Raw genomic sequence first — 57671 nt, 5'->3', positions numbered from 1 at the left:
CCGTTAATTTGGCCAAGAAGCGTTTGTTTGATTTCATCCGTGATGAAACCTTGGTTTGCCAGTTCAGCGTAAACGTCTTCACCGTTTTCATTCGCTTTTAGATCGCCTAAAATGGCAACGACAGCAGAAGATTCAACAATTTGTTTTTGATTATATGCTACAGGCAGAAGAGCCGCTTTTGATTCATTGCTGTGGAAAACTGTAAAATGCCAGTGCTGCAGATTCCATGCAGAAGGCGCTTTAGTGGCGAGCTCCAAAAGATCAGTCAGTTCCTCTTTAGAGATCGGGGCATTCGTATCATATTCCTTAACAGATGCCCGTGCTTGCAAAATGTCCAGAGTATCAGTCATAATGTTTCCTCCTTCGGGTAAACGTGGTATGATAATAGAAAAGTTAGAAGCTTACTAAATGTAACTTGAAAGATAATTTTAATGGATCAGTGAATACTTGTCAAACAATAGATGAAGGGATGAAGACTAGTGGGAAATACAATGTGCCCTAAAATGGAGTCAGCTTTCTCATTGCTGGGAAAACGATGGAACGGTCTGATCATCCATGTACTAATGGATGGGCCGAAACGATTTAAAGAGATAACGGAAACCATACCGATGATCAGCCAAAAAATGCTGGCAGAGCGCCTTAAAGAGCTAGAGCAAAACGAAATTGTTGAACGCCGGGTTCTTCCCGAGACACCGGTAAAAGTGATCTATACGCTGACTGAAAAAGGAACCGCGCTGCAAGCCGTATTTCAAGAAATGCAAGCGTGGGCCGATCAATTTTGTGAGCCTGGTGTTACAGTGTGCGAAGAAGAGAAATAATGGAAAGAAACAGAGCATCCGCAGAAAGGGTTTGTTTCAGTGAGAAAGTCATGTAAGTGGGTCATACCGTTTACATGACTTTTTATTTTAGGAGCCATGTTATGAATCAGCTTTTATTTTACATATATAAAAAGAGATGTTAGGATGATGTCAACATACAAAAATAGGAAAGGGTCCTTCCGTGAAAAAGTTACTAACAGCTATCCTGTTGTTAATGGGAATCATCATTTATCTTGTTGTTCAAATCAGCAAACCGGAACTCTATCTGCCTGAATTTTATATATACGATCAAAACCCTGTCAGCTTTCATTGGAATTACATAGGCATCGAAACTGGTTATAAAAAGGGAGACCCTGATTCTATCCACCAAATCTGGATCAAACCGTTATATTTCGTTTTGCTGGCTGTTTTCATTCTGGTTATTTCTGCTTTTTTGAAAAAGAAATAAAAAAAGAGAGGTCTTGAATAAGGATCTCTCTTTTTTTATTTCATTGACTGGCCATTTGCTAAGTGTAAAGCAGATGAAGAAGTTTCACCATCTTATAACTTACCATTCAAAAATTGTGCCTCGCCGAGCCCGAAACTCCAATCAGCATCACCGTTTTCCGTAATGGAAACCATTAGGTCTTCCGGGGAAATACCGCATTCTGCTTCTAGTTTTTCAGCCAGCAAGGCATATAATTTCTCTTTTTGGCTCTTTGTTCTTGTTTTACTTGTAATGCTGATCACGATCAAATCCTTGCTTCTATGAAATCCTAATCCGGTATCGTGAATCACGAGCTCATTCGCGGGATGCTGGTGCACAATTTGATATCGGTCACTCTCCGGCACGCCAAACGCTTCTATCATTGCTTGATGAGCAGTGTCTAATAGCGATTGTAATGCTTTTTGATTACGGCCTTCTATCAGATCGAAACGTAATAATGGCATTTGAATTCCTCCTTTTGTGACACTGATTTTATCAGCATGTTATCACATTGTTTTGTTATCTGAAGCCAATTGATAGATAAAAACATAACATATAACCAATAATTGATCAATATATAACTGCATTGTTGTCTGACAGCCTATGAAATCATAAATATTACTGGCAGTAATTGATTAGGAGGTTAGTATGAAAATAATAGTTGATCAAAAGATGACAATTATATCACCACGAAGATCCTATTTCGTTTAAATGAAAGCGTTTTCTAATAAACATCCGGAGATATTGTCAAAAACAACATGAAAATGGAGGTTAGCCATGCCGATTTTTATCACTGTTGCCGGGGTTTTTATTTTGTCATTTCTGACGGCGTGAGCATGAAGGAAACGTTTCAAACATGGACGCTGCTCACAACGGTCCTCTCGGTAACAGGACTGGGCTGTGTTTTATTGGCCGGACTATTTTTGTAATAATGCTTTATCAGTAAAAATCAATATAACAATAGCCCAATCGTTTTTCTTCCTGGATGAATACCTTACATATAGGCAGACATAAAGGAGGAAATAATCATGTACCCTCAACACTCGTATTATCGCGGGAACCCAGGTCCGGCCGGATACCCGGAACGAAACCCTTTTTTGTTTGGCGCTCCTTTAGTCGGCGGTTTATTAGGCGGTTTTCTTGGGAGTGCTCTTTTTAATTATCCGCGTCCCTATGCGTATCCGCCTGTTCCTTACGGTTACGGAGGTGCGCCATACGGCCCCGGGGGACCGTATGGCGGAGGTTATCCCGGTTTCTATTAGCAAAAAACGGCCTGCACAGAAGCAGGCCGTTTTTTATCGCATAATTTCTACCTCGGACATATTGTAGTCCTGCTGTTTATGAAACATGACTTCCAGATGGCCGTCTTTATATACGGCTTTCGTTCCTTTCCGCTTGACAAGACAGGGAAGATTTACTTTTTTAGGATGAGTCAAACCCGGGAAATGTTCAATCAGTAATGTATGTGATGTATGTTTAATTTTGAGCTGTTCCAGCTGGCTTTCGCTTACTGAAACCTTTACAAACACATGGTCTGCTGTTTCGAATATATCTATATCAGGTTCGGTGCGCTTTGTTTTTTCTTTAGTCGGGAGAGGATCGCGAAATGGAAATTGAGCCGCGTAATCACTTCCGAACACACTTTCCATTACACTGTTTACATAATGCTCAACCTCTTTTGGATCGGCCTTTTTTAATGCTTCCTTGGAAAATTGATTTTGGAAAGGAAAGTACTTGTTCCACTCAAACATCTTCGTCACACCTTTCTTCACGGACAAAATAGTATATGCCTGCTCGATCTTTCACGTGATATAATATAAGATGCTCTAAAGAAAGGCAGGGACATAATATGCATCATTCAGAAACAAAAAAAGGCGTTCTTTACACAGCCGTTTCCTTTACGATGTGGGGGCTGTTTCCGCTTTATTGGAAGCTTCTTGAACAGCTGCCGGCACTTGATATTTTAGCTCACCGTATCATTTGGTCTTTTGTTTTTATGTGTATCGTGCTTTTTTTCTTGCGTCAATGGAAAACGGGGTGGCATGAGCTGCGGTCTTTAAAAAAGAACGGAGGCATACTATCTTTATTTCTCGCTTCAATTCTCATTTCGGTTAACTGGTTTGTATACATATGGGCTGTCAATCATGGATTTCTGCTAGAAGCAAGTCTTGGCTACTACATCAATCCGCTTGTGTCAGTTCTTCTCGGCATTTTGTTTTTAAAGGAAAAGCTGAATCGCCTTCAATTGGTTGCAGTTTCGATAGCGGCAGCCGGCGTTATTATTTCTGCGTTTCAATACGGCTCCATTCCGTACATCGCGCTGCTGCTTGCATTCAGCTTTGGCTTATACGGATTTACCAAAAAAAGAACTAGTCTTTCAAGCGCTATCGGTTTAATGCTGGAGACATTCATGATTATGCCGATTGCATTGGGGTATTTGCTGCTTAGCGGCCATATTCAGCCTGAGGGTGCAGAAAGCGGCGGGGCATGGGTGCTTCTCTTTTTTGCCGGTGTGTTTACCGCGCTGCCGCTCTTATTGTTTGCTGAAGGGGCGAAGCGGCTGCCGCTGTATCAAGTCGGTATATTACAATATATTGCACCGACCATCACCTTGCTGATCGGGCTGTTCATTTACCATGAGCCATTTTCAAGCTCGAAGGCATTTACCTTTGCCTGTATATGGGCTGCATTAGTCTTGTTTACGTTTTCACAAGTGAAATGGAAACGGGCATCAAAAAGCCATTGAGCCTTTGGCTTTTCAGTTTGAGTATATATTATGTATAATCATTTCATGTATGTAAGACATAAAGGAGCAGGACGATGGACAATGATATAGAAATAGGAAAAGCATACGCCTCGCTATGGAACAGCCGCTCTTTCTCAAACGAAGATGCAGAAGCGGTTACAGAGGCAATTGATCTTGAGCTTTTGGATAAGAGAACACATCCGAGACTCCGTAAACCTATGCTGGAAAAATATTATGCCGCTATACAGCGCATTGTGAATTCACAGCTGGAACCGGCTGTCAAATATCAACTGGTCAAATTACATACAGAACGCGTACAGTATTTAAAAGTAGAAAGAGGGGAGCAATTATGAAAGCAATCATAAAAGAAGATGTGCAAGCATCTTTAGAACGATATGCGGACCGCCCTGTATATATCCATTTAGAAACCACAACCGGTTCTTACTCGGCACATTTAAATGAAAAAAACATGACGGTTGTTGCTTATATACGCAATGCGAAGGTAACCTATCATCAAGCTAAAATCAAAGGGAGCGGGCCTTACCGGGTCGGCTTAAAAACAGAAGAGGGCTGGATTTATGCTGAAGGCCTGACTGAGTACACAGTGGATGAAGAAAACCGCTTATTAATGGCAGGACACTTGCCGGGCGGAAAACTGGCTATTTCACTTCAAATCAGTGAAAAACCGTTCACAGTTTAAAGAAAAGGGTGAAAAAATAATGAAAGAACACGTGCTTGTAATCCTGCCTCACCCTGATGACGAATCATACGGTGTGGCGGGTCTGATTGCTTTAAACAGAAAAAAAGATGTGCCCGTTACATATGCTTGCGCTACGTTAGGCGAAATGGGCAGAAATATGGGAGATCCATTTTTTGCTAATCGGGAAACCTTGCCATTATTAAGAAAACAAGAGCTTATCAACGCCTGCAAAGAAATGGATATTAATGACTTGCGAATGCTCGGACTTCGGGATAAAACGCTTGAGTTTGAAGACGATGAATATTTAGCTGATATCATGGAAGAAATCATAGATGATGTAAAACCAAGCTTAATTGTCACATTTTATCCGGGACATGGCGTGCACCCTGACCATGATGCATGCGGGGAAGCGGTCATCCGGGCATTGTACCGCAAAAAGAAAGAAGACCGTCCGCGCACACTATGCATGGCTATTACACGCAATAGGGAAGAGGTGCTTGGCGAAGCAGACGTCGTACTTGATATCAAAGAAGTGGCAGATATTAAAATGAACGCGTTAAGAGCTCATCGCACCCAGACGGAAGGTATGCTCCGAGAGCTTGAGGAAAAACTGAAAAACAATGAACCTGTTATGGCAACATGGTTTGAAGAAGAAGTGTATTGGACATATCAATGGAATGATTAAAAAAAAGGTATAAGGCCCTTGAGGGGACCTTATACCTTTTTTAATTTCAAGTCAGATGCAATCGCTGATGCAAGAGTAGATCTCAGTGAGATGTCCTCAAAAGACAAACCGAGCTGAACCGCGGTTTGCGCAATTTCCGGGCGGATCCCCGACAATGTGGATGAAACGCCGATCAAACGCAGCGCCTCAATCAGACTGAACAGCTGGTGGGCAACCATGGTATCAATTACCGCTACTCCGGACAAGTCAATGTAAAGCTGCGTCACCTTTTTTTTCGCACATTGATTCAATGTATTTTCCATGATCAATTTAGCGCGGACGGTATCAATATCACCGATTAACGGAAGCAGTCCCACACTGTGGAACAGCACGATTACCGGGGCGCTCAATTCAGTGATCATATCCTTTTGGGCTTGAAGCTGAAGGCTTGTGTTTTTGTACATTTCTTCTATAAAAATATGAATCACAAGATCAAACGCCTTAATAAGGGTGTGATACAAATCCTCGGCTTCTTCGCTTTTCACGGTATCCTGATTGATATGAACAAAGTCCTTCACATAGGAAATATACAAGTCTCTCACTCTGACAAACTCACGGATAATATAGTGGATAGGCGTTTTTAAATGCTCTTGATCCTGGGTGACTTCAAATGCCCAGGCTTTTAGAATGGGCAAGTAAACCTCTTCTTCATCTATAAAGATACGGCTGATCTTATAATTGAAAGCAAGATTCTGGCTCTTTAAATTTTTAATGACGGCCGGGTCTGTTGATGCATAGATTGAATTCGGATCAGTTTCCTCGATTGTTTCATACCATGTAGAACTTATTTCTTCTGCATGCTGAGACAGATACTCATATAATTTCTGATTTTGTGCCATGTCATATCACCTCTTTTAAAATTCCTGCTTCAATAAATAACGCTTCTGCAGTTTAACCAGCCTGAAAAACAGCCCGACTGCTCCTGCCGCTAGCCCTGCAATTAACCCGATCCAATAACCGAACGCGCCAAGTTCTGTAAACGTGCCGACCGCATAACCGACAGGAAGGCCGATAACCCAATAAGAAATAAAAGCGGCTGCAAGTGTATAATTGACATCTTTATATCCTCTGAGAGCGCCCTGAATAGGTGCTGCCACAGCATCGGAAAGCTGAAAAAACAGCGCGTAAATTAAAAAGTGCTGTGTTAGCCGGAGGACATCCTGATCAGAGGTGTACATACCTGCTATTTGCTCTCTGAATAAAAGGATACAGGCAGCTGTTAACAAAGAAAAGCCTACTGCCATCATGATGCCGATAAAGCTGTAAGAGCGAGCGTCTTTAAAACGAGCTGCTCCGGCCTCAAACCCGACAACTATCGTTAAAGCCATGGACACGCTGAGCGGCAGCATATATAAAAGTGACGCAAAGTTCATGGCGGCCTGATGGGACGCGATGGTTACTGTATTGAAATGGCTCATCAGCAAAGTGACAGCCGCGAAGATGCTCGTTTCAAAAAACACGGCAAACCCGATGGGCAGTCCGATTTTCAGCATATTTTTGCACGCTTCCCAAGAGAACTTATACATGGTAAGGAAAATGCCATATTCAGAAAACGGCGCTGCTTTATGAATGATGATAAAACTGATGATACAGATGCACCAATACGTAAGCGCTGATGCAATTCCGGCGCCGACTCCGCCAAGGGCAGGCATGCCGAATTTTCCGAAAATAAATACGTAGTTTAACACAAAATTAATCGGCAGTGAACATAGTGTAATCATCATGGTCACTCGTGTTTTTCCTAATGAGTCAATGAACGATCTCAAAACGGTGTAAACAAATAAAGGAAAAATCCCCAAAGATAAAAACCCTAAAAAGTGCTTAGCAATGTCATATACGTGTGCCTCAAGGTTCAATCGGGACAGAACAGGATCAACTATTCCATATCCAACCGCTAAAACGGCGATGCTTAGAAGCGCGGCCACATATACAGCCTGTAAGACAGTAAAGGGAATTTGTTTGGTTTTATCAGCACCTAATAGCTGTGCGACAATCGGGGTGACTGCCATTAATATACCTGCCAGACCAGTATAGACAGGCGTCCAAAGGCTTGAACCAATGGCCACACCGGCTAAATCGGCGGCGCTGACTTTCCCTGACATCACCGTATCTAAAAAGGTCATGAGAGAAAGCCCCGCCTGAGTAATTAAAATCGGAATTAAAATGTGCAAAAGCTGTTTTATCTTTTGTCCGGCGTTTTTGGTTTCTTTCATACATTAATCCCCGTTTCTTTATCATAACGAGAGAAATTATAACATTTTATGTATAAAAAGCAATGAACGCCTGGCCTATTCTTTTTTTGTCGGTTTCGTTTTTCTAAACATTTGGGCATAAATAAAAGAAAGCGAAATAACGCCTAAAAAGGTGCAGATATATTGAATGATTCTTTCCATTTCCATTCTTTACATACCTCCTTTACCAATAGAATGTACATCAATAAGATAAGCATGCGTGCAAAGTTGAAAATATGAAAAGGAGATGAAGGCCCATGCATTACGAACAGATGACAGAAAGTGTATTCACGGCAAAGATACAATCGCATTTAGAACAGATATTAGGGGATGCTTCTCTTATTTTGAAAACGTTACACGAAAAAGATCAATGCCTCCTTTGTGAATTGGATGACTTGGGACGTATTTTTGAGAATATGCACGGCATTGCCTCATCCTTTTATTTGCAATCATACATTGAACAATTTACACCGTCATTTGTGGAACTGGCCAAGGCGATTAAAAATTTATCGGAAAATAAGCATGGCGCGTTAATTGTCATTGAAAGGGCAGACCCGGTTGACAAATTTATTCAAAAAGGAACATCGCTTCATGCAGAAATCAGTGCTTCATTAATTGAAAGCATCTTTTTCCCGGGAAACCCTCTTCATGACGGCGCTTTATTAGTGAGGGACCATACACTCGTCTCAGCCGGAAACGTTCTCCCGCTGACGACACAAGAAGTGGATATTCATTTGGGAACCAGGCACCGGGCGGCTTTGGGGATGTCTGGATATACAGATGCGCTTGTGCTGGTTGTTTCTGAGGAAACAGGCAAGATGTCGTTTGCGAAGGACGGTGTGTTATATCCGCTCATCTCACCGAGAACATAAAAATAAACAAAAGGACCCGAACAGCTTTCGTCTCATGAGACAAAATGACTGGAATAGAACTCTTTTTTAAAAGCATTCATGCCATACTGAATGCTTTTTTTCTTGAAAATAGAAAGTCGGGAAATGTAACCTAGTATAAAAGTTATATTGGATTAATATTAATAAAGTTAAATACTTTACCTGATTTTGTATTTATAGTACTGTATAAAATATTACATAAATTTTAATGGAAGGGTGTGCCGCATGACTAATGTATTAATGATCGGTTTTCCGGGAGAGGGCCATATTAATCCGTCTATCGGTGTAATGAAGGAGCTGAAATCACGAGGAGAAAACATTACTTACTATGCAGTAAAGGAATATGAAGAAAAAATCACCGCGCTTGATATTGAATTTCGTGAATATAACGATTTTAGAGAAGAATATTTCGGAAAAAACGCAACTGGTAATGAGGAAAGAGATTTTGCCGAAATGATATGCGCCTTTTTGAAAGGGTGTAAGGACATCGCCACCCATATTTATAATGAAGTGAAAAACGAATCATACGATTATGTCATATATGATCACCATTTCCTGGCCGGTAAAATCATTGCCAATCTGCTGAAGCTGCCGAGATTTTCATTATGTACGACCTTTGCGATGAATGAGGATTTTTTAAAGGAAATGATGGACACCTTCAATAGCAGACCATTTGAAGACTCACCTTATTACGAATCCTATCAGCAGCTCGCAGAAACCTTAAATGCCGAGTTTCAAGCGGGAATTACCAAGCCTTTTGACGTTTTTTCGTCCGATGGAGATTTGACGATTGTCTTTACGTCAAGAGAATTTCAGCCAATGGCTGAGCAATTCGGAGAAAATTATGTGTTTGTTGGTCCTTCAATTGCAAAAAGAGCCAAAAGCAATGACTTTCCATTCGATGAGATTGACAATGAAAACGTGCTGTTTATTTCTATGGGAACCATTTTTAATAATCAAAAAGAGTTTTTCAACCAATGTCTCGAGGTGTGCAAAGACTTTGACGGAAAAGTTGTGCTGTCCATTGGGAAACATGTTAAACAAAGTGAGTTAAACGATATTCCTCACAATTTTATTGTGCGCCCGTATGTGCCGCAGCTTGAAATCCTGAAAAGAGCCAGTTTGTTTGTCACCCACGGCGGAATGAACAGCACAAGCGAAGGGTTATATTTTGAAACACCGCTCATTGTCATTCCGATGGGAGCTGATCAATTCGCTGTCGGAAAACAGGTGGAACAAGTAGGTGCGGGGAAAGTGCTGAAAAAAGAACAGCTGTCTGAAAACCTTCTGAAAGAAACCATTCAAGAAGTGATCAGCAATCCTGTTTATGCTAAGAATGCAAAAGCAATTGGCCAGTCACTGAAAGCAGCAGGCGGTGCTGAAAAAGCTGCCGGCAGCATTCTTGAATATGTTAAACACAATACTCAATCAGCTAACGCATAGTGTATACAGCCTGTTCATTTGAAATGGACAGGCTTTTAACTGTTTCGGAAAGCTGGGCAGAGTTGCAGTCAGAAGAAGGGATTTGACACTTTGATAGAGAATTGAAAGAAAAACAGACAGGAAAGGAGGAAAATCTGCTTCTTTCATCAGCATAAACCAATCATTTTACCCCCGCTTAAATAGTTCCTTAGACTTTCGATAAACCTATACAAATTATGTAAAGTATTAGGTGTTTATCTAGAGTTTTAAGGTCGAACGAAGCTGAATTTGCTGCCGGATCTATAAAAATTTGTTTATAACGCTAAAAAAGTGACGATAAAACGTATGTGTGCCATTTTTGGAAACAGAATACTAATTATTTCTGTTTGTCTCATAAAAAGTTTAGGAGGTTAAATGAATGAAAAAGAAGATCGTAGCCGGCTTGGCTGTTTCCGCAGTTGTTGGGTCATCGATGGCAGCAGCACCCGCGGACGCAAAAACGATAAAGGTGAAAAGCGGTGACTCTCTTTGGAAACTTTCGCGCCAGTATCATACGAGTATTTCAGCACTGAAATCCGAAAACAAATTGAAATCGTCAATGCTTTATGTCGGCCAAAGCCTTAAAGTTCCTGAAAGCAGCAAAAAAAGCAAAACATCCTCATCAAACTCAAGCAAAACGTCAACATACACCGTAGCATATGGTGATTCCTTATGGATGATTGCCAAAAATCATAAAATGAGTGTTTCAGAGCTTAAAAGCTTAAACAGCCTGAGCAGTGATTTGATTCGTCCCGGCCAAAAACTGAGAATTAAAGGGACAAGCAGTTCAAACGGTTCGAATGGACCGAAAAAAAGCAACGGTTCAAATTCTACAGGTCCATCAAAAAGTACATATACTGTAAAGCTTGGTGATTCTCTGTGGAAAATCGCAAACAGCTTAAATATGACGGTTGCCGAATTGAAAACCTTAAATGGCTTAACATCAGATACACTTTACCCTAAGCAAGTATTAAAAATAAAAAAAGGCAGCTCATCCAATAGCGGTAGCAGCGGTTCAAAAAAGCCGTCAAACTCAAATTCTTCAAAAACAACTACATACAAAGTGAAATCAGGTGATTCGTTATGGAAGATTGCGAATCAGCTGGGCGTCACTGTGCAAAGTATTCGTGATAGAAACAATTTGTCTAGCGATGTTCTGCGAATCGGACAGATTCTCACAATTTCAGGAACGACTAAATCTAATAATTCCAATAAGAATGTCCCGAAAGACAAATCAGGATCAAACGTTCAAATAGGAACAAAGATTGACAGAATGATAACGGAGGCAAAAAAATATGTCGGTGTTCCGTATCGCTGGGGAGGAAATACGCCTTCCGGTTTCGATTGCAGCGGCTATATTTATTACCTCATTAATAAAGTATCATCTATTTCAAGGCTGAGCACGGCAGGGTACTGGAATGTGATGCAAAAAGTCAGCCAGCCGTCAGTCGGTGACTTTGTTTTCTTTACGACGTATAAATCCGGGCCGTCTCACATGGGGATTTACTTGGGCGGCGGCAATTTTATTCATGCAAGCTCCGACGGTGTGGGCATTTCCAATCTCAGCAATTCGTATTGGAAACAGCGCTACTTGGGAGCACGAAGCTATTTTTAAACTTTGAGCATGGACATTAGACAGACGGGGCGTTTGGGCAGAACGTCCTGCTGCCCTAATGTAAAAGCCTTTTAAAAGGCTTTTTTTTAGTTTATATCGGAATATGATTGACCACACTGTTAGAAAAAACAAGGGGGAGACAGCATGAATCGTTTCTTGCTCCTTATCGTGGTGGCGGCACTGGGTCTTGCGGGATGCAGTCAGGAAACACCGCCTGACCATCCGCGGCGGGTACCGGATAAAAAGGTGATAGAAACGTCAGCGTTTAGTCATCAGATCCAGCTGGTCAATAGAGAAGGCAAAAAAGTCGGGTATATTGAAATAAAAGAATCAGAAGACGAAGGGCTCGATTTTCACATCTCAGCACACAGCCTGACACCCGGGGCTTCACTCGGTTTTCATATTTATGAAAAAGGATCATGTGTCAGGCCGGATTTTGAATCTGCGGGCGGACCCTTTAATCCGCTGAACAAAGAACACGGCTTCAATAATCCGATGGGACATCATGCCGGAGATCTTCCGAATCTTGAAGTCGGTGCTGACGGGAAAGTAGATGTTATTATGAATGCGCCTGAAACCTCTTTACAAAAAGGAAGCAAATTGAATATTCTCGACCAGGATGGCAGCGCGTTTGTTATTCACGAACAGGCTGACGACTATCTGACGAATCCGAGCGGAAATTCAGGAGCGCGAATTGTGTGCGGAGCGCTTTCTGGCAATAACGAGAAACAGTAATATAGCGGGAGCCCTTTGTATTGAGCATACAGGGGCTTTTTTAGTATACTCGTTAATGGAATACGAATAGGAAAGGAAACCTGTCTATGACATCTCAATTGCAGCACTTAACATTGCCGGAAGATATACAAAATAAGCTTTTATCATATAAAAGCCAGCCGATTTCTCCAGAATTTCAATCGCTTATCGGGACATCAGGCTATGAGGCGGAGGATGAAGCCATTTTATTCGATGCCATTATCGCATTGGCGATGGGGAAAAATATCCTGTTAAAAGGGCCTACAGGCTCAGGTAAAACTAGGCTGGCAGAAACATTGTCCAGTTATTTTCATAAACCAATGCACAGTGTCAACTGCTCAGTTGATTTGGATGCTGAAGCACTGGTTGGCTATAAAACCATTGAAAATCAATCTGGCCAGGCAACAATCGAGTTTGTCTCGGGGCCTGTGACAACAGCTATGAATGAAGGCCACTTTCTTTATATAGACGAAATCAATATGGCAAAGCCGGAAACCCTGCCCATCTTAAACGGTGTATTGGACTATAGAAAAATGATGACAAATCCGTTTACAGGAGAAGTCGTTCGTGCAAAAGAAGGCTTTGGAGTCATTGCTGCCATCAATGAAGGCTACGTTGGAACCGTACCGCTGAATGAAGCGCTTAAAAACCGTTTTGTCATTATTGATGTGCCATATATTAAAGGCGAGCTGCTGAAACAAGTACTCATGTCTCAGTCTGCTCTTCATGATGAGAAATTAATTGACCGGTTTATCACGCTGTCTTCTGATCTGATCGTTCAGGCCAATAACGGGCAGGTGTCTGAAGAAGCGGCATCTATCAGAGCTTTAATTGATACGTGTGATTTAGCCGCTTATATTCCGCCGCTACGGGCCATCGAACGGGGAATTGTAGAAAAGCTTGACGATGACCGTGAAAAGGCGGCGGTCCGAAATATCGCAGAAACTCTGTTTGAATGAGGGATGTGCGATGAAATTTATCAAATTTAATGACAGCACAATTGACTCGTTTTTATTTATGATGCTGACCGATTTGGCCAAAACGCTCACCAAAAGTGAGGCGGTGGAAGTGGAGTATGGCGTTCAGTCCTACTACAACCCATTTGAAAAAAAAATCTACATGAGCCACTTTTGGAAGGACAGAGCAGCTGAAGATATGGAAGCAGGTCTCAAAAGCGATGTCTACCTTCGATCGGTCGGAACAAAATACAGCTCGTTGCAAGAGTTTACGAACTTTTTGGATGATATCCATCGGCATCTTACATTCAAAAGCTTTGCCAAACAGCTGTTTATGCTGCTTGAGGACATCAGAATTGAAGAATGTATCAAACACGACCGTCCCGGCACAAAACATGTATTTGCAAAACGAAAAGACATGTACAGAAAACATTTCTCCACACAGCTCACTTTAAATTTAGAACGAAGCATTTTTACGGATGCGCTCTTTTGCGCCATGTATACCAAGCTGACGGCGGAATCGCCTCTGGAAACCATCCCGTCTATGCGTGATGATATTGATCTGATGCGACCGTTTATTGAACAGCAGCTCTTGCGTGTGTATGAAGCTGACTCTACACGCCACGTTCTGAAAATTGTCGAAGACATCATGGACGGGCTTGAAGAGGTACTTGATAAAGACATGCTGAATACCTACTTCTTTTTGCCTGAGTTAGATTACGCTAAAGCCGCAGAGCAGCCGTTATTTGAAGAAGAGAAAAAAGCGCCGAAGCTGAGTGATGACGTAACGCTTCCGAAAAAATCAGACGGCGATGAAGATATTCACGATGAAGAAATGCCGACTTGGCACCGTGAAACAGAAGCGCCGTCTAAAAGCTTCCTTCAATTTGATATTGAACACGGCGCAAAATCCGATTTAGGAAAAGATGCTTCTCGTGAAGGGGACGATGGAGACCAAGCTCTCGGCTCTGTTCAAGGTTCAGCCAGACAGACAAAACGAAAAGACTATTCCAAACTGGAAGCGCTAGAGTCCAAAAAAGACCAGCCGAACGGCGCGGGTCTTGCCGACGGAAAGGAAAATAAATTCGCGTTTGCGATTTATAAAGAACCGCAGCCTGCAACAAAAGATGAAGAGCTTTCTTATAAACAGCAGGCAAAATCGATCGAATCGTATCAGAAGCGTTTAAAACAAATGATTCAAAAAACGCTTGAACACAAAAAAACGCTGCCAAGGACTGACCTCCACGCGGGCCGTCTGAACAACAAGCTTCTCCGTTATTTTACGGAGCGGAATCCGCGTCTTTTTTACAAAAAACAAGAGCCTTCTTCAGAAATTGACGCTGTTTTTACATTACTGGTCGACTGTTCAGCCAGTATGTTCGACAAAATGGATGAAACGAAGCGGGGTATCGTATTGTTTCATGAAGCCTTGAAATCAGTAGCAGTTCCGCATCAAATTGTCGGTTTCTGGGAGGATACAAACGATGCGACCGAAACGAGTCAGCCGAACTATTTTAATACGGTAATTCCATTTCAGTCGTCCTTAAGACAGGCAGCGGGACCGGCGATTATGCAGCTTGAACCTGAGGAAGACAACCGTGACGGCTATGCGATCAGGCAAATGACGAAAAAAATGCTGCAGCGGAGCGAGGCGCAAAAATTCTTAATTGTGTTCTCTGACGGAGAGCCGGCCGCATTTGGTTATGAGCAAAATGGGATTGTCGATACAAGTGAAGCGGTTATAGAAGCTCGAAAAAGGGGAATAGAAGTCATAAATGTTTTTCTCTCCAACTCAGAAATTGAAGAATCGCAAATGAAAACGATACAGGATATGTACGGGAAGTTCAGTATATTTGTCCCGGATGTCGATCAGCTTCCGGATGTTCTGTATCCGCTTCTTAAAAAACTGCTCCATAAAAGCATAGGATAACCCTTTATTCTATGCTTTTTGGCGTTTCTTTTTGTAAATGATTAAATTTTTTGTTTTTTATAAAGGTTTTTTACTATTTTGTGAACAATCAAGGTAGAATCAAATTGCAAACAGTGGTAAAATATCGTTGGAAGCGTTTTTATTACATAATTTTGGACACAGCGTTCGAAAGTTATTTTAAGATAGTGAATGAATCACTTGATTATCTAGGTTGGGGGTAATATTCAAATGTTTCAAAATAATATGAAACAACGAATGAATTGGGAAGATTTTTACGGTCCGAACCTCGGCTATGCGCTGGAGCTTTACGATCAGTACACCCAGGATCCGAACAGCATTGATCCGGATCTGAAGGACATGTTCGACGAACTAGGAGCTCCTCCAAGCGATATAAAAGAGGCATCGGGAACAAAAGAAAAGGGACGTGTTACAGCCGATCTGATACAAAAGATCGCATCAGCAATCAGACTTGCAGAAGATATAAGAACCTATGGCCATTTGAACGCTTCCGTCAATCCGCTCAGAAAGGATGGGAAAAAGAGCGAGCTCTTTCCACTATCCGATTACGGGCTAACAGAAGAGGAAATAAAAGAAATACCTGCGTCGGTCATTTGTAAAGACGCTCCTAAAAACATTACGAACGGTCTAGAAGCCATTCAGTATTTACGAAATACGTATAAAAGAACCATCTCATTTGAATTTGATCATGTACACGACTTTAAAGAGCGAGAGTGGCTGACTCAAAAGATTGAATCCGGTGAATTGTTCCAAAAGAACTCAGCCGAAAAGCTGTCAGCTGTGCTGGAAAGACTGACGGAAGTAGAGGGATTCGAGCAATTTTTACACCGGACCTTCGTCGGGCAGAAGCGTTTTTCAATTGAGGGTCTGGACGCTCTTGTTCCAGTGCTTGATGACATTATCGCACAATCTGTCAAATCAGGTACAACGAGCGTTAACATCGGTATGGCGCACAGGGGCCGCCTGAATGTGCTGGCACATGTGCTGGGCAAACCGTATGAAATCATATTCTCAGAGTTCCAGCATGCGCCGAACAAAGATTTAGTCCCGTCTGAAGGATCTATCGGCATCAGCTACGGATGGACGGGGGATGTCAAGTATCACCTGGGAGCGAACCGCGAGCTTCAAGACGCTGAAACGAAGTCGGCGCGTATTACGCTGGCGAATAACCCGAGCCACTTGGAATTTATCAACCCGATCGTTGAAGGCAGTACAAGAGCGGCGCAGGAAACAAGAACACAAAGCGGATACCCGGTTCAGGATGAAACAAAATCACTTGCGATTTTAATTCATGGAGACGCTGCATTCCCTGGGGAAGGAATTGTCGCTGAAACATTGAATTTAAGCTCTTTAAAAGGGTATCAAGTAGGCGGTGCGATTCATATTATCGCCAATAACATGATCGGATTCACAACAGAAAGCGCTGAATCAAGATCAACAAACTATGCCAGTGACCTGGCGAAGGGCTATGAAATACCGATTGTTCACGTAAATGCGGACGATCCTGAAGCCTGTCTTTCAGCTGTTAAGTTTGCGGTAGAATACCGAAAAACATTCAACAAGGACTTTCTGATTGACTTAATCGGGTACAGACGTTACGGACACAACGAAATGGATGAGCCGTCAACTACTCAGCCGATGCTGTATGATGCTGTAAGAAAGCATCCGACTGTCAAACATATTTTCGCGGAAAAGCTCATTAAAGATGGGGTGCTGACCGAGGAAGTTGTTCAAAACATTGAAAAGTCGGTAACGAAACGCATAGAAGACGCTTATCAAAAAGTGCCGGCTAAAAAGGAACCTATCGCTTGTGAAATAGAACTTCCGGAACCTGTTTCAAACGGTTTTCCGGATGTAGACACATCTATTGATTTTGATGTGCTCCGCAAGCTGAATGGCGAATTGGTCAATTGGCCGGAGTCGTTTAATGTATTCGGTAAGCTAAAACGCATTTTAGAAAGACGGGCCAAGGCGTTTGATGATGACAGAAAAGTGGAATGGTCATTGGCTGAATCTCTCGCGTTTGCTTCCATTCTGAAAGACGGAACACCGATTCGATTAACAGGACAGGATTCTGAGCGCGGAACGTTTGCCCAAAGAAACCTTGTACTTCACGACAGTGAGACAGGCAAGGAATTTGTGCCGCTGCACCATTTATCAGATTGTGACACATCATTTGCCGTTCATAACAGCCCGCTGTCTGAAGGATCTGTACTCGGTTTTGAATACGGCTATAATGTGTATTCACCTGAAACACTTGTCCTTTGGGAAGCGCAGTATGGGGATTTTGCCAATGCTGCTCAAGTGTACTTTGACCAATTTATTTCTGCCGGACGAGCAAAATGGGGCCAAAAATCCGGATTAGTGATGCTGCTGCCGCACGGTTATGAGGGACAGGGCCCTGAGCATTCAAGCGGTAGAATCGAGCGGTTCCTGCAGCTAGCTGCGGAGAATAACTGGACGGTTGCCAACCTGACAAGCGCCGCTCAATATTTTCATATATTAAGAAGACAGGCTAAAATGCTGCTGCGTGAGGAAATTCGTCCGCTCGTCATCATGACGCCGAAGAGCCTTCTGCGCAATCCGAATACCGTTTCTGAAGTGCAGGAGCTCAGTGAAAGCCGCTTCCAGCCTGTTTACGAACAGTCAGGACTTTCTCATGAGTATGAAAAAGTAACGCGGCTCGTATTATCCAGCGGTAAAGTATCTATAGACATCAGCGATCATTTCAACAAGTTAGAAGACGGGAAAGAGTGGCTTCACATTGCGAGAATTGAACAGCTGTATCCATTCCCTGCAAAAGGAGTCAAAGAATTATTTGCAAAGCTTCCGAACCTAAAAGAAATCGTTTGGGTTCAGGAAGAGCCGCAGAACATGGGGGCTTGGAGCTACATCAGCCCTTATTTGACAGAACTTGCACCAGAAGGAGTAAGCGTTCAATATATTGGACGAAGAAGACGATCCAGTCCTGCAGAGGGAGATCCGACAGTTCATAAAAAAGAACAGGAACGTATTGTATCTGATAGCTTGACTCGCAAAAACTAAGGGGGAAATGAAAAAATGGCGGAAATTAAGGTACCTGAATTAGCAGAATCAATCTCAGAAGGAACAATAGCCCAATGGTTAAAGCAGCCCGGTGATTATGTAGAACAGGGTGAATATCTGCTTGAACTTGAAACGGATAAAGTAAATGTTGAATTGACAGCAGAAGAATCGGGTGTTCTTCAAGAGGTATTGAAAGATTCGGGTGATACCGTCCAAGTTGGAGAAATTATCGGTACCATTACAGAAGGCGCGGGTGAAAGTTCTGCCCCTGCTCCTTCAGAGAAGGCTGAAAGCAAAGAAAGTGAAAAAGAAGAAAAGCAAGCTGAACCAGCGGCGCAAGAAGTGAGCCAGGAAGCGCAAACGGAAGCAAAATCAAGAACAATTGCATCTCCTTCTGCCCGTAAGCTGGCGAGAGAGAAAGGGATTGACCTGTCTCAGGTTCCAACTGGCGACCCGCTTGGAAGAGTGCGCAAACAGGATGTTGAGGCGTATGAAAAACCAGCGGCGAAACCAGCTCCTCAGCAGCAAAAACAACAGCCGCAGGCTCAAAAAAAACAGCAAAGCTTTGACAAACCTGTTGAAGTGCAAAAAATGTCACGCCGCAGACAGACGATTGCAAAACGTCTAGTCGAAGTTCAGCAAACATCTGCGATGCTGACTACATTTAATGAAGTTGACATGACGGCTGTTATGAATCTCAGAAAACGTCGCAAAGACCAATTCTTTGAGCAAAATGAAGTGAAGCTGGGCTTTATGTCTTTCTTTACAAAAGCTGTTGTAGCGGCATTGAAAAAATATCCGCTCTTGAATGCAGAAATTCAAGGCGATGAGCTGATTGTTAAGAAATTCTATGATATCGGAATCGCTGTTGCAGCTGAAGAAGGACTTGTCGTTCCAGTTGTACGGGATGCGGACCGTCTGACATTTGCAGGCATTGAAAAAGAAATCGGCGAGCTTGCGAAAAAAGCGAGAAGCAATAAATTGACCCTTGGTGAGCTGCAAGGAGGCTCATTTACAATTACAAACGGAGGGACTTTCGGTTCACTCATGTCGACACCGATTTTAAACAGCCCTCAAGTTGGTATCCTGGGTATGCATAAGATTCAGCTGCGCCCTGTCGCAATTGATGAAGAACGTTTCGAAAACCGTCCGATGATGTACATTGCATTATCTTATGATCACCGGATCGTAGATGGTAAAGAAGCAGTTGGATTCCTTGTCACAATTAAAAACTTACTAGAAGATCCTGAACAGCTTTTGTTAGAGGGATAAAACAAAAAAGGTACATCACGGATAAACGTGATGTACCTTTTTATATACAATAGAATGTTAAAGAGTCAGTTCTGTGCTGTTTGAATCTTCTTTTGGATTCTTACCTTTTTTAGACCAATATGTAGCGAGCAGAGAGCCTGAAAGGTTGTGCCATACACTGAAAATCGCGCTCGGAACGGCAGATAGCGGTGAAAAATGTGCCGTGGCAAGTGCTGCGCCAAGCCCTGAGTTTTGCATGCCGACTTCAATTGCAATTGCTTTTTGAGACGCATAATCCATTTTTAACAGCTTTGCACATAGAAATCCCAATAAATATCCAAACCCGTTGTGCAGGATAACTACTGAAAAAATAAGCAAACCTGATTGAAGCAGGTTTTCCCGGTTGCCGCTTACAACAGCTGACACAATGGCAACGATACCGATGACTGAAACAAGCGGCAGGGCATGAACGGCTTTTGAGACCTGTTTTTTGAAAAATATTTTGACGACTAGGCCTGCAATGATTGGAATCAATACAGCCTGCAAAATCGAAATAAATAACGAGCCAGGTGAGACAGGCAGCCATTCCTTGGCAAACAGCATAATCAAAACCGGCGTCAAAACCGGTGCCAACAAGGTGGAAATCGTTGTGACAGCAACAGACAGGGCCGTATTGCCTTTTGCTAAAAATGTCATAACATTAGAGGCAGTTCCACCGGGACAGCAGCCAACGAGAATAACGCCTACCGCGATTTCCGAGGGGAGATGCAGGCCATATGCTAAGCCGAAAGCAACAAGCGGCATAATTGTATATTGGGCAATCACTCCGATAATGACGTACAAAGGTTTTCTGATCAGCTCTTTAAAATCATCGGTTTGCAGTGTTAGCCCCATTCCAAACATAATAATGCCAAGAAAAATCGTAATATAAGAACTGATCCAAGAAAATAATGACGGGAAAGAAAATCCGAGCACGGCAAAAACAATGACCCAGATTCCGAAGGTTTGTCCCGCGAAATGACTTATCTTTCTGATGTTTTCCATAAAAACACTCCTCATATACTGATCAAGAACTCCAGCAGAAATCCTTACAGATTTTTTGGTATTCCCCTATTATAATTAATTTTCTGAATAATTCAATATTGATAGATTGACTGTGATCTGATATATTCATGGAGATAGATGATAAATATATTATGTAAACTAATCAAAATATTCTTGACTATATAGGTAGATATTCTTACAATGAACCTTTAAACTGTTTTGGAAAATAGGAGTGATAGGGTGAAGGAAGCTAATCAATGGTCTTCGAAGCTGGGCTTTATTTTAGCTGCGGCTGGATCGGCTATCGGTCTCGGTGCAATATGGAAATTCCCATATGTAGCAGGCACCAGCGGAGGAGGCGCGTTTTTATTTATTTTTATATTATTTACAATTTTAATCGGACTGCCATTATTGCTCGGTGAATTCATCATAGGCAGAAAAACACAGCAAGATGCCGTCCAATCCTATAAATCTCTTGCTCCAGGGTCTAAGTGGCATTGGATAGGCTATTTGGGCATGGCGACGTGCTTTATTCTGTTATCATTCTACAGCGTCGTCGGCGGATGGATTTTAAATTACATTTTTAAAGGCTTTACCGGCGGTTTATCGCATACGTCAGGATTTGATACGCTGTTTGCGAATACTATTTCAAATCCTTATTTGGCTGTAGGAGGCCAGCTGCTGTTTATGCTGGTCACAATTTTGGTTGTCGCAAAAGGTGTAAGCAGCGGAATTGAAAAAGCAAGCCAAATTTTAATGCCGGCGCTTTTTATATTATTTATCATTTTAATGGTGCGTTCAGTTACACTTCATGGAGCGATAGAAGGTATTAAGTTTTTCCTGACACCTGATATCTCTGCGATTGACGCCAATACGATATTATATGCGATGGGCCAGTCCTTCTTCTTATTAAGTGTCGGTGTATCTGTAATGGTAACGTATAGTGCTTATCTAGAGAAACAAGAAAATCTGGTGCAGTCTGCTGTATCTGTTACGGTTTTGAATGTCCTTGTCGCCATTATGGCGGGAATCGCGATCTTTCCAGCTGTTTTTTCATTCGGTCTCAAACCGGATCAAGGGCCTGTTCTGTTATTTAATGTGCTGCCGACTGTGTTTAATCAAATGCCGTTCGGAATTGTCTTTTTATTAGCATTTTTAATTCTATTTTTATTTGCGGCACTGACCTCTGCCTTTTCAATGCTTGAAATTTTGGTCGCTGTACTTTCTAAAGGCGATGTTAGTAAAAGAAAACGATTTGCCTGGATCGGCGGGATTGCTATCTTTCTGGTCGGCGTACCGTCTGCGTTATCATACGGGGTTTTAAGTGATGTTACCATTTTTCACATGTCTATTTTTGACGCAGCTGATTTTCTGGTCAGCAATATTTTAATGCCGTTAGGAGCGTTATTGATTTCTATCTTTGTACCGTTAAAAATACCGAAAGAGGATTTGTTTAACGAGCTGAAAAGCGGCTCAAACCTCAAGCGAAAGTGGTTTGCGGTTTGGCTTCTGCTGATACGTTATCTTTCACCTGTTGCAATCATTATTGTATTTTTACATGTATTAGGTGTTTTTTAAAAAATGAAGCCCCCTGGAAAAGGGGGCTTTTTTAATAGAGTTTCCATACAACTTCTTTTGCCTGTTCAAAACGTTTTTCGGCTTCACGCCAATCGACTACATTCCACCAATGATCAACATAGCTCCCGCGGTCATTTTTATATTGCAAATAGTAAGCATGTTCCCATACATCAAGCGGCAAAAGAGGGATAACATCCCACTGGCTGAAGTGCTGGTGCTTCTCTGCAGCTAAAATCTCAAGCCGTCCGGAACGAGGGGACCAGACAAGAATGGCCCACCCGACACCCTCCACTTTTTTTGCAGCTTGGGTAAAATGCTCCTTAAAGGCCGAATAGCTTCCAAATGAAAGATCGATCATTTGAAACAATGCTCCAGTAGGACGTCTTTTTCCGTTTGGATGCATAGAAAACCAAAAAATACTGTGCAAATAATGGCCAGCTCCATGAAATGCCAGCTCTCTTTCCCAATGAGTGATCAAGTCATAGTTCTTTGAAGCTCTGGCATTCTTAAGCTCCAATTCTGCTTTATTCAGTCCGTCAACATAGCTTTGATGATGCTTTGTATGATGAAGCACCATAATATCACGTGAAATATAAGGTTCTAAAGCGGAGTACTTGTACGGAAGCTGTGGGAGAACATGTTTTCCTATAGGAACGAAGGCGCGTCTTTCACCTGTTTCTTCTGATTGTGTAATATCACGATAGAGTGTGGCGGCCTGCTGATACCACTCTTCTTCTGTCGTCTGGTCATCCTCCAGCGCTTCAATCATCTTTTCGATTTGATCCTCAAATCGATCAAGCTGTCCTCGTTTTTGAATCTGATCTTTTAAGGCTTCACACCAATTGAACATCTCGGTTTGATAAGATTCACGTTTCATTTGCTGTCTCCTTTTCAATAGAATTCAAATACTTGCTGACAGCCAACAAAGGGAACACATAAGGGTAACTATGGTAACGAATATAAAATTGCTTTGGCAGCCCGATACCCACTGGATAAGTCAAGCTTCTACCGTCATGAGAACTGTTATCCATGAGGTAATTCATCCCTTTCACAATTGCTGGATGACTGGGTTTTTCAAATTGTAATAAAGCATCTAAAGCCCATGCAGTTTGTATAATGGTTCCTTCTTTAAGCGGCACATAGGTTTTGACCTCCGCGCTTTTGCAGGATTCACCCCAGCTGCCATCATCATTTTGTACGGTTTTGAGCCACCGGATTGCCTTTTGTATCGAAGGATGTGTTCGAACAACTCCGCAGGCGTGCATACCGGTCAAGGCAGCCCATGTGCCATAAATGTAGCAAACACCCCATCGTCCGTACCAAGATCCATTACGTTCCTGGTTTTCAAAAAGCCAGTTCACAGCACGCTGAATGTGGTGATGTTTTACTGAAAAGTCGGCTTTTTCACCTAAAAAGTGCAGCACACGCCCGGTGAGGTCGGCGGTTGAGGGATCAACAGCCGCATCCTCGGCGGATTCAAGCGGGAGGTGGCGGATAAGAGGGTGGTTCACATTTTTTTCAAAGGCGGAAAACCCTCCATCATTGTTCTGCATCGATAAAAGCCAAGCCACACCTCGCTCCCAAGAAGAAGGAGAGAAGTTGCGGGGAATTGCTTTTAAGACGGCTGCGGTGTCGTCACAATCAGGGTTATTCGTGTTGATATTTGAAAATCCCCAGCCGCCTGGAGATACATTTGGATTTTTGACAGACCAATCTGCTATCTTAGTATGCTGCCGCTTTTGTAAAAAAGAAGCGGCTTTTGTAATTGTACCGTCTGTTTCAGCAACGCCGTTTTGCTGAAGCGCATAGGTGATTAATGCAGTATCCCAAACAGTGGATGTGGAATTTTCTAAGTAAGGAATGCCGCCGCATTCAGTCACCAATGCTTTGATGCCATTTATAGCCCTTCGGATAACCGGTGAATGGCGTGACACACCAAGTGACAGAAGGCTGTATACCATAAATATTGTGGCGCTTGCATAACTGTACAGTGTGCCGTCTTCTTCAATCCGGTCAAGCATATACGTTTTAGCTGTGTGTAAGCCCAGCTCCTGAAGAGCAAAGGGTGCACGAAAAATGCGCTTCCAATGAGTCAGAACAGAAGAGAGGTCTCTCTCCTCGAAAGCATCGGAACGGAGCCAAGTCAAAGGATTTTTTGTCATGTGCGGGTCGAGGTGGCGGAGAGATTGAATTTTGCGGTTTTTTAGTGTGAATCGTTGATTGAGTGTTACGGCCATCGGGGCAAAGTGTATACGGGCATATGTGCTGAACTGATAAAAATGAACCGGGAATGTTGGGGGAATTGCTAAAAGCGACAATGGCAAATATAAAGCGGGCCAAGGGTAAAGGCCATTTGCTGCAAGCATCCATTTTGTCATAAAATGAATATTTCTCAAGCCGCCATGTGATGCAATGAATTGTTCAGCTTTTTTCATGTGCGGATCAGTTCGATGGCAGCATCCTGAAGCCAGCATTCCGACATATCCTTGGACGGTAGCTGTTATATTGCCGTCTGTCTCGTCAGGAAAATTGTTAAACGTTCCGTCTGGCTGCTGATTTTCGCGAATGCCGGCTGCAAGCGCCGAAATGAGTTCTTTTTCATTTTCACCTTCATCAAGTGAGGTGAGGAGCAGAATAAAAAAAGAATTCGTCATGATTGGCCCTTCAAAGCAAAATGTCCAAGAACCGTCATCATTTTGCCTATCTTTCAGCTCTGAAATGGTGTTTTGCTGATAGCGCCTCACCTTCTCCTGAAGTGTGCTCATCCCGCTCAACTCCTTCAGAAGATATATATTCACCTGCTTTTGCCGCCATTACTGAAAGAAAAAAACTGCTGGCTGGCAGCAGTTTTTTTGAAAAACCTTTTAGTCCTCAAGATTAATCCATACACTCTTGACTTCTGTGTAGTTATCTAGAGCATAGGAGCCCATTTCTCTTCCGAGTCCGGATTGTTTATAACCGCCGAATGGGGAAGCTGCGTCAAACACATTATAACAGTTTACCCAGATAGTCCCGGCTTGAAGACGATCTGCGATATAATGGGCTTGTTTTACATTCTCGGTCCATAGTCCGGCAGCAAGTCCGTATTCAGAATGGTTAGCTCGTTCAATGACTTCATCCACTGTTTCATATGGTATGGCCGTCAGGACTGGTCCGAAAATTTCTTCTTTAGCGATGGTCATATCGTCTTCCACATTCGCAAACACAGTCGGCGCGACAAAGTATCCTTCTTCATAAGGGCAGCTTCCGCCAGTGACAGCTTTAGCTCCTTCATCTTTCCCTTTTTGAATATAAGAAAGAACGCGTTCATGCTGCTCCTTGCTCACGAGCGGGCCGATTTGGGTATCTTTATGAAGTCCGGCTCCTTGGCGGAGTGATTCAGCGTAAGACACCATCTCATTGACAACTTCATCATACTGGTCTTTATGAATAAAGACGCGTGAGCCCGCACAGCAGACTTGGCCTTGGTTAAACATGACACCGTTTAAAGCGCCTGGAATGGCTTTTTTCAAATTCGCATCCGGGAGCAGGATATTAGGTGATTTTCCGCCCAGTTCCAGGGTGACCCGCTTAATGCTTTTTGCCGCTGTGCCCATGATTTTCTTTCCGATTTCTGTTGATCCGGTAAAGGCAATTTTATCAACCGCTTCATGGTTGGTAAGTGCTTCTCCCGCATCCTCACCGAATCCCGGAATGATATTGATGACACCGTCGGGGAAACCGGCTTTATCAATTAACTCAGCCAAATAAAGAGCTGAAAGCGGGGTTTGCTCAGCAGGCTTAAGCACAATGGTACAGCCGGTTGCAAGAGCCGCACCCATTTTCCACATCGCCATAAGAAGCGGGAAATTCCATGGGATGATTTGCCCGACGACGCCGACAGGCTCATGGCGTGTGTAATTAAAATAGGAGCCGGAAACAGGGATTGTCTGCCCTGTTATTTTTGTACACCAACCGGCGTAATAGCGCATATGCTCAATAGCCAGCGGAATATCTCCATTTGTTGTTTCGTTTATTGGTTTTCCGTTATCAAGGGTTTCAAGCTGGGCAAGCTCAGTTTTATGCTCTTCCATTAAATCTGCCAGCTTATACATGAGTCTGCTTCTCGATGCTGGAGACATTGTTCTCCACTCGCCTTGATCAAAGGCTTTGCGGGCAGCTTTAACGGCTTTGTCCACATCCTCTGCCTGGGCTTCATACAGCGTCATTAAGGTTTCGCCTGTCGCCGGGTTGGGCGTGTCAAAGGTTGCCCCTGAGGCACTCGGAACAAACTTTCCATCAATATAAAGCTTCTTTGTTCCCTGTAAAAATGTCTCCAGCCTTTTACTCACTTGCATCGTTAAAGAACTCATTCGTAACAAACCTCCAGTCATTTTTATGGTCTGTTCTGAGATTCTTGGTGATAGTATGGATATTGCTTCATTGAAGAGCAGGAATTAGCTGTGATCGTTACTGTGGAAGTAAGCGTATACAAACATTCTATACTAGAAAACAAGGCAAAATCAATGAATAACCGATATTGCAATTTACAAAAGAAAAAAGCTACAATAGGCTTATAGACAAGTAAAGGAGATTTCATCATGATACATAAAAATTGGCTTGAAAAAGAAACCATTAAAAAAGTAAAGTGTGTTCAGACAAACGCAAAAAAATACATTGTAAATCGCGTATTAACTCCAGGGAAAGAATATGAAGTGAAGAATGAAACAGAGGAATTTCTGTTTGTCGTCGATAATACAAATAAAATCGGCGGTTACTATAAAGAATATTTTGAAGAGGTATAATCACCGATCGAATTCCTGAGGGAGAAGAAACAGAAGATGTCACAATTGAAGATACGGATGGTTATGCAAAGGACCGCAGCTAAGCTGCGGTTCTTCTTTGATTCAAAAAGGGAAAATAAAACAGATACACAAAAGAAACATTAAAAAACTCATTTTTCAAAAAATATTTACGGAAAATGAAACTTTTTTCTCTTTTGGTGCGTACTACATGATGACAACAATTCAAAAGACAAGAAACAAATCAAAAATTTGAAAAATGTAATCTGTTCGTAATGGTTTAAATGTCTTCTATGTCGTATTCTTATATAGGGATAAAGGACTTATTTTATTTAATAATCTCGTCATAAGAAAAATAGATAAATGCAGAAAGAGGGGTTCTTCATTGGGTATTTTTTCTGTTAGCAGATCAACTGACGCAAAGAAGCTTGAAGCTTTGCTCGTTGAAGGGGAAAGAATAGAATCGATTTATAAGCTCCGGGTTGACCAAATTTGCTTTACAAACAAACGTATCATTTTCTTTGATAATAAGGTGTTTTCTAAAAAGAAGGTTCGTGTATTTCTTCCATATAAAACGATTGAAAGCTTTGCCATTCAAGAAGCGGGAATGTTTGATCCCGATACTGGACTTTTATTAATGACAAGAAGCAAAACCTTTGAATTAGAATTTGCGAAAGATACCGATTTAAGCGAAGTGCAAGCGGTGCTGACAAAGTATTTATGCAGCTGAATAAAACTGACTGAGGCCAGCCGTCTCCAAAGAATGGTTTGGCTTTTTTTGTGCCATAAAAACGCTTTTTTGGTTTGTCAGTATTAAAAAATGGGAACAGAGAAAAAAAGGAGAGGATACACATGGCATTGACTAAAGAACAAACTCAGCATCTCTACCATAAATTGCTTGATATGCAAAAAGAATTGTCTGGCGAAAAAAAGAAAACACAATCAATGACTGAAGAAGTAGGAGAGCTGTCTAATGGGGTCGATAACCATATGGCTGACCACGGAACGCTTGTAACAGACCGCATGACAGACCAAACGGTAAAAGAAATAGACCGGGAACTTTTGGAGGAGGTTAATCAGGCTTTACAAAAGATAAAAGACGGAACGTACGGCATTTGTGAAAAAACAGGTCAAGACATTCCGTACGAAAGATTGGAAGCTGTTCCGTACGCAAGAATGACAGTGGAAGCCCAAGCTGATGTAGAGGACGATTTGGAAACGGATGCTCCGTCATTCGAAAGGGAGTTTCATGAACAGGTCAAAGATCTATCTAATAAAGAAACAATTGATCAAAAAAGCTCTCAAACGTATGAGATTTTAGACCGTGAGCAGGATTCAAACTGAAAATGGCAAGCAAGTACACCGATATGAAGTGTACTTGCTTTTTTTTTTTATGAAAAAAATCTCATATTCGAAATAAAGTGATTGACTTTGCATAAAAAAGAAAGTAACATACTATTTGTAAGTTAATATAAAAAGTTTACCGGGAGGAATACAAATGTCTACAGTTTTATTTGTAAAATCAAGTGACCGTACAGCTGAAGAAGGTGTTTCAGTTAAACTATACGAAGCATTTCTAACTGCATATAAAGAAAACAACCCTAATGATGAAGTGATTGAATTAGATCTTCATAAAGAAAACCTTCCTTACCTTGGAAGAGATATGATTAATGGAACATTTAAAGCAGGTCAAGGTATGGAAATGACTGAGGAAGAGAAAAAACAAGCTGCAATAGCTGACAAATATCTGAACCAATTTGTAAAAGCTGATAAAGTGGTGTTCGCATTCCCGCTTTGGAACTTCACAGTGCCAGCAGTGCTTCATACTTATGTGGATTACCTGTCTCGCGCAGGCGTTACATTCAAATACACACAAGAAGGACCAGTTGGTTTAATGGGCGGCAAAAAAGTTGCACTTCTTAACGCGCGCGGCGGCGTTTATTCAGAAGGGCCAATGGCTTCACTAGAAATGTCATTAAACTTCATGAAAACAGTTCTTGGTTTCTGGGGTGTTCAAGACTTGCACACAGTTGTCATCGAGGGACATAACGCAGCGCCTGATAAAGCACAAGAAATTGTTGAAAAAGGTTTACAAGAAGCGAAAGAGCTTGCTGTTAAATTTTAATGAATGAAGACTCCTATCCGTGAGATAGGAGTTTTTTTGCGTGTACATATTATATAGAAGAAAGTGATGACTTCTTGCCGTTAAAAAGCGCCGTTTTTTATTGTAATATATTTTTTGTTTGTCGAATCATTAGATATATTAGCGAAAAAACAGTTTTACGGACGGAAAAAAGTTTTTCTGAACAATTGATCTACCCCTTGATAAAATATGTCCGATGGTGTACTATATAAAAGAAGCTACTTTGTACGTATTGTTAATTAAGTTTTAACCTTTAAGCTGTAATAGGGAGTTTTATATCGAAGCCGGAATGTCATGCCTCCATTGTAGAGGACGACAGGAACGTTTCTGCAAACACCCACTTTGAGGAGTGGTGGTTTAAAACTTTCTTACTTGCATACGGCAAGATGTAGCGAAAGCCATTTCCTTTATGGAAATGGCTTTTTATTTTATCTGAAAAAGGATTTTTATATCGAAAATTCAATTTCCATCCGAGAAGAAATGCAGGGTTATTTTTTGTGATATGATGGGAGAAATTGAAGGAAAAGCGAGGGTTACACGTTATGTTACATAAAGCCCAATCTCTTTTGTCGCATTATTTCGGCTATGAAAAGCTGCGCAGAGGGCAGGAGGAAGCCATCCGTTCGGTGACAGAAGCGAGACAAAACACGGCCTGCATCATGCCGACGGGCGGGGGGAAATCAATTTGCTATCAAATTCCGGCACTGATGTTTGAAGGAACAACGATTGTCATTTCGCCGTTAATATCATTAATGAAGGATCAGGTTGATGCTCTTGAAGAAGCGGGAATCAGAGCTGCTTACATCAACAGCACGCAAACCAATCAAGAGATATATGAAAGGCTGAACGGGCTGAAAGAAGGAGCTTATAAGCTTTTTTACATTACACCAGAGCGGTTAACGTCAACAGAATTTATTCGTATTTTGCAAAGCATTGACGTTCCTTTAGTAGCAATAGATGAAGCGCACTGTATTTCTCAATGGGGCCATGATTTCAGGCCAAGCTACAGAAACATTGAAATTCTGTTTCGTGAGTTAAATGACAAACCCGTCATCATGGCATTAACGGCAACAGCAACACCTGAGGTGCATGATGATATATGCAGCCAGCTGCATATTCAAAAAGAAAACACGGTGTATACCGGTTTCTCCCGTGATAATCTGACTTTAAAAGTTGCAAAAGGGGAAAACAAAGATCGTTTTATTGAAGAGTATGTAAAAAGAAACAAACATGAAGCAGGCATTATCTATACCGCGACAAGAAAAGAAGCAGATCGGATATATGAGCGATTAAAACGAAATCAGGTCAGCGCAGGGCGGTATCACGGGGGCTTACAGGACGAAGTCAGAAAAGAACAGCAGGAAAGGTTTCTGAACGATGAGATGCAGGTCATGGTTGCCACATCTGCTTTCGGCATGGGCATCGATAAATCAAATATCAGGTTTGTTCTTCATGCACAAATCCCGAAAGATATGGAAAGCTACTATCAGGAGGCGGGACGAGCTGGCCGGGATGGCCTCGACAGTGAATGTGTGCTTTTATTTTCTCCGCAGGATATTATGGTGCAGCGCTTTTTAATCGAGCAATCGGAAAATGAAGAGAAGCAAAAGCAGGACTTGAAAAAACTGCGGCAAATGGTTGACTACTGCCATACGGAAGATTGTCTGCAGCGATTTATTCTGATGTATTTCGGAGAAAAGGAGGCTGAAGCCTGCGGACAGTGCGGAAACTGCACAGATACAAGAACAGCCCATGACGTGACGAGAGAAGCGCAGATGGTCTTATCGTGTATCATTCGCATGAATGAACGTTTTGGGAAGACGATGGTTGCCCAGGTGCTCGCTGGATCAAAAAATAAAAAAGTGCTCGAAAACGGCTTTAGCAGCCTTTCAACATACGGAATATTAAAGCACCAATCAGTTGGTGAAATCAGCGACTTCATTGAATTTCTGATCGCTGACGACTTTATTAGGATGTCAGATGGAACATTTCCGACTCTTTTTGTAAGCGGCAAAGGGAGAAATGTGCTGAGAGGCGAATTATCGGTAGCGAGAAAAGAAGCATTAAAAGCAGAAGCCATTACGGAAAATGACGAGCTATTTGAACGGCTGCGCACCTTACGCAAGCAAATTGCGGCGGAGCAGGGTGTTCCACCTTTTGTCGTTTTTTCTGATCAGACGCTGAAAGATATGTCAGGAAAACAGCCTGTAAATGATGAGGAACTTTTGTCTATAAAAGGAGTCGGAGAACAAAAAAGAGCAAAATATGGCCGGCTTTTTTTAGAAGAAATACAAGCTTATGTACAGGTGACAGACTCAAAAAAAGCATAAATCAACCTTTTTTTCTTTGAAAAACACATTTTCTTTTCTTTTTTTTGACCCGAACTTAAAAGACTTGAAAAGCCTATTATATCAAGGGTTCAGTAAGACTTTCCAACGGAGAGAAATCCTTCATGTAAAGGAACTGTAATCTAAATCATATCTTTTTGTTATTGATTTGACATTTACATGTGTTACGATATCACCTGTTAGCCGCCAATAAAAAGCTAACAAGGGAGGATTTACTTATGAAGAAGACGATTATGTCCTTTGTAGCAGTTGCAGCACTTTCAACAACTGCATTCGGAGCTCACGCTTCTGCAAAAGAAATCACGGTGCAAAAGGGTGATACGCTCTGGGGGATCTCTCAGAAAAACGGAGTGAACCTAAAGGACCTAAAAGAATGGAACAAGTTAACTTCTGATACAATCATTGCGGGAGAAAAACTGACCATTTCTTCAGAAGAAACAACCACTTCTGGGCAATATACAATTAAAGCGGGAGATACGCTTTCTAAGATTGCTCAAAAATTCGGTACGACAGTTAACAACCTGAAAGTTTGGAATAACTTAAGCTCTGACATGATCTATGCTGGATCTGCACTTTCAGTAAAAGGTCAGGCAACAGCAACAAACACAGTGACTGAGAATGCGCAAACAAGCGCACCTCAAACTGAAACAAAACAAGAGGCTGTGCAAAAAGAGCAACCTAAACAAGAAGCTGTTCAACAGCAACCAAAACAAGAAACAAAGGCTGCAGCAGAAACTTCTGTTAAAACAGAAGAAAAGGCTGTTGAATCTAATACAAATCAACAAGAAGCGGCAAAAGAACTAACTGTTACTGCTACTGCTTACTCTGCTAACGACGGCGGCATTTCCGGCGTTACAGCAACAGGCATCGACTTAAACAAGAACCCGAATGCTAAAGTTATTGCGGTTGATCCAAACGTGATTCCGCTAGGTTCTAAAGTCTATGTTGAAGGTTATGGAGAAGCAACAGCAGCAGACACTGGCGGCGCAATAAAAGGAAATAAAATTGACGTATTTGTACCAAACAAAAGTGATGCACATAATTGGGGCGTCAGAACAGTAAGTGTAAAAGTGTTAAATTAATAGAATAGATGAAGATAAAGGACATGTAGCTCTAAGCTCGTGTCCTTTTTTTGTTTTTTAGAGACGTAAAACATAATATGCTGATAAAAGAAAAATTGTGCTCCTTCTGATTTCGATGAATAGAAGGTAAACGCTCCTGTCATCTACTGTCTTTGCAGAAGGTGTGCTGTTACTTTGATTAATGGACAAAGCTACGCGGGCTCTATGACAGCATGTCTTGGGAAGCAAGTGCGCCGCCCGCGTTACTTAAAAACAGGAGTCATGGCGATACCTGATTTTTTGGAGCAGCGATTTGATCATAGGTTATGCTGTTTCATTCCAGCAACAGTGCTGTATTCAAGGCTCTTGTCTTCCGCTTTACGGAGACGTTTGGCATCAGCACGTTCATGGCGGTTTAGCTGATTTCCTTCATTATTGCATAACGACTGCTACATTTTTTTGGCGGGCTGATAGCAGCTGCTTTTAGCAGATGTGATATACGGAATTGGTTTAATTTTAGGCGGTTTTTTTTATTGTGGTTCTCGGTGTTCTTGCAGTAGAAGATGGCAGCTTTGGGAGCGGAATTGCAAGGCTGACTGCATTACATAATTGAAAAACCCAATCAATCGATATTCGTAATTCGGCAGATGTATCCCGGCACACGATTTTAACAGGCTTATTAGTGAATCACCTGTTTTATGAACCATGCAATTTGTTCAGCGTGCGTTAGGCGCTAAACATTCAGCTGAAGGACAGAATGGGGCTTTTTTTAGCAGGTTTTTAAACTGATCGGAGTGTATTATATAGTTGTTCCGGGAGTGACTGCCTTTTCATTTGTATGGCTTCGGAATAGAAATGCTGGCACTGTATACCCTCGACTGATCGTCGACTTATTGCCAGCGTCGCTTACTGGTGTTTTTGCCGCTATTTTATTCAGGTTGTTCTTAAGCTCTTTCAGTGGGGCTTTAAACAGTACAGTTACCTTGTTTACATTAAATATATACAAGCCAATGTTCAAGCCAGATGATGGTGAAGGTGAAATTGTCAAATCAGGGCGCATTTTTGTTCAAGCCCTCGGGATTGTATCCATGTCATCGCACCATTTGTTTTATACGCGCCATAGAGCTATACAGCTATCATCAAGAGGTGGATGATATGCCATGAACAATGAACGGCTGATGTGTTATTTTCATTCTTGGAGCGGCAACATATCTCCTGTTTCAGCGTGGGAAGTAGCAGATGAACAAAAGAGGATCTTGGACATATGCCAAGATCCTCTTTTACTTAAACCAGCCTTTTTCCTTTGAGCGCGTAATGGCTTCTATACGGTTTTTCACTTCAAGCTTTTCCAGAATCATAGAGATATAATTTCGCACCGTCCCGCTTTTAATGCTGAGTTCTTGGGCGATTTCTTTTGTGTTTTTTCCGTCAGCCACAAGTTCGAGCACTTCTTTTTCTCTATCTGTGAGAGGGTTGGCCTCGCTATACATATCCTCCATCAGCTCAGGTGCGTAGATACGCTTTCCGTTCATGACGCTTCGGATGGCGCTCGCGAGCTCTTCACTCGGACTGTCCTTCAACAAATAGCCTTTAACACCGGCTTTAATGGCTCTCTGGAAGTAGCCGGGGCGGGCAAAAGTGGTTAAGATAATAATTTTGCAGCCTGTATCCTTTAACTCCTCAGCAGCTTCAAGGCCTGTCTTTCCGGGCATTTCAATGTCCATAATGCATACATCGGGCTGATGTTTTTTTGCAAATTCGACAGCATCCTGTCCGGTTGTTCCTTTGCCGACAACTTTCATATCGTCTTCTAAGTTCAATAGTGATCCTAAAGCGCCCAGCAGCATCTGCTGATCTTCCGCAATAAATATACTAATCATGTAAGCCATCCTTTTTGTTTATTTTGAGTTATTAGGAATCGTCATGGTAAGCTTGGTTCCGTTTTTGGTGTCGATGTGAAGGCTCCCGTTTGCAAATTCAAGACGCTCTCTCATACCGAGTAAGCCATGTCCTTTTGAAAAGCACGTGTCTCTTCCTTGAAATGTTCCATCGTCAGACACTGTAATAACAACTTCCTTCCAGAGCTCCTGAATATCAACTCGGCATGTTTTAGCCTGACTGTGTTTCACAACATTTGTGACAGCTTCCTTTAAGCACATGCTCAAAATATTTTCATTAAGCAATGAGATATTTTCGGGCAATTTCTCAACTTCGTAGATAAATGTAATGTCAGCAGCTTCGAGAATTTGTTTGATATTTATGATTTCATCCTTGAGCCGGATGCCTTTCATAGAGGATACGATTTTTCTTACTTCATTTAAAGAAGTTCTCGCTGTTTGCTGAACGCTTTTCAGCTCACGCGCTGCTTGTTCGGGATCTTTGTATATTAATTTTCTCGCCAAATCGCTTTTTAAACCGATAAGAGAAAGCTTTTGACCAAGCGTATCGTGGAGATCGCGGGCAATCCGCTGCCTTTCTTCTAATTTTACCAAATCGGCAATCCGTTCATTTGCAAATTCAAGTTTTTCTTCCAGCCGTTCGCGCTCCTTGCGGCTTCTGACACTGAACGGCAATAAAATTGCACTGATGAGGGTAATGACTACAAAAGGAATTTGTGTCAGAAAGAATTCTTTTTTTAACACAAGACTGAAATTCGCTGCGACAGCTGCGCTTATTAAATGTACGTAATATAAAATGTGGAAAGGGACGCGTTCTTTTATGTTTCCAATAAAATACGCAATAAAAAAAGCAAAATAAATATAACTGAACAGCGTAATGGAGGCGGTTGAAATGCCGATTAGCAGAAACGCCCACAAATAAATGGCCCAGCCTTTTGAGACAAAAGCAAATCGATAAACCGAAAAAAATAAAAGCGTCAAAATAATTCCGACGATAATAACAAATGTAGAAGATGATTTAAATATAAAGTAGAAGGGCAGGATGAAAAATATCGTCCATATATAAGGCGTGATCCCGCTTAGTTTTTGAAATGTAAAATGCTTTTTGATCATGATATAACCTCATTTTCAGCTTTTCATCTTAAATGTAACTTTACCATTGTAAAAGCCAGATTGCACCACCGAACAATAAAAAGGAAGTCTTCTTGTTGTATAAGAAGACCTCCTAATTGTCAGGCGTTCTCCCGCAGCTTCTGTTTTTCTGTTGAATCAGGCGGAAGGCGGAAAGATATTTGTTTGATATCCCGAAATGACACAAATTGTTTTTTGTCTTCATCCCAAAGACGGAATGCGAGTGATTGCAGGCTTGTTTTTAAGGTGATTGTCGGTACGTTTTTTAATGGTTCGTGATGTTCATGAGCAACTTCAAGCTTATAGTTCGGCACCTTTGGGCTCAAATGGTGAACGTGGTGGTAACCGATATTGCCTGTCAGCCATTGAAGCAGTTTCGGGAGTTTATAAAATGAACTGCCTTCCACAGCGGCCTGAACGTAGCTCCAGTTTTCATCTGCTTCAAAATAAGAGTCTTCAAATGTATGCTGTACATAAAACAGCCACACGCCGATTGAACCTGAGATCAGAAAGATAGGGCCTTGCACGAGCAAAAACGATTGCCAGCCAAAGATGAGACAGCAAACAGCAGCCAATGACACAATTGCCAGGTTTGTAAGGTACGTGTTCATACGCTCCTTGCGTCTTGCACCTTTTTTGTTAAAACGGTTGGTGATCAGAAAAACATAAATTGGTCCGAGAATAAACATGATAAACGGATTTCTATAAAGTCTGTATGCAAGTTTTGTGCGTCTAGGTGCGGCTTTATATTCGTTTACCGTTAACAGCCAAATGTCGCCTGTTCCGCGTTTATCCAGATTGCTGCTGGTCGCGTGATGAATCGAATGGCTGTGCTGCCATTGAAGGTAAGGGAATAAAGTCAGAACACCTGTCAGAAAACCGAGAATATGGTTATAGCGCTTTTGTTTGAAAAATGATTGATGGCAGCAGTCATGAAAGATAATGAAAATTCTTGTCAAAAACCCTGAGGCAACCACTGTTAATGCTAAAGTAAGAAGATAGGAGACATTGAGGCTGAAATAAGCAAGAAACCAAAGTCCGAAGAAAGGGATAAACGTGTTTAAAAGCTGAATCAGACTGTTTTTTGTTTCGGGCTGAGCAAAAGCAGCGACTTGCTTTGTCAGCAGTTTTTGTTTGTGTTTAAGGGTTGGTTCAGTCATAGTAAAGGATCCTCTCATTGTGTGTCTCGCTTAAGTATACGAAAGAGAAGGATGTCTTTGTAGTAGCACACATCATACATCATATATGACATTTGTCATGTGGACTGAGATGACGTGCAGATGTGAAAACAGCTTGTAAAAAGATTTTACAAGCTGTTTAATGCTTGTCGATCCATATTCGTGATTTGCCCGAATCAGCTTCAATCCTGCATGTTCCCCCTATAGGGAACGTGGCAATTGGAGAGGTATGCCCGGCATTTATGTTTGCGATGACGGGGAGGCCGGATAATTCTTGTTTTGTACCAACTATCGCTTTTACGTGATCTATTGATACGTTTGATGCTTTTTGGAACCTGCCGATCAATATCCCCTTTACATTTGAAAAAGAAGGGAGGTGGATGAGCGATTGTAAATCGCGGTCAAACATGTTTGCGTCTGACATATAATCATCCTCAATCAGTAAAATTGTATTTTCTGTTTCCGGAAAATACTCCGTTCCCTGCAGCAAATTAAGTGTACACAGGTTGCCGCCAATCAATGTGCCTTCAGCATAGCCATCCTGGATCACAATAGGACCGGAATGGGGATAAAAGTGCCTGTTTTCTTGATCTGAAAACCATTGGTCATCACTCCACTCTTGTGATGGCAGGATTTCAAAGGCTTCATCCGAAGCGCAGCAAGCCAGAAAATAATCTTTTATATAGTCCAATCCTTTTTTCATTGCAAACGTAGAAAAGTGGGGGCCTGAATATGTAACGAGACCGGTTTTTTGATAAATGGCATTGGCGAGAGCCGTAATATCGGAATAGCCGCAAAGAATTTTTGGATTCTGTTTGATTTTCTCGTAATCAAGATAACGCAGCAGCTGATTGCTGTTGAATCCGCCGAGTGTTGTTAAAATAGCTTTGACTTCGGGATCAAAAAAGGCGCTGTGCAGATCACTTACTCTTGATTCGATAGAGGATGACTGGAATTCGTTTAACTCCTCTGCGTGTTCAGCAATGGTCACCCGAAAACCCAATCGTTCTAATGTCGTTTTTGCGTGCAACTTTGCTTCATTTGTTAATACGGACATGCTGGTGGCGGGAGACACGATTCGAATTTCGTCTCCCGGTTTCAGTTTGGGTGCAAACACTTCAGGTCCTCCTAAACAGTTTTACACCATTACAGCATATCTCGGCATATTCTTCCAGACTTTTTTAGAAATCCGTCCATTTAATGCTTCCTGATTGTGTATCGTAGTCAATGGATACTTCAAATTGATGCTTTTCATAAAAATGAATGAGTCTGTCCACATGATTCCAATCCCGTTTGGCTATGTCGCCGGTAACTTTCGGGATATTGCAGTCTCTGGCAATATCTTTTAAATATTTCATACAAATAGAACCGAAGCCGTAATTCGGAGGCCCTTTAATATCCCCAATATGAATGGCATCGTCCTGATAGGATGCTACAAGTGAAAAGCAGCTTTTTCCTCTATAAGCTGTTTCACAATCTGTGAGCATAATTTTGCATGTTTGGCCATCATCAATCGAGGAAACAATCATCCAATCTTCATCTTTCGATTGATCAATACCAAGCACTCTGGCATCTTTCGATAGATCCTTTATATTTTCCTGCATGCGATAAATTTGAAATTCTAAATGATTCAGCTCTTCTTCAAGCTCTTGGCGGTTTTTTTCCTTAGTGGTAATCAAAATCAAACCCCTTTCAAAAAATAGTTAGAAACACAGTAACCAATTGTAGTAGATAGAAGAGGCGTTTGTAAATGATAAATCCATAATTGCTAGAATTTAGTGCAAGGAAGGTTTGATTGGTTTTAAGAGAGGAAAAAGAAAAGTAACCCGTTGCAAAAGGAGGAATATGAATGCCGATTGATTCATTGATTAAGAAATTGCGTTATGTCCAATTGGAACCCCCGGACAAAATTCTCTCATTATATCTCAACACAGATATGAGGTATCCAGAGCAGCAAGGGGGAGAATGGAAAATTGCCCTTAAGTCGGGGTTCGGCAGATTAAAAGAATATCTGGCAGCAAGTGACCCGGAGGAAGAAAAGTGTCTGAATGCAATCACGGACAAAATCTATCAGCACCTTAACGGAATAGGAAAAAACATGCCGCGCAGCCTCGTGTTTTTTGTTTCGAATAGCGGTATATGGGAAGCGATCAAGCTTCAAATTCCTGTTGAAACAAAATTTTACTGGGAAGAGACAGCTGTACTTGATCAGCTGGAGAATTTGCGCAAAACGTATCCAAGCACGGCTTTTATTTTAACGCAGCAAAATGAAGTGAAAATTATAGAAACCGTTTTAGGCAAAATTGAAGCGGTGGAACATTATGAATATGACGTAATCAATGAATCATGGGAGAGCAGCCAGTCTTCTAAAACCACATCGGCTTCATTAGAAGAGGAACAGCTGAAGAATCATGTAACGGAGAATCAAACGAGACTGTACAAGCGGCTGGCGGCCAACCTCGACCAAAAGGCCGCGGCAAAAAAATGGGAGCGGATGATCATTGCCGGTGATAAAGAAACGGCTGACATCCTCGATCAGCATATGAACAAACCCGTTCATTCGAAAATCCAAAAGAATTTGCTGAATGAAAATGAACATAAGGTTGTTGACCATTTAATGCAAGAGGCATAAACCAAAAGGCTGGTGCTATTAAAGCGCCGGCCTTCTGAAGTGTGTCTAATTTCTGACGAAGCCATCGAAAACGTTGACATCTCCGTTGAATTTGCATACGATTTGGATAGCCAGTACAAATTAGGAGAGGTCACCAAATGAATCAAACAGAAAATAAATCGAAAAATTATACTGGAATTGTCCTAACACTGACAGTTCTGATTAACGGTTTAATCGCAGTGCTGTTTTTTATGCCCAAATTAGATCAGTTCAGCCATGCGAATATTCACATTTTGCCAATGCTGAATGCGATATTCAACAGCTTTACGTTTATCTTCTTGTTGGCGGCACTGATTATGATTAAACAAAAAAACATTAAGGCGCATAAACGCTTTATCTTAGCTGCTTTTACGACAACATTATTGTTTTTGATTTGCTATGTCACATACCATTCGATTGCGGAGAATACGCTGTATGGCGGAGAAGGTATTATGCGTCCGATTTACTTCTTTATTTTAATTACGCATATCTGCCTTTCTGCAATCATCGTGCCGCTTGCGCTGTTTACGCTGATCAGAGGCTTCAGCATGCAGGTTGAGCGCCATAAAAAAATTGCCAGATGGACAATGCCGCTGTGGCTGTATGTCAGCCTTACAGGCGTTATTGTATATTTGATGATATCACCGTATTATTAAAAGCCATACTTTGTATGGCTTTTTTGAGGTTTGTAAACATAACAAAAGCCCAAATATCGTTTTGGGCTTTGTCAGTAAATTGACAGGCTCCTTTAATGAGCCGTTGATTCCATGGTTTCAAGTGTTGCAACTTGTAAAGATTTTTCAATAGTTTTCGTTTTTTCTTTTACTTTTTCCGCGTACGTGTAATCACCGTAGCAATACGGATAACGGAAATTGTTTTCATTTCCTCCGCAAGTATAAAGCCCGGGATTTTTTTCGACTTGCTGCTCGGAGTATTGTTTTGCCAATTCCTCAGTATGCGTTCCTCCATGTTCAGCTACAAAATCAATATAACCTGCCCCCATGTTGTAGCTTTGAATAATCGTATCCAAATCCACACCTTTTTCTTTACCGGTTTTGTACATGAGGGTAAATTGCTTGATGCCTTGTTTAATACTGAGTTGAGGGTCTGTTATCTCATTACGCTTTAACCCTAGAGATTCAGAGGACTGCATCGGATCATTGCCTTTTCCTTTTGACTCCTGATACATCATGCCGAGTATCAGCGATGTGTAATTGGAGAGTCCCCGATTTTCAAGCTCGTCCTCAACCAGCGGTTTATAATCAGTTAAACGTTCGAGGACAATTGTTTTCGTGTCAATCGGAAGTTTTTTGATTAAATCGCGGTTGAACAAAAGCAGGACCAATAAAAAAGAGGCCATGACAAAGACAGAAATCATCATAAAACCCGCAGCAGCGAAACAGCCTTTTCTCTTTTTCTTCACTGTGTTTCACCCTCAATGTTTGCAGCAGTATGACTTTTTCATTATGACACAGAACGTATACCAGACCAAGTGAAAACCTGATTTGAAACATAAATTTAAACTATGAGATTAAATTGGAACAAGAAGAGACAGGTTTGCATGAAAGGTCATTTGTTATAAGATAAAACTATGAAATAAGAAAGGTGAGACACATGACTGAATTTCGAGAAACGGACCGTGCGAATGAAACGGTGACCGATTTGGACGAAGAAACTTTATTTCTAGTTGCACAAACCTTCAAAGCGCTTTCTGATCCTACGAGAATCAGAATTCTCCATTTGCTTTCTCAGGGTGAACATGCTGTGAACGGGATCGCGGAGAAACTGAATTTACTGCAATCAACAGTATCCCATCAGCTCAGGTTTTTAAAAAATCTCCGGCTTGTGAAATCGCGCAGAGAAGGAACATCAATCTACTATTCTCCCGAGGATGAGCATGTTTTAGATGTGCTTCAGCAAATGATCCATCATACAAGACACGATTAAAAAAGACATCCTTGCTGCCGCATGTCGCGATTAAGCAAGGATGTCTTTTTCTTTACTGTGCCCATTTTGTTCCAGCCCGTTTCTGCTGATTTTGATTACAATAGAGGAAAAACCGATATAATAGACGGCGATCAGAAAACAGACGCCAATCGTGAAAGGATCAGTTCCGATAGACTGGCTGTAAGATCCCAGGCTGTGTAAATCAGGCGCGGCAAGGTACAGCTCTGTTACACGATAAAGAAATCTCGATAGAAATAGGGTTAGCAGAATAAGTTCTACCCAAATATGAGTCCGAAAATAAATTTTTCCTCTGCGTTTTTCAAAGGAGAGATTTTTCCTGGCGAAAAAAACCAGCAGACATCCGCCGAGAATGCCGATAATGAAATATCCGTATAAAAAAGGATGAATGAGACTGAAGATGGTGAGACCGAATGCAAACATTGAAAAAAGAATCATACGAGTAAAAAGCCAGCGAGGCTTCAGCGGCTGATATCCGATGGATCGCTTGATTTTTTTATACAGAAAAAAGACGATAATCACGACAGGATAAACGCTTTGAAGTGTAAGATGCATGATGTGATATCCCCTCCGTTGAGAAGTGTATGCTTATCCGTTTTGAAATAGTAGTCTAAATAAACAATGCCCATAAAAAAAGAAGGGGAGGCCCCTGTTTTCATAACATATGCACGATGCCTTTAGGCTGCATAATAGATATGCCCAAGCCTCATAAAATGGTATGATAATATTGGAAAATAAAAGCAGGAGACAAGGTGCGAAAAATGAAACTGGAACGTATGTTAGCGATGGTGATGTTATTAATCAGCAAAAAACAAGTGCAGGCTGCTGAGCTAGCTGATTTGTTTGAAGTATCAGTCAGAACGGTTTACCGAGATATTGATACGATCAGCAGAGCGGGCATTCCGATTGTAACCTCACAAGGGGCCGGGGGCGGGATCAGTGTGATGGAAACGTATCGGCTTGAAAGAGAGTGGCTGAAAGAAGAGGAGCTATTTGCTATTGCTTCCGCTTTGCAGAGCGTCTCATCGATGTATGAACCCGCTTCTCACAGCGGGGCTTATCAAAAAATAAAACATCTCATACCTGACCAGGCCGCAGAGGCATTTAAGCGAGAAACGGAAAAATGGTTTATTGACATGACGGCATGGGGACAAACAGAGGACCAAAAGGCGCTTCGAGAAAACATCAGTGATGCAATCGATCGGTCGTCAACCATATCATTTACATATACAAATGCAAACGGGGAAACACTTCTCCGTGAAACAGAGCCTTACACGTTGGTGTGCAAGACAGGCCGCTGGTATTTATACGCCTACTGTCTGGTTAGAAACGATTTCCGCTTTTTTAAATTAAGCCGGATGAAAGATCTGACTGTTTTACATCAATCATTTAAGAGAAAAGACATTCAGCTGGAGACTCTGCCTTGGGATGCGAATTGGTATCGAAAGGATCGTTTAACTGAACTGGTCATTCTTGTCCAGCCCGGTGCGCATCAGCGTATAAGTGAATGGTTTGGAAATGATGTCCTTCAATTGGATGAAAATGAAGCCTGCCGAGCGGTGATATCTCTGCCTGAGGATCAATGGCTGATCGGTTTCTTGCTGCAATTTGGCAAGGATATTGAGGTCCTGGAACCCCTTCATATCCGGGAAAAGGTAAAAGATACGATTTTTCATATGCAAAAAATATATGAAACCTGACACAATGCTGTCAGGTTTCTTCTTTTATAATCTAGGTAAAAAGGAGGTATCATATGAGCTATTCACATATGACACATTTAGAACAAAAGCGCTTTTCAGGGCTGTCACAAAGAACAAGCAATGCATTGGAAATGACGGAAAAAAGACAAATCCCGCTCTTATGGAATCAATTTTGGCAGCAGGATACGAGCGTGTTACTTCCGCCTAATAAAAAGGATCAGAGCATTATCGCTTTATACTCTCATTACGAACAGCAGGAGAATGGGTTGTACACATTTTCTGTCGGCGCTTTTACCGAGCATAGCGACATGCTTCCGGAACCTTATGAGGATATATATTTACCGGCTTCCGCTTATGCTGTTTTCACTTCAAGAATCGGTCCTATTGAAGACATTGTACTCGACACATGGAAGGAAATCTGGTCTTGGGATAAGCGCCATTTGCGTACGTTTTCAGGAGACTTTGAGCAGTATGATCAAAGTGCGCTTTCACCGCAGCGGGCGCAGGTTAAAATATTTGTCGCCATAAACTTGGTATAACACTCTTGAAAAACTAATGGTATTAGTTAATAATAAAACTAACACCATTAGTTTTTTATTCAGGAGGAGTTATCATATGAGAATGATTCAGAATCAAACTGTGCGGCAGCTGACGTTTTATCCGACATTATTTCCGGTCAATTGTTATCTTGTAGAGGAAGAAAATGAAGTAACCTTAGTTGATACTGGTCTTCCGAACAGCTATAAAGGGATTATCCAAGCAGTGAATCAGCTGGGAAAACCGTTACAACACATTTTACTGACTCATGCGCACGGTGATCATGTCGGTTCGCTGGATGCACTGTCCCAAGCCTTTCCTCATGCAAAGGTTGTCATATCCGAGCGTGATTCATTTTTGTTAAAAGGTGATGTTTCTTTGCGGAAAGAGGAACCGCAGACGCCTATAAAAGGAGGAATTCCAAAAAATATCAAAACAAAGCCTGACGTTTTGCTGGCGGGGGGCGAAACAATTGGTTCTCTCCTTGCGATTTCAACCCCAGGTCATACCCCGGGAAGCATGTCGTTTCTGGACACAAGAAACGGAATTGTAATAGCTGGGGATGCATTTCAACTACGCGGGGGAATAGCTGTCTCCGGCCAGATGAGATGGACATTTCCTTTTCCTGCCTTCGCCACTTGGAATAAGGAGGCTGCTGTAAGAAGCGCGGAATGGCTTGTTGACAAGGCGCCGAGCTGTCTCGCGGTCGGACATGGGAATTTCCTTGCTTCACCAGAACAATTGATGAAATTAGCAATTCAAAAAGCAAAGAAGGGGGTCTGACCATGTCACCGAGAGCAGGATTACATCAAAAGATGATTATAGAGGCGGCGGCAGAGATTGCTGATCAGGAAGGAATAAACGGCGTGACACTAGCCGCACTCTCTAAAAAAATGAATGTACGGCCCCCGTCTCTGTATAATCACATAAGCGGGCTGCAGGGAATCAGAACAGAGCTTGCCGTTAGCGGTTTGACAAGGCTTTTTGATCAGATGGCTGATTCCGTCAAAGAACAGAAGGGGGAGTCCGCCTTGCTATCTTTAGGCGATGCATATGTTGGGTTTGCAGTTGAAAATCCGGGTTATTATGAAGCGACTTTGCTTAAAATTCAAGATGAAAGAGCTGAAAGCCTGTCAAACCAGATTGTCCGGCTTGTCACGAAACTGCTAATTGACAGCGGTTATGCAAACGAACAGACTGTAATCCATGCAACAAGAGGGCTACGAAGCTTACTGCACGGATTCGCAACTTTAATCGGAAAAGAAGCGTTTGAATTAAAGGAAGATATTTCAGACAGCTTAGCATTTTCAATTCGATTATTTCTATCGGGTCTGTCAACAAACAATAAAAGTATTATGTAAACTAAATAATATATGTCTTATATTTCTGAATATTGTATAATATATCATGCAGTATATATAAGGGAGAGGCAAGAGGCGATGCATGATTTTTACAAAATTGAGCAATTAGCGGCAGCATCATGGCCGTCTTATATTCAAAAAAGAATGGGGAAATGGCTTCTTAGAGCGAATTTTGGCGTAACCAAACGGGCGAACAGCGTATGGACATCGGCGGACATGCCAGAAGGAGATTACCAAAAAGAGATCGAGCATTTCTATAAAAGTTTAGGCCTGCCCGTTTGTGTTCAAATCAGTGACGCATCTCCGGAAGGACTGGATGATGCGCTGGCAGACAGCGGATATGAAAAGATTGATGAATGTTTTCAAATGACAGCAACATGCTGCGATATTTTAGATCGTACTTTTGACAACAGCCGATTTACATATAAGTGGGAGCAGGAGTCATCGTCTTCATGGATTGATGATTTTATCCGATTGGAAGAATTTTCAGCCGAACGGCATTGCGGCTATGCAAGCATTTTCAAACGAATGCAGCCGTTTAAAACCTTTTTCACTATGTATGACCAAGGCAGCCTGACAGCAGTGGGCACGGCTTCCGTTATCGATGGCTATGGCGGACTCAGCAACGTTGTAGTAGCAAAGGAACATAGAGGAAAAGGGGCAGGGACCCAAGTCATCAGGGCTCTGACTGAATGGTCAATGAACAATGGAGCCAAGTATATGTACTTGCAAGTGATGAAAGAAAACTCAGCCGCCGTTTCTTTGTATGAAAAAATCGGGTTCTTGCCTATATCGGAACACCATTACCGGATCAAAAAGGAGGATGGCTGATGAATTCGCTTCAAGAGATTATCTGTGAAAAACGGACATATACACGCCTTTATTCCTCACATAAGCACGCATACAGCCAATTTCTTTTTCCCCTTGAAGGGAATATCGATCTTGAAACAGAGGATCGGCAGGTCATATTAAAGCCGGATCAATTTTTATATATTCCGCCAGAGTGCGAGCATCGGTTCCGCTCTATTGGCAGAAATGAATGTCTTGTGCTGGATGTGCCGCTTCAGGCGATGAAAATTGAGGAGCATCATGCAGCCGCAGGGATTGAAGCTGCAATCGATCCTTTTTGGTCTTCGATCAGGCACTTATTAATAGAGGAAGCAAACACACGCTCAGCGCACACGCTCCATTTGCTTGTTCAATACATAAAAGAAAAACTGCAAACCCATACTCATGCGTCAATCGCATACATCCATAGCCATTTGTCTGAGCCGCTGACAATACAAAAGCTGGCGGAAATTGAACATTATCACCCAGCTTACTATTCAAGCTGGTTTAAGAAACAGACCGGTAAGTCCCCTAAAGCCTATATAGCTGACCTCCGTCTTGAGGAAGCGAAACGGATGCTGATTGAGAAAAATGTTGCGCTGACTGTCGTGAGTCAAGCGCTCGGCTTTCAAAACCTTTCTTCTTTTACAAGATGGTTTGCAAAAAGTACAGGTGTATCACCCCGAATATACCGGAACACCTTTCATTCGGATAAAAAAATATGAGCTTTTGGTTAAACATTTAGCAGGTGTCTCTTTTAAAATAGTAAGAAAAAGGAGATATAATGATGGCTGTAATTGAAGATTTTGAAAAACTGGATATCAGAACTGGCACCATTATTAAAGCGGAAGAGTTCCCTGAAGCAAGAGTCCCGGCGATTAAACTGTTCATTGATTTTGGAGAAGATATCGGCATTAAACAATCAAGCGCGCAAATCACAAAGCGCTATTGCCCAGAAGAACTGACCAGCACACAAATTATCGCTGTCGTGAACTTCCCGCCGCGCCGAATCGCAGGTTTTAAATCCGAAGTCTTAGTCCTCGGCGGCATTCCCGGCCAAGGCGATGTCGTCCTGCTTCAGCCTGAACAGCCATTACCAAACGGAACAAAAATCGGATAACACAAAAAAGACGTTTGCCTAAGAGGCAAACGTCTTTGCGTATTGAGGCGATGCACCACACGCCACATTCGTGTGTGCCGCAAAGGGCATGTACATCGGCTTACACAATTCAGCTCATCGCTATATGAATATAGCATGGCGGGGGAGGAAATGCAAGGAGTACTTTGTTATTGTAATTGAAAACGTAATAAAACTTGTCTTATTTTGTATGATGTTGTCGAAAGTAAGCGAAAACACAAATTCAATCGTAATATTGTTAAATTGTATGACGATATTAAACTGGTGTTTTATTGTCCAAACTCAGAAAATTGACTTAACTGTGACCCGTACTGTGACCTGATTATGACCTGAAACACCGTTTTGTGGATGTGAATAAATGCTGTTAAATCAATAAAAACGTACTAAATAATAAGGTGAATACAGGGGAGTAATGTGACCTGGATTTTTAATTCAGGTCTTTTTTATGCACAAAAAAATGCCTATTATTTTAGATAGGCATTAAATATTATGATCAATATCTTCATTTATTTTTTGGCTAAGTTTCTGAACCTTCTTTTTAACATTTGAAACAGCTCTTTTTTGAATTTCATCAAAGTTCTCCTGAATATAGTCCATGATACTTCTTATTAGAACTTCACTTTCATAATTGAATATCTCATTTATTTCTGACTGTTCTTCATCTGTCAGGTGATGGTATTGAAGTTGTTTAGCATTTACTTCAGCAGCTACATCAATCCTCACTTTAGTTGTTCTGGTTGTACAATTTCATATTCACCTTCTGCATACTCTTGCTCCGCATAATGGCTTCCCCATTGACAGAGCTCCTGCAAGATAGGTTTAAGAGATTCTCCAAGTTCAGTGGATGAATATTCAACCTTCGGGGGTACTTGATTATACATCTTTCTGCTCACAAGTCCACTGGCTTCAAGCTCTCTAAGTGTTTGAATCAGCATTTTCTGAGTTATATTTGGGATAATGCGCTTTAATTCACTCGTTCTCTTTGGTCCATTCATTAAAAAGTATAATACAAGGCCTTTCCATTTTCCGCCAATAACTTCCTTTGTCACTTCAAACCCACAGCTAAATTTTTTCATGTCTAAAGCTCTCCATTCCACATTTATTACTTTTTAGTTACTATATCACAAAAAAGTGGGTACTTCCGATAATGTGCTTACTGAAGGATACTATATCTTGTAAGTTGTTCTTCAAGTACTTAAAGGTACTAGACATAAAATAAAATTAATTCTAAAGGAGTGTTAAGTATGGGTAAATTTGAAGGTGAAATAGCGCTTGTAACGGGTGGAACAAGTGGGATTGGTCTTGCTACAGCACAAAAATTTGTAAACGAAGGTGCATATGTTTATATCATGGGACGTAGACAAAACGAACTTGATAAAGCTGTTAACCAAATTGGCAAGAACGTAACCGGTGTTCAAGGTGATATTTCTAAGCTTGAAGACTTAGACAAACTATATGACATTATAAAGCAGGAAAAAGGTAAGTTGGACATTCTTTTTGCTAATGCAGGCACCGGAAACTTCCTTCCATTAGGTGAAATTACTGAAGAGCAGGTTGATAGAACGTTCGACATTAACGTTAAAGGAACCATCTTTACTGTTCAAAAAGCGTTATCACTATTCCCGGACAAAGTAGGTTCTATTATTGTAACGGGCTCTACTGCTGGATCAATTGGCAACCCAGCGTTTAGTGTATATGGAGCATCTAAAGCAGCATTAAGAGCACTAGTTCGCAACTGGATTCTTGACCTAAAAGGTACTGAAATCCGTGTAAATGTGGTTAGTCCAGGAGTTATTCTTACACCTGCATACGATGAGCTTTTTGGTGATGCACTTGAAGGAGCAATGGAAAATACCAGAAATACTGTTCCAACTGGAAAAGTTGGGACACCTGAAGAAGTAGCAAACGCTGTATCTTTCCTTGCTTCAGACGAAAGCAGTTACTTGACGGGTGTTGAATTGTTCGTAGATGGCGGGCTAGCACAGGTATAATTTCACTGCGCAGAGAAGGGGTACTTTGGATACTTCTATAATTCCCAGGAGGGCTATAAATGACTAATCAATTAGAAGAAAAGGTTGAACTTCTTGAACAAGAAATTGAAGAGCTTAAATGGCAAATCTTAAAGCTTAGTAATGCAAAACTGAATGATCCAAGATACCCTTATTCCAATTGGTTAATTCAACATAATATTTATAGTGAGAAAAGAAGAGAATTGGAATATATCTTATCAGTCTTAAATGATCGTGTTCTAAATAGTCCTCAGCCACCAGAACAGTATCGAAAAGAGGTTGAAGGCATTTCAAGTCAAGAGTTACATAATGAGAAAGTCCCTGACTTTGCAGAAGTGCGTGATATCTTATCTAAAGTTCTTGGAATTAAAGAAAAGAAAATGATAGCGCTTCTTAATGCTCTAAAAGATGAAGGTAAATTTAAGGATTTAAGGGAGAAACTTTTAGATGAAGTTTATTAAAAACTAGACTCCCTTTAGCTGGGGGTCTTTTTTATGCAGTGTGTTAAAATATGGATGGGTATTCTTGTTATCACAAGGGAAGAGAGGGGCGTTAAAGGGTCGGAACATTCTTCCGAACCTAGTGTGCTGCTGTCCACTCTATATATTGTGTGACTTCTTATAAGCATGTCATTATAATTGTCTTTAGTACGTTTTCCCTTGTGTTCACTTAAAAAGGTGAGCAGAATGACAAAAGTTAAAAAAGATGAAAAATCAGGAACATACTATTTTGTTTATTCAGGTGGAACGCATCCAATAACAAAAAAGAGAATTCAGCGTAAAAGAAAAGGGATTAAGACTTATAAAGAAGATCAAGAGGTACTTAGACAGGTAATTCTTGAGGTTGAAGAAGAAAAGAACTACTTACCTGAGATACCTGAATCATTTGGAACGTATGCTGAATCCTGGTTAGAATCAAAAAGAGTGAAGCTTAGACCAAGTACATTTAACAACTATAGAGAGATACTTCAATACAATGTTCTTTCTTATTTATCGGTATACAAATTCGATGAGATCACAGAGGATGTATTGCAGCAACACATAAATACACTCCACTTTGAACGAAAAGTATCTGCTGACACAGTAAGAAGAGCAGTACAGGTAACCAGGAGTATATTCAAAAAGGCATCACGAAGAAGAAAAATTGATATGGCCATCTTTGATGAATTGAACTTACCAAGAGAAAAGAGCATAGTGGAGACTTGGACTCCTGAAGAAATAAAACGTTTCCTGGATACTTCAAAACTTAAACGCCCATCAAGACATTACATTGCTTATGAAATATCCATTAAGACTGGTTTGAGAATGGGTGAGGTACTGGGGTTAGAGTGGAAGAGTATTAATTGGGAAAAACGGTACATCACAATACGCCAAACACTATGCAGAGTAGATGATAAAGGTAACTATGGGTTAGAGCCAGAAGTTAAAACAGTTAATTCATACAGAAATGTTAATATACCTGAGTCATTATGTGAAAAAGGTTGGTTGAAAGGGACAAGAAAGAAGCAGGAGCAAAATACAATGATCTAGACTTAGTGGTATGTACGAAAATGGGGGATTGGTTGCCGCCTTGTAATTGGAGAAGGGGATTTCACTCAATACGCAAACAGCTAGGATTACCAAAGATTAAACCTCATGCATTAAGACACACACATGCTACGTATCTAATCAGTATTGGTGTGAGTCCAAAAATAGTACAAGAGAGGTTAGGTCATTCTGATATTAAACAAACATTAGGAACATACAGTCACGCTCTTCCATCAATGCAACTAGAAGCAGCAGATAAGATGGATTTATTATTAAAATCGTGACCTCACCTGTGATCTGAAGGAAATAAAAAAGCGATGAGCTACGCTGTGTAAGGCTTTGTAGTACCTCTTTTAACACGCCACATTCGTGTGTGCTGCAAAGGGCATGTACATCGGCTTACACAGTTCAGCTCATCGCTATATGAATATAGCATGACGGATGAGGAAATGCAAGGAGTACTTTGTTATTTTATGTTTGAATTTGCTGTGAAAATATGAAATGAAGAGAAATAGGGGAGATTACTGTACAATGATTAGTCTGTATTGGATGATTTGAAACCGGTAAAAGTCATGTTATGACCTGAGTGTGACCCCAACTGTGACCCGAAGTATACATTTAAGAGTTGTCATAAACGTAGTTAAATCAACGAAAACGTACTAAATATCAAAGCGAATAGAAGGAACCAGTATGACCTAGACTTTTTGATCTGGGTCTTTCTTTATTGCACAAAAAAATGCCTAGGAACTCTCAATAGGCATTAAATGTTAGTATCGATATCTTCATTTTTTTTTGGCTTAGTTTCTGAATCTTCTTTTTAACATAAAAGACCTAGGGTACTGCCAACACCCCGGCTCTGTACAAAAAGCTGCCCATCAAAGGGCTTGCCCGATGTGGTTTCTTGGTAGACCTATCCCTTTAGGTTCTGAGGCTCAAGGGAGGTCTATTTTTTATTTATATACGTCAACAGGGCGATTATAAACGACGCGAATGCAAGACATTATCATTAATGCCTGGAATATTGACATAGCATTACCCCCTTTCATTAGGGGATGAGCAAGACTCCCTTGAGTGAGCAAACTTTACAGGAATATATTGTCTATAAAAATTCAATTTAAATATGGAAACAATACAAGAATACAAGTTGGATGTTGCTTTGTTTATTGGTCATTTTTTCTTGTAAATACTTTTCATGTTCTTTCTCTAGAATAAAGTTCCGAGTTTTTTGTGACTAATGGTAGCGGGAAATTAAAAAAGAACCTGTTGAAATAGCCCAGGTTCTTTTTATATTGCACAAAAATAGACACGGTGATATAATCAGACTACGTGTGCTTTCTGTGTAAAAAGTTATAGATATCCATCTTATATTTTTATTATATCATGCTGGAAAGCTCTTTGTCAATTATTATTTTTGAAAGGGAGATGTAGAATGAGTTCTTTGGTTCTTGGTTTTCACGAAATTGAAAAAACACAGCATTTGCTTGTTGGAGGAAAAGGGTTAAATTTAGGGGAATTATCAAAAATTCAAGGTTTGCATGTACCAGAAGGGTTTTGTGTCACAACAGTAGGATATCAAAAAGCCGTCGAACAAAACGAAACGTTACAAGTGTTGTTGGATCAATTGGCCATGATAAAAGTTGAGGATCGAGATCAAATTGGTAAAATCAGCAGAAAGATTCGACAAATCATTATGGAAGTAGAAATTCCTTCCGATGTTGTGAAAGCAGTTGCTCACTATCTCTCCCAATTTGGCGAGGAACATGCCTATGCTGTGCGTTCGAGTGCGACTGCTGAAGATTTACCACATGCTTCTTTTGCCGGTCAGCAAGATACCTATTTAAATATTATCGGCAAAGAAGCGATCTTGCTGCATATCAGCAAATGCTGGGCTTCCCTATTTACGGATCGCGCGGTAATTTACCGCATGCAAAATGGATTCGACCATACCCAAGTTTATTTATCCGTTATCATTCAAAGGATGGTTTCCCCACAGACTTCGGGGATTTTATTTACCGCTGATCCAATCACTTCCAACAGAAAGGTGTTATCCATCGATGCCGGTTTTGGACTTGGTGAAGCACTGGTCTCTGGCTTGGTATCTGCCGATTGTTATAAAGTACAGGATGAGCAAATCGTCGATAAGATGATAGCAACCAAAAAATTGGCTATCTATGGACGAAAAGAAGGAGGAACAGAAACACAGCAAATCGATCCTAATCAGCAAAAGACTCAAACACTGACTGATGAACAAATTTTACAACTGGCACGCATCGGGAGACAGATCGAAGCTCATTTTGGTTGCCCGCAAGATATTGAATGGTGTTTGGTTGACGATACTTTTTATATTGTCCAGAGTCGTCCAATCACAACTTTATACCCTATCCCTGAAGCGAGTGATCAAGAAAATCACGTCTATATCTCTGTTGGTCATCAACAAATGATGACGGATCCCATAAAACCACTGGGATTGTCTTTTTTTCTGTTGACGACTTCTGCACCCATGCATAAAGCTGGTGGAAGGTTATTTGTTGATGTCACACATAATCTGGCATCACCTGACAGCAGAGAATTTTTATTAAATGGCATGGGACAACACGATCCGCTCTTAAAAGACGCACTTATGACAACAATTGGGCGACGGGATTTCATTAAGTCGATACCAAATGATAAAACAGCAACGATTCCCAACCGAAGTAACAATACAGATATGCTGGCACAATTCGAGAACGATCCAACAATCGTTTCTGATTTGATTAAGCGTAGTCAAACATCGATAGAAGAGTTAAAACAAAACATCCAAACGAAATCGGGATCGGATTTGTTTGATTTTATTCTCGAAGATATCCAGCAATTAAAGAAGATCTTATTTGACCCACAAAGTTCGGCTGTGTTTATGGCTGCTATAAATGCTACATCATGGATTAACGAAAAAATGAACGAGTGGTTAGGCGAAAAAAACGCAGCAGATACGCTTTCTCAATCTGTACCTCATAATATTACTTCAGAAATGGGTCTTGCGCTATTGGACGTCGCAGACGTGATACGTCCTTATCCAGAAGTAATTGCTTATTTACAGCATGTAAAAAATGATCACTTTTTGGATGAGCTGGTTGAGTTTGAAAATGGACAGAAAATCCAAGACGCTATCTATGCTTATCTCAACAAATACGGAATGCGGTGTGCCGGAGAAATTGATATTACAAGAACTCGGTGGAGCGAAAAACCAACTACACTTGTCCCAATGATTCTTAATAATATCAAAAACTTTGAGCCTAATGCCAGCCATCGGAAATTTGAGCAAGGGCGACAGGAGGCTTTGAAGAAAGAACAAGAGTTATTAGATCGATTGAAGCAATTACCGGATGGTGAACAAAAAGCCAAAGAAACCAAACGAATGATCGACATAATCCGGAATTTCATCGGTTATCGGGAATATCCAAAATACGGCATGGTTAATCGCTACTTCGTTTATAAGCAGGCTTTACTGAAAGAAGCCGAACAACTCGTAAAAGTAGGCGTTATTCATGAAAAAGAAGATATATACTATCTCACTTTTGAAGAACTTCACGAAGTCGTACGCACAAATAAACTGGATTACCAAATCATAAGCAAACGAAAAGACGAGTATAAATTATATGAAAAACTATCTCCACCACGTGTTATCACGTCTGATGGTGAAATCATGACAGGCGAGTACAAACGAGAAAATCTCCCAGCTGGAGCGATTGTAGGTCTACCTGTTTCCTCCGGAGTTATAGAGGGGCGAGCACGTGTCATCTTAAACATGGAAGATGCTGATCTAGAAGCTGGAGATATATTAGTCACTTCCTTTACTGATCCTAGCTGGACACCATTGTTTGTATCCATAAAAGGCCTAGTCACCGAAGTTGGTGGACTGATGACCCATGGAGCAGTTATAGCGCGTGAATATGGCTTACCTGCAGTTGTTGGAGTTGAAAATGCTACCAGACTAATCAAAGACGGGGAACGAATTCGTGTGAATGGAACAGAAGGGTACATTGACATATTGTAATGGCTCATCAATTAAGATCTTGTCATAATGGACGGCCTTAAATGGATAAAAGAACGGTTATACTGTTCATTCTTTTATCTCTTGAGCAGAGATAAGGACACTTAGTGAATGTTGAATATTTGATGGCTTGCTACACACATTGAGGCCTTAGCTATTCTTCGACAAGATTAGAGAATCGATGAAATATACAAAAATGGGAAAATGATACTCTAACAATAAGCAAAGCCGGATCCCCATAGAGTGAGGATCCGGCTTTTTTATGTAATAATTGCTTAGCGTGGGAAATCCGCATTGCAGGAAAGAAGATCCTGAAGACATGGTCAAAGCAATTCAAAGCAGCATGTGGAGAGAATTTGGCCAATGTGCACAGTAGGCATTGGAGATAACATGTTACTCAGTAAGCTTGCGCTTGACCTGGAGAGTAAGAAAACAAAGAGTGGTATTGCACGTTGGAGATATGAAGATGTACCAAATAAACTCTGGAAGGTTCACCCGTTGTCTAAAATGTGGGGAATAGGAGGGAGGATGGAAAGAAATCTGAATCGGATGGGAATATCAACTGTAGGTCAGTTGGCTAAATTTCCTTTAGAGCTGCTTGAAAAGAAGTTTGGAATAATGGGAAACCAGTTGTACTACCTCTCACGGAATTGATTTACCAGAAATAGGTGCTCCGTTGATGCAAGGTCAGATTAGTTTTGGTAAGAGTCAAATTTTAATGAGGGATTACACAAGAAAAGAAGAGATTAAGGCTGTTCTTCTGGAGATTTGTGAGGAAGTCGCAAGAAGGGCACGTGCACATAATAAAGTTGGTCGAACAATTAGCTTGGGAATTGGTTACATTAAAGATGAGCTTGGCGGTGGTTTTCATCGATCCAAAACAATTGATCTACCCACAAATATCACAATGGACATTTATGAATGTTGCTTGATGCGCTTTTATAAGTTTTACTCGGGTAAAACAGTGAGTAATATCTCAGTCACGCTATCAAATATTGAGGGTGATGTTAATCAGCAGGTTAGTTTATTTGAAGTGGATAATAAAAAGAGAAGAAACCTTGGATTCGTTATGGATGGAATTAGAAGCAAATACGGATCGAAAGCGATTCTGAGAGCAGTTTCTTATACACCTGCAGGGACAGCACTTCACAGAGCTAGGCTAACAGGTGGACATAAGAGTTAAAACCCTTCTCAATGAGAAGGGCTAAACATTAAACAAAAAACTTGGTTGGTTGAATAGAAGTAATGTTCCTTTTAGCTTCATGGAATTCTTGGTCATTCGAGTATGAAAAGCCACTAAACACTGCTAATCCAACGACAACTGACAAGGTGGCTAATGCAAGTTTAAATTTCATATAAACACTCTCCTCTTTGTATTTGGATTCGGGCATCCACCATGACGTCAAAAAAGGTGGTTGAGTTTTCAAATTGCCCTATCTCCTTACAATAATTAGCCGTGTCGAGTGCTAATTCCTCTAAATCTGGATACATAACATTATCTTTAAGTACAGAAAAAGTTCGGAAAACTGTGCGTTTATCTATAGAGTCGATATATAAAGCCTTTAAGTAATTAAACTCAGCAATTAAGACATCGTCATTTATTGCTTTTGCTTTCTCGATTCCTTTTTTGTAAAGAACCAAGGCTTTTTCAATATCCTTCATTTTAAAGTGAATTTGTGTCAGCGTAAATAACGTGTGAGGGAGGAGATCGCTTTTATCTCTTTCATACAATGAAACTGCTTGTTCAATATATTCAGCAGCTTTGTCATACTCTTTCATCTTATAATAACAGTTTCCCAAATTATATAATGATGCACCAATTAGTTTGTGTTTGTTTATGGCTTTTGAGTCTTTTAAGGCTCTCTGAAGATGGGGAACTGCTTTTTCATGACTTTCCAGATCATCAAAGTTGCCTGCTACAACAAATGCACATTGTATTCGGCGAACAGTATAAGTTTTTTGGTCTTTATAAATGTTAAGGGCTGCTTCAGCATAGTGCATTGATACATGGGTTTGTTTCATGTGATAATACACTTCAGCCATTTTGAAATTAAACTCAGCTCGTTCAATTTAATCTGTTACTAAAGCGAGCTTTTTCTCAGCAATTTTATATGACCTTATTGCATTTATATAATCCTTCTTATCAAATTCATACATTCCTCTAAAGAAATTGCAGTAGTATTCCAGGACACCTTTAAGCTTTGTTTGGCTGCTTTCGATCTTTTCTAATAAGTCTGAAATTTTAGGGCGTGCTTCATTCAATGACTTAGGTTCAAGGTAATCCAGCATTAGCTGATGACGAAAACACATTAGAGAATAATACAGCAATAAGTCTTGATCTTCCTTCATATGTTTTATTTCTTCTTCAACCTCTGCTTTTAATATCTCAGCATCTGGAACGGCGAACATCCGTATGTATTTATACCACTCATTGATTTTAACTCCAACCGTGGATGACGGAATTAATTGCTCCATTGAAATCCCTCCCTCTATGTATCCAATAGACTAAATATGTAATATTTTATCATATTTAAGTGTTTAAGGAAGATTAACGTTTTCTTAAAAAGCGAAAAAAATACCCTCCTCGATTAAGAGAAGGGTAGGGGTTTTATCTCGGTGAATCATAATCCATTGCTTGTTCACTATCAGAAATACCTTGAGAGTTGTCGGGTCAACAATGATTCCCATTGCAGTTAAAAAAGTTAGAAGTGCATTAAATTTCTCTGTCAAATTGTCACCCAATACCGTCAAGTCGTATATCGTACACGATCCTAGTACTTATATTACATCTAAGGGTTAATCAGTCGAGATCATTGAGGAATCAAAATATAGCCAAGTGATTGTTATTACTCAGCGCAACAGAAAAGAAGGAACCAGCAAAAGTAGATATTACGGTTGATTTCATACATAAAAGATCACATAGGAAGAAACACCTTGCTTAAAACAAGAAAAAGGAGCTAAAAAGCCCCTTATAAGTTTAAATAACTTTTGTATAAATAGCCTTATAAAACCCTATTGAGTAATCAAAATAATAATTTGTAAGAGTATAAGTATAACCATTGTATTCAAGAGAAGGCTTGAAGTTTGGTATGGGACTAAGCTGATATATGGTATCGTACTCATATTCATCATTTTTCACAACAACTTCAGATGAAACATTC

Annotated in this window: 58 protein-coding genes, 1 other RNA gene and 4 pseudogenes (1 of these 63 running past the window's edge); 41 read left to right on the top strand and 22 right to left on the bottom strand. The window is 41.0% G+C overall.

Annotation, left to right across the window (positions count from 1 at the left end; translation table 11 throughout):
• Positions 1 to 350, bottom strand: partial view of a nitroreductase family protein gene (locus CJU60_RS04715; RefSeq protein WP_095713116.1) — the 5' portion only. Its footprint begins 259 nt before the window's first position; the window shows 350 of its 609 coding nt (coding positions 1-350); it begins with the start codon at positions 348 to 350; the stop codon falls past the left edge of the window.
• 129 nt (positions 351 to 479) lie between these two features.
• On the opposite strand from CJU60_RS04715, the gene yodB reads away from it, so the two are divergent.
• Positions 480 to 818 carry a transcriptional regulator YodB gene (gene yodB, locus CJU60_RS04710; RefSeq protein ID WP_024121748.1) on the top strand — a complete coding sequence of 113 codons (339 nt, stop codon included), beginning with the start codon at positions 480 to 482 and terminating at the stop codon, positions 816 to 818.
• Positions 819 to 999: 181 nt separating this feature from the next.
• On the top strand, positions 1000 to 1266 hold the full coding sequence (locus CJU60_RS04705; protein WP_095713115.1) for a hypothetical protein: 267 nt from the start codon (positions 1000 to 1002) through the stop codon (positions 1264 to 1266).
• Between the two features lie 92 nt (positions 1267 to 1358).
• Here the strand turns inward: CJU60_RS04705 and CJU60_RS04700 are convergent, their stop codons facing one another.
• The gene (locus CJU60_RS04700; protein WP_095713114.1) at positions 1359 to 1748 is read right to left on the bottom strand and encodes a tautomerase family protein; all 390 of its coding nucleotides are present in this window, start codon (positions 1746 to 1748) and stop codon (positions 1359 to 1361) included.
• Positions 1749 to 2111: 363 nt separating this feature from the next.
• Here CJU60_RS04700 and CJU60_RS04695 point away from each other — a divergent pair.
• Positions 2112 to 2213, top strand: a pseudogene (locus CJU60_RS04695) (GntT/GntP/DsdX family permease); the annotation flags it as partial.
• Between the two features lie 99 nt (positions 2214 to 2312).
• A complete protein-coding gene (locus CJU60_RS04690) occupies positions 2313 to 2546 on the top strand; it encodes a hypothetical protein (RefSeq protein ID WP_044155524.1) in 234 nt (77 codons plus the stop codon).
• Between the two features lie 33 nt (positions 2547 to 2579).
• Here CJU60_RS04690 and CJU60_RS04685 read toward each other — a convergent pair whose 3' ends face one another.
• Positions 2580 to 3035: an Hsp20/alpha crystallin family protein gene (locus tag CJU60_RS04685; RefSeq protein ID WP_024121742.1), complete on the bottom strand. Its 456-nt coding sequence runs from the start codon at positions 3033 to 3035 to the stop codon at positions 2580 to 2582.
• Positions 3036 to 3133: 98 nt separating this feature from the next.
• Here CJU60_RS04685 and rarD point away from each other — a divergent pair, with 98 nt between their 5' ends.
• The 4 genes from rarD to bshB2 all read left to right on the top strand — a co-directional run bounded on the left by rarD (position 3134) and on the right by bshB2 (position 5415).
• Positions 3134 to 4030 (top strand): EamA family transporter RarD, encoded by an 897-nt coding sequence (rarD, locus tag CJU60_RS04680; protein WP_095713113.1) that lies wholly within the window; start codon positions 3134 to 3136, stop codon positions 4028 to 4030.
• A gap of 74 nt (positions 4031 to 4104) precedes the next feature.
• Positions 4105 to 4383 carry a hypothetical protein gene (locus CJU60_RS04675; RefSeq protein WP_095713112.1) on the top strand — a complete coding sequence of 93 codons (279 nt, stop codon included), beginning with the start codon at positions 4105 to 4107 and terminating at the stop codon, positions 4381 to 4383.
• A complete protein-coding gene (locus CJU60_RS04670) occupies positions 4380 to 4730 on the top strand; it encodes a YojF family protein (RefSeq protein ID WP_010334594.1) in 351 nt (116 codons plus the stop codon). Before CJU60_RS04675 ends, CJU60_RS04670 begins: the two co-directional genes overlap by 4 nt.
• Before the next feature lie 19 nt (positions 4731 to 4749).
• The gene (gene bshB2, locus CJU60_RS04665) at positions 4750 to 5415 is read left to right on the top strand and encodes a bacillithiol biosynthesis deacetylase BshB2 (RefSeq protein WP_024121739.1); all 666 of its coding nucleotides are present in this window, start codon (positions 4750 to 4752) and stop codon (positions 5413 to 5415) included.
• Between the two features lie 29 nt (positions 5416 to 5444).
• Here the strand turns inward: bshB2 and rsbRC are convergent, their stop codons facing one another.
• Both rsbRC and CJU60_RS04655 read right to left on the bottom strand, forming a co-directional pair.
• A complete protein-coding gene (rsbRC, locus tag CJU60_RS04660) occupies positions 5445 to 6293 on the bottom strand; it encodes an RsbT co-antagonist RsbRC (protein WP_095713111.1) in 849 nt (282 codons plus the stop codon).
• Between the two features lie 15 nt (positions 6294 to 6308).
• The gene (locus tag CJU60_RS04655; RefSeq protein WP_095713110.1) at positions 6309 to 7667 is read right to left on the bottom strand and encodes an MATE family efflux transporter; all 1359 of its coding nucleotides are present in this window, start codon (positions 7665 to 7667) and stop codon (positions 6309 to 6311) included.
• Positions 7668 to 7942: 275 nt separating this feature from the next.
• Between CJU60_RS04655 and cdaS the strand changes: the two genes are divergently transcribed.
• The 8 genes from cdaS (at position 7943) to odhB (ending at position 19625) form a co-directional block, all read left to right on the top strand.
• Positions 7943 to 8557 (top strand): sporulation-specific diadenylate cyclase CdaS, encoded by a 615-nt coding sequence (gene cdaS, locus CJU60_RS04650; RefSeq protein ID WP_024121736.1) that lies wholly within the window; start codon positions 7943 to 7945, stop codon positions 8555 to 8557.
• A 243-nt stretch (positions 8558 to 8800) separates the two neighbouring features.
• On the top strand, positions 8801 to 10018 hold the full coding sequence (locus CJU60_RS04645; protein ID WP_095713109.1) for a macrolide family glycosyltransferase: 1218 nt from the start codon (positions 8801 to 8803) through the stop codon (positions 10016 to 10018).
• A 397-nt stretch (positions 10019 to 10415) separates the two neighbouring features.
• The gene (locus CJU60_RS04640) at positions 10416 to 11651 is read left to right on the top strand and encodes a C40 family peptidase (RefSeq protein ID WP_095713108.1); all 1236 of its coding nucleotides are present in this window, start codon (positions 10416 to 10418) and stop codon (positions 11649 to 11651) included.
• 144 nt (positions 11652 to 11795) lie between these two features.
• Complete coding sequence (locus CJU60_RS04635) at positions 11796 to 12386, top strand: superoxide dismutase family protein (protein ID WP_095713107.1); 591 nt, start codon at positions 11796 to 11798, stop codon at positions 12384 to 12386.
• A gap of 86 nt (positions 12387 to 12472) precedes the next feature.
• Positions 12473 to 13363, top strand: a complete 891-nt coding sequence (locus tag CJU60_RS04630) for an AAA family ATPase (protein WP_024121732.1) — start codon at positions 12473 to 12475, stop codon at positions 13361 to 13363.
• A 10-nt stretch (positions 13364 to 13373) separates the two neighbouring features.
• Positions 13374 to 15290 carry a vWA domain-containing protein gene (locus CJU60_RS04625; RefSeq protein WP_095713106.1) on the top strand — a complete coding sequence of 639 codons (1917 nt, stop codon included), beginning with the start codon at positions 13374 to 13376 and terminating at the stop codon, positions 15288 to 15290.
• 228 nt (positions 15291 to 15518) lie between these two features.
• On the top strand, positions 15519 to 18353 hold the full coding sequence (gene sucA, locus CJU60_RS04620; protein ID WP_095713105.1) for a 2-oxoglutarate dehydrogenase E1 component: 2835 nt from the start codon (positions 15519 to 15521) through the stop codon (positions 18351 to 18353).
• Between the two features lie 15 nt (positions 18354 to 18368).
• Positions 18369 to 19625: a 2-oxoglutarate dehydrogenase complex dihydrolipoyllysine-residue succinyltransferase gene (odhB, locus tag CJU60_RS04615; protein WP_095713104.1), complete on the top strand. Its 1257-nt coding sequence runs from the start codon at positions 18369 to 18371 to the stop codon at positions 19623 to 19625.
• A gap of 57 nt (positions 19626 to 19682) precedes the next feature.
• Here the strand turns inward: odhB and CJU60_RS04610 are convergent, their stop codons facing one another.
• A complete protein-coding gene (locus CJU60_RS04610; protein WP_095713103.1) occupies positions 19683 to 20648 on the bottom strand; it encodes a bile acid:sodium symporter family transporter in 966 nt (321 codons plus the stop codon).
• A gap of 240 nt (positions 20649 to 20888) precedes the next feature.
• On the opposite strand from CJU60_RS04610, the gene CJU60_RS04605 reads away from it, so the two are divergent.
• Complete coding sequence (locus tag CJU60_RS04605) at positions 20889 to 22226, top strand: sodium-dependent transporter (RefSeq protein ID WP_095713102.1); 1338 nt, start codon at positions 20889 to 20891, stop codon at positions 22224 to 22226.
• 31 nt (positions 22227 to 22257) lie between these two features.
• Here the strand turns inward: CJU60_RS04605 and CJU60_RS04600 are convergent, their stop codons facing one another.
• The 3 genes from CJU60_RS04600 to dhaS form a co-directional block, all read right to left on the bottom strand.
• Positions 22258 to 23103 (bottom strand): superoxide dismutase, encoded by an 846-nt coding sequence (locus CJU60_RS04600; RefSeq protein ID WP_095713101.1) that lies wholly within the window; start codon positions 23101 to 23103, stop codon positions 22258 to 22260.
• Complete coding sequence (locus CJU60_RS04595; RefSeq protein ID WP_095713100.1) at positions 23093 to 24991, bottom strand: terpene cyclase/mutase family protein; 1899 nt, start codon at positions 24989 to 24991, stop codon at positions 23093 to 23095. Before CJU60_RS04595 ends, CJU60_RS04600 begins: the two co-directional genes overlap by 11 nt.
• A 99-nt stretch (positions 24992 to 25090) precedes the next feature.
• The gene (gene dhaS / locus CJU60_RS04590) at positions 25091 to 26578 is read right to left on the bottom strand and encodes an aldehyde dehydrogenase DhaS (protein WP_095713099.1); all 1488 of its coding nucleotides are present in this window, start codon (positions 26576 to 26578) and stop codon (positions 25091 to 25093) included.
• A gap of 228 nt (positions 26579 to 26806) precedes the next feature.
• On the opposite strand from dhaS, the gene CJU60_RS04585 reads away from it, so the two are divergent.
• From CJU60_RS04585 to CJU60_RS21745, 8 genes are all read left to right on the top strand, one after another.
• Complete coding sequence (locus CJU60_RS04585; RefSeq protein WP_024121722.1) at positions 26807 to 27010, top strand: DUF6501 family protein; 204 nt, start codon at positions 26807 to 26809, stop codon at positions 27008 to 27010.
• Between the two features lie 382 nt (positions 27011 to 27392).
• Entirely contained in the window at positions 27393 to 27737 is a 345-nt protein-coding gene (locus CJU60_RS04580) for a PH domain-containing protein (protein ID WP_024121720.1), read from the top strand.
• A gap of 122 nt (positions 27738 to 27859) precedes the next feature.
• Positions 27860 to 28351: a TraR/DksA family transcriptional regulator gene (locus CJU60_RS04575; protein ID WP_095713098.1), complete on the top strand. Its 492-nt coding sequence runs from the start codon at positions 27860 to 27862 to the stop codon at positions 28349 to 28351.
• A gap of 154 nt (positions 28352 to 28505) precedes the next feature.
• Positions 28506 to 29132 carry an FMN-dependent NADH-azoreductase AzoJ gene (gene azoJ, locus CJU60_RS04570; protein WP_095713097.1) on the top strand — a complete coding sequence of 209 codons (627 nt, stop codon included), beginning with the start codon at positions 28506 to 28508 and terminating at the stop codon, positions 29130 to 29132.
• A gap of 230 nt (positions 29133 to 29362) precedes the next feature.
• Positions 29363 to 29549, top strand: a non-coding RNA gene (gene ssrS / locus CJU60_RS04565) — 6S RNA.
• Positions 29550 to 29692: 143 nt separating this feature from the next.
• Positions 29693 to 31480, top strand: coding sequence for a DNA helicase RecQ (recQ, locus tag CJU60_RS04560; protein WP_095713096.1), 1788 nt, complete (start codon positions 29693 to 29695; stop codon positions 31478 to 31480).
• Between the two features lie 236 nt (positions 31481 to 31716).
• The gene (locus CJU60_RS04555) at positions 31717 to 32580 is read left to right on the top strand and encodes a LysM peptidoglycan-binding and 3D domain-containing protein (RefSeq protein ID WP_095713095.1); all 864 of its coding nucleotides are present in this window, start codon (positions 31717 to 31719) and stop codon (positions 32578 to 32580) included.
• A gap of 773 nt (positions 32581 to 33353) precedes the next feature.
• The gene (locus CJU60_RS21745) at positions 33354 to 33713 is read left to right on the top strand and encodes a sodium:solute symporter family transporter (RefSeq protein WP_369679545.1); all 360 of its coding nucleotides are present in this window, start codon (positions 33354 to 33356) and stop codon (positions 33711 to 33713) included.
• Between the two features lie 126 nt (positions 33714 to 33839).
• Here the strand turns inward: CJU60_RS21745 and desR are convergent, their stop codons facing one another.
• From desR to CJU60_RS04525, 5 genes are all read right to left on the bottom strand, one after another.
• Entirely contained in the window at positions 33840 to 34439 is a 600-nt protein-coding gene (desR, locus tag CJU60_RS04545; protein WP_010334571.1) for a two-component system response regulator DesR, read from the bottom strand.
• A gap of 18 nt (positions 34440 to 34457) precedes the next feature.
• Entirely contained in the window at positions 34458 to 35570 is a 1113-nt protein-coding gene (gene desK / locus CJU60_RS04540) for a two-component sensor histidine kinase DesK (protein WP_024121713.1), read from the bottom strand.
• Positions 35571 to 35689: 119 nt separating this feature from the next.
• A complete protein-coding gene (gene desA, locus CJU60_RS04535) occupies positions 35690 to 36748 on the bottom strand; it encodes a Delta(5) desaturase DesA (RefSeq protein ID WP_095713094.1) in 1059 nt (352 codons plus the stop codon).
• Between the two features lie 157 nt (positions 36749 to 36905).
• Entirely contained in the window at positions 36906 to 37883 is a 978-nt protein-coding gene (locus CJU60_RS04530; protein ID WP_095713093.1) for a S66 family peptidase, read from the bottom strand.
• Positions 37884 to 37947: 64 nt separating this feature from the next.
• Positions 37948 to 38445 (bottom strand): hypothetical protein, encoded by a 498-nt coding sequence (locus CJU60_RS04525; RefSeq protein ID WP_024121710.1) that lies wholly within the window; start codon positions 38443 to 38445, stop codon positions 37948 to 37950.
• 170 nt (positions 38446 to 38615) lie between these two features.
• Between CJU60_RS04525 and CJU60_RS04520 the strand changes: the two genes are divergently transcribed.
• Both CJU60_RS04520 and CJU60_RS04515 read left to right on the top strand, forming a co-directional pair.
• Complete coding sequence (locus CJU60_RS04520) at positions 38616 to 39398, top strand: VLRF1 family aeRF1-type release factor (protein ID WP_095713092.1); 783 nt, start codon at positions 38616 to 38618, stop codon at positions 39396 to 39398.
• A 137-nt stretch (positions 39399 to 39535) separates the two neighbouring features.
• Positions 39536 to 40072 (top strand): DUF420 domain-containing protein, encoded by a 537-nt coding sequence (locus tag CJU60_RS04515; RefSeq protein WP_095713091.1) that lies wholly within the window; start codon positions 39536 to 39538, stop codon positions 40070 to 40072.
• A gap of 92 nt (positions 40073 to 40164) precedes the next feature.
• Here CJU60_RS04515 and CJU60_RS04510 read toward each other — a convergent pair whose 3' ends face one another.
• Positions 40165 to 40839: a lysozyme family protein gene (locus CJU60_RS04510; RefSeq protein ID WP_095713090.1), complete on the bottom strand. Its 675-nt coding sequence runs from the start codon at positions 40837 to 40839 to the stop codon at positions 40165 to 40167.
• A gap of 191 nt (positions 40840 to 41030) precedes the next feature.
• Here CJU60_RS04510 and czrA point away from each other — a divergent pair, with 191 nt between their 5' ends.
• Positions 41031 to 41363 (top strand): Zn(II)-responsive metalloregulatory transcriptional repressor CzrA, encoded by a 333-nt coding sequence (czrA, locus tag CJU60_RS04505; protein WP_024121707.1) that lies wholly within the window; start codon positions 41031 to 41033, stop codon positions 41361 to 41363.
• A gap of 30 nt (positions 41364 to 41393) precedes the next feature.
• On the opposite strand, the gene csk22 is transcribed toward czrA, so the two are convergent.
• Positions 41394 to 41936, bottom strand: coding sequence for a mother cell-specific sporulation protein Csk22 (gene csk22, locus CJU60_RS04500; protein ID WP_095713089.1), 543 nt, complete (start codon positions 41934 to 41936; stop codon positions 41394 to 41396).
• A gap of 206 nt (positions 41937 to 42142) precedes the next feature.
• On the opposite strand from csk22, the gene CJU60_RS04495 reads away from it, so the two are divergent.
• The 7 genes from CJU60_RS04495 (at position 42143) to csaA (ending at position 46927) form a co-directional block, all read left to right on the top strand.
• The gene (locus CJU60_RS04495; RefSeq protein WP_095713088.1) at positions 42143 to 43081 is read left to right on the top strand and encodes a helix-turn-helix transcriptional regulator; all 939 of its coding nucleotides are present in this window, start codon (positions 42143 to 42145) and stop codon (positions 43079 to 43081) included.
• Between the two features lie 53 nt (positions 43082 to 43134).
• Positions 43135 to 43620, top strand: a complete 486-nt coding sequence (locus CJU60_RS04490) for a GyrI-like domain-containing protein (RefSeq protein ID WP_095713087.1) — start codon at positions 43135 to 43137, stop codon at positions 43618 to 43620.
• Positions 43621 to 43696: 76 nt separating this feature from the next.
• Positions 43697 to 44401 (top strand): MBL fold metallo-hydrolase, encoded by a 705-nt coding sequence (locus CJU60_RS04485; protein ID WP_095713086.1) that lies wholly within the window; start codon positions 43697 to 43699, stop codon positions 44399 to 44401.
• Between the two features lie 2 nt (positions 44402 to 44403).
• Positions 44404 to 44979, top strand: coding sequence for a TetR/AcrR family transcriptional regulator (locus CJU60_RS04480; protein WP_095713085.1), 576 nt, complete (start codon positions 44404 to 44406; stop codon positions 44977 to 44979).
• Between the two features lie 78 nt (positions 44980 to 45057).
• The gene (locus tag CJU60_RS04475) at positions 45058 to 45810 is read left to right on the top strand and encodes a GNAT family N-acetyltransferase (protein WP_095713084.1); all 753 of its coding nucleotides are present in this window, start codon (positions 45058 to 45060) and stop codon (positions 45808 to 45810) included.
• Positions 45810 to 46532, top strand: a complete 723-nt coding sequence (locus CJU60_RS04470; RefSeq protein ID WP_095713083.1) for a helix-turn-helix domain-containing protein — start codon at positions 45810 to 45812, stop codon at positions 46530 to 46532. Before CJU60_RS04475 ends, CJU60_RS04470 begins: the two co-directional genes overlap by 1 nt.
• Before the next feature lie 62 nt (positions 46533 to 46594).
• Complete coding sequence (gene csaA, locus CJU60_RS04465; RefSeq protein WP_095713082.1) at positions 46595 to 46927, top strand: chaperone CsaA; 333 nt, start codon at positions 46595 to 46597, stop codon at positions 46925 to 46927.
• A gap of 498 nt (positions 46928 to 47425) precedes the next feature.
• Here the strand turns inward: csaA and CJU60_RS04460 are convergent, their stop codons facing one another.
• Together CJU60_RS04460 and CJU60_RS04455 are read right to left on the bottom strand one after the other, a co-directional pair.
• A complete protein-coding gene (locus tag CJU60_RS04460) occupies positions 47426 to 47668 on the bottom strand; it encodes a hypothetical protein (protein WP_095713081.1) in 243 nt (80 codons plus the stop codon).
• Entirely contained in the window at positions 47665 to 48021 is a 357-nt protein-coding gene (locus tag CJU60_RS04455; protein ID WP_095713080.1) for a winged helix-turn-helix transcriptional regulator, read from the bottom strand. Before CJU60_RS04455 ends, CJU60_RS04460 begins: the two co-directional genes overlap by 4 nt.
• A gap of 168 nt (positions 48022 to 48189) precedes the next feature.
• Between CJU60_RS04455 and CJU60_RS04450 the strand changes: the two genes are divergently transcribed.
• From CJU60_RS04450 to CJU60_RS21740, 4 genes are all read left to right on the top strand, one after another.
• Positions 48190 to 48936, top strand: a complete 747-nt coding sequence (locus CJU60_RS04450) for an SDR family NAD(P)-dependent oxidoreductase (RefSeq protein ID WP_095713079.1) — start codon at positions 48190 to 48192, stop codon at positions 48934 to 48936.
• A gap of 59 nt (positions 48937 to 48995) precedes the next feature.
• Positions 48996 to 49415, top strand: coding sequence for a hypothetical protein (locus CJU60_RS04445; protein WP_095713078.1), 420 nt, complete (start codon positions 48996 to 48998; stop codon positions 49413 to 49415).
• Positions 49416 to 49640: 225 nt separating this feature from the next.
• On the top strand, positions 49641 to 50483 hold the full coding sequence (locus CJU60_RS04440) for a tyrosine-type recombinase/integrase (RefSeq protein WP_255238309.1): 843 nt from the start codon (positions 49641 to 49643) through the stop codon (positions 50481 to 50483).
• A 20-nt stretch (positions 50484 to 50503) separates the two neighbouring features.
• The gene (locus CJU60_RS21740; protein ID WP_253295273.1) at positions 50504 to 50764 is read left to right on the top strand and encodes a tyrosine-type recombinase/integrase; all 261 of its coding nucleotides are present in this window, start codon (positions 50504 to 50506) and stop codon (positions 50762 to 50764) included.
• Between the two features lie 659 nt (positions 50765 to 51423).
• On the opposite strand, the pseudogene CJU60_RS21515 reads toward CJU60_RS21740, so the two are convergent.
• Positions 51424 to 51508, bottom strand: a pseudogene (locus CJU60_RS21515) (putative holin-like toxin).
• A 401-nt stretch (positions 51509 to 51909) separates the two neighbouring features.
• On the opposite strand from CJU60_RS21515, the gene ppsA reads away from it, so the two are divergent.
• Positions 51910 to 54513, top strand: a complete 2604-nt coding sequence (ppsA, locus tag CJU60_RS04435; RefSeq protein ID WP_095713077.1) for a phosphoenolpyruvate synthase — start codon at positions 51910 to 51912, stop codon at positions 54511 to 54513.
• 298 nt (positions 54514 to 54811) lie between these two features.
• Positions 54812 to 55693, top strand: a pseudogene (locus CJU60_RS04430) (DinB/UmuC family translesion DNA polymerase); the annotation flags it as partial.
• A 28-nt stretch (positions 55694 to 55721) separates the two neighbouring features.
• On the opposite strand, the gene CJU60_RS21510 reads toward CJU60_RS04430, so the two are convergent.
• The 3 genes and pseudogenes from CJU60_RS21510 to CJU60_RS04410 all read right to left on the bottom strand — a co-directional run.
• A complete protein-coding gene (locus CJU60_RS21510; RefSeq protein WP_158003520.1) occupies positions 55722 to 55865 on the bottom strand; it encodes a hypothetical protein in 144 nt (47 codons plus the stop codon).
• Positions 55855 to 56985: pseudogene (locus CJU60_RS04425) on the bottom strand (response regulator aspartate phosphatase). Before CJU60_RS04425 ends, CJU60_RS21510 begins: the two are co-directional and overlap by 11 nt.
• A gap of 502 nt (positions 56986 to 57487) precedes the next feature.
• Positions 57488 to 57671, bottom strand: a 184-nt coding sequence (locus CJU60_RS04410; RefSeq protein ID WP_141243764.1) for a hypothetical protein, incomplete at its 5' end; no start/stop codon positions are given.

It is taken from the genome of Bacillus sp. 7705b (genome assembly GCF_002289525.1).
Taxonomy (GTDB): Bacteria; Bacillota; Bacilli; order Bacillales; family Bacillaceae; genus Bacillus; species Bacillus halotolerans.
The sequence above is the reverse complement of the archived record's forward strand: the minus strand, read 5'-3'. Positions and strand labels throughout refer to the sequence as shown.

What these genes read in the sequence shown, in the direction of transcription:
- CJU60_RS04700 (WP_095713114.1), bottom strand. Translation starts at nt 1,748, where the DNA reads ATGCCATTATTACGTTTCGATCTGATAGAAGGCCGTAATCAAAAAGCA.
- CJU60_RS04690 (WP_044155524.1), top strand. Translation starts at nt 2,313, where the DNA reads ATGTACCCTCAACACTCGTATTATCGCGGGAACCCAGGTCCGGCCGGA.
- CJU60_RS04685 (WP_024121742.1), bottom strand. Translation starts at nt 3,035, where the DNA reads ATGTTTGAGTGGAACAAGTACTTTCCTTTCCAAAATCAATTTTCCAAG.
- rarD (WP_095713113.1), top strand. Translation starts at nt 3,134, where the DNA reads ATGCATCATTCAGAAACAAAAAAAGGCGTTCTTTACACAGCCGTTTCC.
- CJU60_RS04675 (WP_095713112.1), top strand. Translation starts at nt 4,105, where the DNA reads ATGGACAATGATATAGAAATAGGAAAAGCATACGCCTCGCTATGGAAC.
- CJU60_RS04670 (WP_010334594.1), top strand. Translation starts at nt 4,380, where the DNA reads ATGAAAGCAATCATAAAAGAAGATGTGCAAGCATCTTTAGAACGATAT.
- bshB2 (WP_024121739.1), top strand. Translation starts at nt 4,750, where the DNA reads ATGAAAGAACACGTGCTTGTAATCCTGCCTCACCCTGATGACGAATCA.
- rsbRC (WP_095713111.1), bottom strand. Translation starts at nt 6,293, where the DNA reads ATGGCACAAAATCAGAAATTATATGAGTATCTGTCTCAGCATGCAGAA.
- CJU60_RS04655 (WP_095713110.1), bottom strand. Translation starts at nt 7,667, where the DNA reads ATGAAAGAAACCAAAAACGCCGGACAAAAGATAAAACAGCTTTTGCAC.
- cdaS (WP_024121736.1), top strand. Translation starts at nt 7,943, where the DNA reads ATGCATTACGAACAGATGACAGAAAGTGTATTCACGGCAAAGATACAA.
- CJU60_RS04645 (WP_095713109.1), top strand. Translation starts at nt 8,801, where the DNA reads ATGACTAATGTATTAATGATCGGTTTTCCGGGAGAGGGCCATATTAAT.
- CJU60_RS04640 (WP_095713108.1), top strand. Translation starts at nt 10,416, where the DNA reads ATGAAAAAGAAGATCGTAGCCGGCTTGGCTGTTTCCGCAGTTGTTGGG.
- CJU60_RS04635 (WP_095713107.1), top strand. Translation starts at nt 11,796, where the DNA reads ATGAATCGTTTCTTGCTCCTTATCGTGGTGGCGGCACTGGGTCTTGCG.
- CJU60_RS04630 (WP_024121732.1), top strand. Translation starts at nt 12,473, where the DNA reads ATGACATCTCAATTGCAGCACTTAACATTGCCGGAAGATATACAAAAT.
- CJU60_RS04625 (WP_095713106.1), top strand. Translation starts at nt 13,374, where the DNA reads ATGAAATTTATCAAATTTAATGACAGCACAATTGACTCGTTTTTATTT.
- sucA (WP_095713105.1), top strand. Translation starts at nt 15,519, where the DNA reads ATGTTTCAAAATAATATGAAACAACGAATGAATTGGGAAGATTTTTAC.
- odhB (WP_095713104.1), top strand. Translation starts at nt 18,369, where the DNA reads ATGGCGGAAATTAAGGTACCTGAATTAGCAGAATCAATCTCAGAAGGA.
- CJU60_RS04610 (WP_095713103.1), bottom strand. Translation starts at nt 20,648, where the DNA reads ATGGAAAACATCAGAAAGATAAGTCATTTCGCGGGACAAACCTTCGGA.
- CJU60_RS04600 (WP_095713101.1), bottom strand. Translation starts at nt 23,103, where the DNA reads ATGAAACGTGAATCTTATCAAACCGAGATGTTCAATTGGTGTGAAGCC.
- CJU60_RS04595 (WP_095713100.1), bottom strand. Translation starts at nt 24,991, where the DNA reads ATGAGCACACTTCAGGAGAAGGTGAGGCGCTATCAGCAAAACACCATT.
- dhaS (WP_095713099.1), bottom strand. Translation starts at nt 26,578, where the DNA reads ATGAGTTCTTTAACGATGCAAGTGAGTAAAAGGCTGGAGACATTTTTA.
- CJU60_RS04585 (WP_024121722.1), top strand. Translation starts at nt 26,807, where the DNA reads ATGATACATAAAAATTGGCTTGAAAAAGAAACCATTAAAAAAGTAAAG.
- CJU60_RS04575 (WP_095713098.1), top strand. Translation starts at nt 27,860, where the DNA reads ATGGCATTGACTAAAGAACAAACTCAGCATCTCTACCATAAATTGCTT.
- azoJ (WP_095713097.1), top strand. Translation starts at nt 28,506, where the DNA reads ATGTCTACAGTTTTATTTGTAAAATCAAGTGACCGTACAGCTGAAGAA.
- recQ (WP_095713096.1), top strand. Translation starts at nt 29,693, where the DNA reads ATGTTACATAAAGCCCAATCTCTTTTGTCGCATTATTTCGGCTATGAA.
- CJU60_RS04555 (WP_095713095.1), top strand. Translation starts at nt 31,717, where the DNA reads ATGAAGAAGACGATTATGTCCTTTGTAGCAGTTGCAGCACTTTCAACA.
- desR (WP_010334571.1), bottom strand. Translation starts at nt 34,439, where the DNA reads ATGATTAGTATATTTATTGCGGAAGATCAGCAGATGCTGCTGGGCGCT.
- desK (WP_024121713.1), bottom strand. Translation starts at nt 35,570, where the DNA reads ATGATCAAAAAGCATTTTACATTTCAAAAACTAAGCGGGATCACGCCT.
- desA (WP_095713094.1), bottom strand. Translation starts at nt 36,748, where the DNA reads ATGACTGAACCAACCCTTAAACACAAACAAAAACTGCTGACAAAGCAA.
- CJU60_RS04520 (WP_095713092.1), top strand. Translation starts at nt 38,616, where the DNA reads ATGCCGATTGATTCATTGATTAAGAAATTGCGTTATGTCCAATTGGAA.
- CJU60_RS04515 (WP_095713091.1), top strand. Translation starts at nt 39,536, where the DNA reads ATGAATCAAACAGAAAATAAATCGAAAAATTATACTGGAATTGTCCTA.
- czrA (WP_024121707.1), top strand. Translation starts at nt 41,031, where the DNA reads ATGACTGAATTTCGAGAAACGGACCGTGCGAATGAAACGGTGACCGAT.
- csk22 (WP_095713089.1), bottom strand. Translation starts at nt 41,936, where the DNA reads ATGCATCTTACACTTCAAAGCGTTTATCCTGTCGTGATTATCGTCTTT.
- CJU60_RS04495 (WP_095713088.1), top strand. Translation starts at nt 42,143, where the DNA reads ATGAAACTGGAACGTATGTTAGCGATGGTGATGTTATTAATCAGCAAA.
- CJU60_RS04490 (WP_095713087.1), top strand. Translation starts at nt 43,135, where the DNA reads ATGAGCTATTCACATATGACACATTTAGAACAAAAGCGCTTTTCAGGG.
- CJU60_RS04485 (WP_095713086.1), top strand. Translation starts at nt 43,697, where the DNA reads ATGAGAATGATTCAGAATCAAACTGTGCGGCAGCTGACGTTTTATCCG.
- CJU60_RS04480 (WP_095713085.1), top strand. Translation starts at nt 44,404, where the DNA reads ATGTCACCGAGAGCAGGATTACATCAAAAGATGATTATAGAGGCGGCG.
- CJU60_RS04475 (WP_095713084.1), top strand. Translation starts at nt 45,058, where the DNA reads ATGCATGATTTTTACAAAATTGAGCAATTAGCGGCAGCATCATGGCCG.
- CJU60_RS04470 (WP_095713083.1), top strand. Translation starts at nt 45,810, where the DNA reads ATGAATTCGCTTCAAGAGATTATCTGTGAAAAACGGACATATACACGC.
- csaA (WP_095713082.1), top strand. Translation starts at nt 46,595, where the DNA reads ATGGCTGTAATTGAAGATTTTGAAAAACTGGATATCAGAACTGGCACC.
- CJU60_RS04455 (WP_095713080.1), bottom strand. Translation starts at nt 48,021, where the DNA reads ATGAAAAAATTTAGCTGTGGGTTTGAAGTGACAAAGGAAGTTATTGGC.
- CJU60_RS04450 (WP_095713079.1), top strand. Translation starts at nt 48,190, where the DNA reads ATGGGTAAATTTGAAGGTGAAATAGCGCTTGTAACGGGTGGAACAAGT.
- CJU60_RS04445 (WP_095713078.1), top strand. Translation starts at nt 48,996, where the DNA reads ATGACTAATCAATTAGAAGAAAAGGTTGAACTTCTTGAACAAGAAATT.
- CJU60_RS04440 (WP_255238309.1), top strand. Translation starts at nt 49,641, where the DNA reads ATGACAAAAGTTAAAAAAGATGAAAAATCAGGAACATACTATTTTGTT.
- CJU60_RS21740 (WP_253295273.1), top strand. Translation starts at nt 50,504, where the DNA reads ATGGGGGATTGGTTGCCGCCTTGTAATTGGAGAAGGGGATTTCACTCA.
- ppsA (WP_095713077.1), top strand. Translation starts at nt 51,910, where the DNA reads ATGAGTTCTTTGGTTCTTGGTTTTCACGAAATTGAAAAAACACAGCAT.
- CJU60_RS21510 (WP_158003520.1), bottom strand. Translation starts at nt 55,865, where the DNA reads ATGAAATTTAAACTTGCATTAGCCACCTTGTCAGTTGTCGTTGGATTA.